Below are 57671 nucleotides of genomic sequence, written 5' to 3'. Positions count from 1 at the left end.
GAGCTGATGTTTACACGCTCTATGTTTCAGACCACCGACATGGAGGAACAGCATCATATTCTGGATCGCATTGCCAAGCTGGTGGATGAGGGCGTGCTAAAGACCACGCTCAATGAAACTATATCACCCATCAATGCTACCAATCTGCGTAAGGCACACGCTCAGCTCGAAGCAGGAGGCACCATAGGCAAGATAGTGTTGAGCGGCTGGGCTTAATTTCCACACTATTTTTACATTTTCGGGATATAAAAATGTCACGTGTCGTCAGATTCCACCAAACCGGTGGGCCAGAAGTATTACAGATAGCAGATGAGTTAGTCGCCGCTCCAGGCAAGGGTGAAGTGCAAATCAAAGTGCATGCCATTGGCCTTAATCGCGCAGAAGTCATGTTCCGCAATGGTCAGTATCTGGAAGCACCGCAACTGCCAGCGAGGCTGGGCTATGAAGTGGCAGGCATAGTCAACGCGGTGGGCGAGGACGTGACTGAGTTCAAGATAGGTGATGCGGTCAGCACAATCCCAGCGTTCTCGCAGAATCAGTATGGTGTGTATGGTGAGTTGGCGAATGTGCCTGCATTTGCCGTGGTAAAGCATCCACCATCACTTTCCTGGTCGGAAGCTTCCGCCATCTGGATGCAATATATGACTGCCTACGGCGCATTGGTTGAGTTTGCCAATACCAAAGTCGGTGAGTTTGTGCTGATTCCCGCTGCATCAAGCAGCGTGGGTGTAGCAGCTATCGAGATTGCAAATCTGCTGGGTGCCGTTCCGATTGCACTTACACGTTTCGGAGCCAAGCGTCAGTCGTTACTGGATGCCGGTGCCAAGCACGTGATTGCCATTGAGGAGCAGGATTTAGTGGCAGAAGTCAGTCGAATTACCGCAGGCAAGGGAGCAAGGGTGGTATTCGATCCAGTGGGTGGGCCTACCATCGCCAAGCTGGCAGAAGCCACCGCGCAAAGTGGCATTATTTTTCAATATGGCGCGCTAAGTAAAGATCCAACGCCATTACCGCTTTTCCCCGTGCTCGCTAAGCAATTAACCATACGCGGGTATACCCTGTTCGAAATTAGCACTCATCCTGAACGTATGGCACGCGCCAAAGACTTCATTTTGCAAGGGTTGACTGAAGGCAAACTAAAGCCACTGGTGGCCAAAACTTTTCCTCTAGGACAGATTGTCGAAGCACATCGCTATATGGAATCCAATCAGCATATTGGGAAGATTGTGGTGACTGTTTAGCCCCAAATGCCATCTACGTGGGTGACATCACAGACAGTTGGACCACAACGTTTGAGCGGTGGAGTAAAGCCTCGGCAGTTGAAGTATTCAAACATAGAATCTAGGAGGGCTTAATGGTAGTTTTGTTTAGCAAGCTTAGCCTATTCCATTAAGCGGGACTCTTGACGGCTCACATGAATTGAACTGTTGAAGATCCGCTATTGGCCGTTGTTGACCTCTAAAAAACTAAACTAAACAGACAGCCTTGTCCCCAAACTGACCACTAGACTCACTTCCTTTACTTGGTTTTAGTTTAAATATACTTTAATCGACCAGTGCCCAGATTCATCATCTTGGGCGCACCAGTCAGAAAAGCAAAGCCAAGATAGTGATTACTAACTTGGCTTTTTTTGTGACCACTTTTAATCGTATGATTGGTTTAGTTGAACAATTCACCATGAGTGTTTGTGAATCGACACTCACTTTGCAAGCCCTGCTCAGCAGACTAATTGCGCCACTGTTCAAAGTGAGTCATATTTCAAAGTGGGGGGAGCTGACATACCCCCACCCTGCTGTTGCCATTATCAATCACTTAAACCAGCTCAACCTCCACTAGATTATCGCTAAAGGTATTGGAGTGGCCCATGTCGCCATATTCGGCGGAGCTGATACAGTTAACAGTACCCTTGTTGAGTTGCCGCCAGTAGCCCAAGGTGGCGACCACGATGCCGGGGTTGACGTCTGTGGTCACACGGGCCACGGCTTCAAAAGCCCCTCTTTCATTGTATGTCTTGACCATCATGCCCTCTTGTACGTTGCGCGCTAAGGCATCTGCCGGGTTGATCATCAGGTATTGCTCGCCTTGCACACGGAGTTTGGATTCCATATTCGCGTATGACGAATTGATGAAGCCATGACTTTTCGGGGAGATGATGTTTAAAGGAAATCTGGCCGCCAGCGCTGCGTTAGCATCTGCAGTTTCACGACTAGGTAGATAAGCTGGCAGTGGGTCCAAATCCTCACCGGGTTGGAAACCTGCATACATCTGTCTAAAGGGGCCAGCGACGAAGTTTTTGGCCCCTGCTACCATGAACATGCATTTCCCCGTGGGGGTGGGGAAATTGCCGTCGCGATGCGGTGCACGGTCGTCTTTGGTGCCAACATTCAGCCTGGCAAAGCCGTGCTCACGCATATAGTTGAGGTCTATGCCCTGACAGGCAGGCGAGTTCCAGTCGACATAGTTTTCTAGGCACTCGCTGTCGCTCCATTTGAAATTGTCTTCCTCAAAGCCCAGGCGCTTGGCTAAGCGGCGGAATATCTCATTATTGGCTAAGGCCTCGCCGGGCGGCTCTATGCATTTGGTGTTGTAGGTGAGGTATAAATGTCCCCAGGATAAAATCATGTCTTCTTGCTCTGCGCCCATGGCTGCGGGCAAGATAATATCTGCATAAGACGCGGTATCGGAGATGAAGTGGTCTGCCACAATGGTGAACAGGTCTTCGCGCTTGAGCCCCTCGATCACTTTGTCAGTTTCGGGCGATTGAGTCACCGGATTGGTGTTCCACACCATGATCGATTGAATCGGTACTTCTAATGGCGTTTCACCTAGCAACGCTCTGCCCAATTGCAGAATGTTAACGACTGGAGTGCCCTCAGGAATCAGGTCTGGCCTGCAAATGACATCAAACCTGTAAGGATGCTCCCAGACCGGGAATTGCAGCGCACCACCACCCACATGGCGCCAGGCACCGATGAGGGCAGGCAAGGAAGTCACGGCACGGATGGCCTGGCTACCGCCATAGCTGCGTTCCAGCGCCACACCGATACGGATGGCCGCTGGCGGTGTGGTGGCATATTCACGGGCAAACAAGCGAATCTGCTCAGCGGGGATGCCGGTGATGTCTGCCGCCCATTCCGGCGTACAGGCCTTGGCTCTCTCAGCCAGCTCTTTAAATCCTATTGTATGTTGCTCGACATAATCATGATCAACCAAGTCTTCTTCGATGATGACGTGCATCATGGCCATCGCCAGTGCGCCATCGGTGCCAGGCTTGGGGGCAAGATGCCAATCGGCTTCTTTTGCTGTTTTAGAAGCGAACGAATCGACCACCACCACTTTTGCGCCGCGTTTTTGCGCTTCTTTAATAATATGCCAGTGATGCAGATTGGTGGAGACCGAATTACAGGCCCAGATGACAATGAAATTGGCATGAATAAAACTTTCGGGATCCACGCCAGCAGTCGGCCCGACGGTGAGTAGCCAGGCGGTACAGGAGCCTTCACCACAAAACGTCCGCTCACAGACCGTGGCGCCCATTCTGTTAAAAAATGCATCCCCGCCATTGAGACCGTGCACCAGCCCCTGATTACCCAAATAACTGACTGGCAGTATGGCGCGCGGACCGACATCGTTGATCAGTGTTTGCCAGCGATCGACAATGGTATCCAGGGCTTCATCCCAGCTGATGCGCTCAAACTGATTGCTGCCTTTCGGCCCGGCCCGCTTCATGGGATACAGTAAACGATTAGGGTGATAATGCCGCTTTTCGTAATCTTTTAATTTAACGCACAAGCCGCCACGCGTCATTGGATGATCAGGGTTGCCAGACACCGACAACAACTCACCATCTTTAACATGGAACTGCATCGAACAAGTATCGGGACAATCATGAGGACAACCACCATGAAAGGTTTCAATGCCATCTGCCACTTTATTCATCTCTCGCTCCAATCGCGCCGCACTATGCAGTCATGTTTTAAAAAAAGAATCCATGCAAGACAAGTCTGTCTACCTCCAATACTATACTGCTTATCGGTTAAAGACAATGGTGCTGGGAATGCCTACTTTTTTATTCATCGAGTGGCACAGCTCGAATACTCAAAGAGTATATTTATAAATGCCGCAAACTCGCTATCATGGTCGTTGTCCGAGTACGATTAACGCCAAGTGAATCGATGTTGCCTGTGCCCGGTTGATGAACCCCCGTTTATTTTTAGTCTCTCACTCAAGCGATGCAAACTGCCAATCTGCGTGAATTAACGCAACACTTTAGTCAGCATGGAAGGCTGGACGCCATTTATATTCGTCCGGATCGCGGTCAGCCGTGCTTGCGTCAAACGCAAGTCCAGGCGTTTGCCAACCTTGGATTACAAGGCGATCGCGCCAGTATGCGGCCGTCGGCGCAAGCGCATGGCAGCAAACGGCAAGTGACTTTACTGCAAGCAGAACATTTAGCGGTGATTGCTGCGCTAACCGGGCGCACACAGGTCGATGCGGCGCACCTCAGGCGTAACCTGATTGTCTCGGGACTAAACTTGCTGGCGGCTAAATCCCTTTTTAAAGATCAGCCCATACATGTATTGATAGGGGAAGTCGTGCTAGAAGTGACCGGTCCGTGTGAGCCCTGTTCACGGATGGAGCAAGTGTTGGGCACCGGTGGCTACAACGCTATGCGTGGTCATGGCGGGGTGACGGCGCGCATTATACGCAGTGGTCTGCTGCGCACCGGCGACGTGGTCAGGGTTGTAGCGGGGAAAAACGAGCAAACGCAGCCTATGCAATCCAGCCTGCCTCTTTAGCCACAATAATCCGACCAACATCCAGTTCAGGTAGTCAGCAAATAATTGCCAAAGTCATGGAAGAGTCAGCCTGGACTTTATGGTTGTGAAAGTATTATCTCACCGTCACTCGCAGCAAATAAATCAGACTGATAACCCATTAATCTATGAGAGATGACGTCTTTCCTGCCCCCTGTTGCAAACAAACGCATCCAAATTTAATAGGTGTGTGCCGCATGCACAGAAACTCTACCAGCTGCATGCATGTGGGCCATGTTGATTGATTTTGGTTTTAGGAATGCATCAATCGCGTTTGCCAAACATTCAGGCTCATCGTATGGCAAGCCATGTCCGGCATCAGGAATGAGCTGGTATTGCAAATCTGGGTTGAGCGCATGCAGTTCACGGGCGGTTTCAGCAGAAACCATGCCCTCACTGCCAAGCACTAGCAACGTGGGGACGTAAATATTGCGGACCAACTCATCAAACTCAGGGTGCGGTGGGATCAGCACATCGAACGCACGCGGATTGGTGCGAAATCTGGCTTGCACAATATGCTCCAGCATCTCGGATGAGCGATACCGATATTTGGCTTTGGCTTCTTTAAACAACTCTGATTTGCTAGCGCGCAATATCTGGCGGTGCTGTTTAACGGCCTCACGCTCATCGAGTTGACCCTGCCACTCCGCGCTGATGAATGTCGGGTCAGCCAGCACGATACCTTCAATGGCAAAGCCCAAGCGGCTGGCCACCATGGCGGCGGTCATGCCGCCCATCGAGTGTCCAAGCAGATAAGGGGATTGAATATCTAATGTTCTAATTAACTCGATTACATCGTTGGCATGGTCTTGATAGGTGTATCCATGCAGTGGTGCACTCGACTGACCATGACCGCGTGCATCCGGCATGATGATGTCGTAGTGATCTTCAAGTTCACGCGCCAGTTGCGACCAGCAGGCGCCGCTGCCAGTGAGGCCATGCAGCGCAATCAAGGTGGGCTTGTTGCCACCAGTGCGTAAGTAATGAATGTTGATGCCGTTTGCGCGGCACACCGTATCCGTCCAGTTAGCAGAAATAATGTTTTTACGTGTCATGATTAAAACTTTCTGAAAGAGCCAGTGACGACGCCCCAGATGGCAAACTGCATCTGGCCTTGAATGAGGATGGGCGCGTATTTACCTGAAGAGTTGGCCGGTAATAGTTTGGGCTTACCGTCTTTTTGTTTGGCCAGAATTTTGACCGTAAACTCGCCATCGATCATGGCGAGCACGATATCGCCCACCGTGGCAACTTTGTCTTTTTCGACAATGGCTTTATCCCCGGGCATCAAGCCCACTTCGATCATGGACTCGCCCTGGATGGTGACAAAAAAGGTTTTGTCGGCTTTGTTGATGAGGTATTCGTTAGGATCCATCGCCGAGCCGATATGGTCATCTGCGGGTGATGGCAAGCCTGCGGGGACTTTAGACTCAAACAGCGGCAAACTCAGGTTGCTGAGATCAGCAGATAATTGCGTAAACTCTTCAACGCTATCCAGGCTATCCTTTAACTCACTCAGCCGTTGCTTTTTGGCATAGGCCTCGAGAAAGTTGGCAATGACTGGCTTTTGACTGTCTGGCACGCGCATGACACTGGTATTTTCTTTATACGTGCCAGTGCCAGACTTGCGCCCGGAGCCGGGTTTTCTGGTGGTTTTGATGGGGTCATCGTTTTGCATGGTTTTTATTGTAACATTAAAAATAATTTTATTGTTACAATAAAAACAGCAAGCACAAACTAGGGTGTTTTTATGGCAGGGGTCTGTTCATCCAATACGCATTTTTTGGTGTGATGCACCATGGTGCCATCCATCAACTGCGTGGTTTCTTTGCCGATACGACAGTTTTTCTCAGCGTCCCACGTCCACACATTGGCGTAGATTTCTGTATAACTGTTTCGGTCCCAGCCATACATGGCTTCGTGCCCATGTTCAGTGGCGCTGCCAGACTCTTTGAGCTTTAAATAGCCATTCAGCTTTTTATCCATGACTTGTAGCATGCTGGCACCATTGGTATGCCAAATGGGTTTGATCACTTTAGCTTTTGCTTTAAACAGCCACAGTGGACACTCCTCTCCCCCACACAGACACATACGTGCGGGCTTCACCAGATAGGCCTTTGTGGAGGCATTCAAACTCACCAATTGTGCTTCAAATAGATCCAGCGCTTTGATCTCATGACAGGCAGCGAGCTGATTGCCGCCCAGTTCATTCGACAAGTAGGCAATGATAGGCCCTGGTACAGGCACAGGCGTCCTGAATGCTTCTTTGGCATTGAACTCTTCAGCCATCGCCATGGTGGCAAATAGACATGAGAAAAGTATCAAAATGGAACGCAGGAAGGTCATCGCTTTAATCATCATTGGTGTGTGCTCTCTCGTGTTTTACCCGCCGCGATAATAACAGCATACGCATTAAAGGTTTAGTGAAAAGGTGACGTTAATGCTATGATGCGCCCCCGTTTAAGGGATGAGCATACATAAAAACAGAAGGGATAATATAGATGCTAAAAAAAATGATTCCACTTGCAGGCTTGCTCGCAGCATTTAGCGCGCAGGCAACAGATATCACGGTGGCAGTTCCTGAACCCGAAAGCGTGAGCTTGGTGTTAGTGGGTTTGGGCTTGATCGGCTGGATTGTGATTCGCAGAAAGTAACCCCGGCAAACGCCCAAGCACCCCTGAAAGCCCCACAATGTGGGGCTTTTGCATTGTTAGCCTAGAAAAGATTGCTGACGCAGTGTTAAAAACTGAATACGGTATAGCCTTGATGAGATAACTGAGCAATGCTCGGCAGGCCAGAGGTGCCTGGCACACTGTTATCTGTGACGAGATTAAAACCATTCGCTTCTGCCTCATCACGCACGCCAAATACATCCGCACATCCACATGAAACGCCGATCACGACATCTGATACGGCAGAGTAAAGTGGATATAGCGGATGACCGACTTTAGTGAGATGGCCGACCCAGCGCGTACCAGTGCCTTGAAAGTAAATCGCGACGTCTATGTGCTTCTGCTTGAAATCATAAGCGGCTGCCAAGCCATTGAATGCACGGCCGAGCGCCTCTTCGCCGCTATGTGTTGGGTCTGAAAAAATGATGATGGCTGCTTTCATATTGATCTCCTTTGATCAGGGTATGTCGTTGATTGACAGCCGAATCTTAGGCGCTGAAAGCAGCAGGAAAAACTACTTAAGGAGAAATGGATTGTTTCGCTACGCGCAATATCGTTAGGGATTTAATTGAGGGTTGGTGCGTAAATTGTCGACCATATCGTCGATGAAGCTGCGGACTTTGGAAGAGCCTAATTTGTCTTCCCTATGCACCACATGCACTGGCCATGGCTCTTCTTCAAACGCTTCGAGTACCAAGCGCAATGCCTCACTCTCCACCTCGTTGTACACTTGATACGAAAGCAAGCGCGCAATGCCTAAACCTCCGACTGCTGCAGCTAAGGCAGCATCATTACTGGTGACGGTTAGGCGCGGATCTATACGCAGCATTAAAGGTTCATGATTAGATTGAAAGCGCCATTCAATATGCGGTGAAACGGCGCTGGAAGCAATAATAGAGTGTTGAGAAAGGTCCGCAGGCCATTGCGGCGTACCACATTTTTCGAGATAGGCTGGCGAGGCGCATAGCACGCGCCTGACTTGCCCGACTTTGATGGCACGCAGCCCGGAATCAGGCAAGTGGCCAATGCGGATCGCCACATCCATGCCTTCATCGACCAAATTAGTCACGCGATCAACTAAATGCGCAATCATTTTCACCTGCGGATAACGCTGCATGTAATCGACAATGCATGGCATGACGAACATGCGCCCGAACATCACCGGCGCAGTGATTGAGAGCGTACCGCGTGGCGTGGCGTTAATGTCTGCAACGGCTTCATTCGCCTCTGCAATACTGACCAGAATGGCCCGCACATTGTCGTAATATTGGCGACCCGCATCCGTAAAGCGCACATTGCGTGTCGTCCGTTGTAATAGCCTAGCGCCCAATTGCTCTTCCAAAGCCACAATCGCGCGCGTCACCGCTGCAGGAGAAAGATCTAACTTTCTTGATGCGGCGGCAAATCCACCCTCTTCGGCCACGCTGGCAAACACACGCATTAAGTGAAACTGGTCGATAATATGTCTCCAATAACGTTATTTAGTATTTCGCTATGAGTGTTTATCTACCAGTATTTCTCTAGGCGAAATAATCTATTGCGGCTCGTCACGTTTTTCTCTTGCTTATTATTCACTAACATTTAGTCATGAGTAAACAAAACTAGGAGAAAATCATGACTGCACCATTCGTTTCAGATCGGGTTTCTACGTTGGTGTCCCCTAGCGATATCGTGTTTACGCCTGCGGTCAAAGCCAGACAAGAAGAATATGGCTCAAGAGCTGGCTATGCGAAATTTGAAAACACGCGTGGTTGGGAATCTCGCGTCACGCCGATACTTGCTGAGTTTATTGCAGCGCAGACCAGCATGTACATGGCCACCGCCAATGCGCAAGGGCAACCTTATATGCAGCACCGCGGCGGCCCAGCTGGCTTTTTGCATGTGCTGGATACACAAACGCTGGCCTTTGCCGATTATGCGGGTAACAAACAATACATCACCGCAGGCAATTTGGATGAGAACCCAAAAGCACAGCTATTTTTGATGGATTACGCCAATGCGCAACGCGTCAAAATCTGGGGTGAAGCCAAGGTTGTGACGGGCGACCATGACTTAATCGCGCGCGTCTCTGCAGCAGACGATGTTGCGAAGGTTGAGCGTGTGATCGTGTTGACGGTCAAGGCCTGGGATGCAAATTGTCATAAACATATCCCCAAGCTTTTAAAAGTGGAGGAGGTCATGGCAGCGATTCAAGAGCGCGATAAAAAGATTGCCACGTTGCAGGCAAGATTGAGAGCAATTGAGAGCTCGCAGGCAGAGTGACATTGGGTATCTGACAAAAGACTGTGTGCATGGGTGAGGGCTGCAACAGCCATGCATCAGTTCAAATAGAGATGCTGCATTAGCGAATATCACCGCGTAAAGCAATCGCGACATTCAATGCTTTTAACACATTCTCTGCATCCAGGCTGCTTTCACTCACCAGTGCCTGGTGCTCCCCGGCTGGCGTATGAATCACAACGGAATACCGGGGTTTGGCCAGAAACCACAGCACACCGCCATAAATCATCGAAAACACACCAACAAGCGGCAAACTACCATTGCCGAATAAAAGCACCAGTCCAAGCAATATGCAGACACGGGCAAAGCCTAGCGGGGGTTTAAGTACTCGGCGTTCTACGGTGGTGACATGCTGTATGGCAATGGTTTTACCATTCACGATAAAGCGACGATTACTCACGCTAACGCCCTGGTGGCTGAAATAAATGGCCTCTTTCATAGCGCGTTCTCATGCAATCAATGGATTAAAATATTAACACAAAACACTCAATATTTAACCATTAATAACATACATAACATCACTACTATCATATGGCAACATAGGCACTTGCAGGCGGTAGCGTTGTGCCCGCCCAAAAGATGACGCAAGCATCACTCGCGACATCGCCTTCTAGACAAATGACGTCGTCTGCACCATAAACACACCATTTTTTCCATTCTTTTTGGCGATATACATCGCTTTATCTGCCTGCCGGATCAACTCGTTAGGTTGTGTTTCTTGCGATTGCTCACTGCTGTAATAGGCAATGCCGATACTGACAGTGATATTTAAGCAGATCTGATTAAAATGAAACGGCTCGGAAATCGCCCGCAGGACCTTTTCTGCAATCTTGCTCGCATCGGTGACTTGGGTTACGCCTTCCAGCACGATAATAAACTCGTCTCCTGCATAACGGGCAACCATATCAGACTGTCTTGTGGACTTATCAATCCGATTAGCCACTTCGCGCAACAGCATATCGCCGACAGTGTGGCCATAGGTATCATTCACTGACTTGAAGCCATCGAGATCGACAAATAAAATGGACAGCGCCGTTTGATTGGACTTGGCTCGTTGCACCGCAATAGGCAGAATTTCTTCCAGTTTACGCCGATTGGGCAAGCCAGTGAGCGCGTCGTTACGCGCTTCGTTTTTCAGCAGACTTTCCAGTTGTTTTCTATCCGTAATATCACGCAAAAACGAGGTAAACAGGGTTTGCTCATTAATCTCCAACACATTCACCTGCATTTCCACCGGAATGCGCACGCCATCTTTCCTGATCGCCTCAAGTTCAATGCGCTTACCCATCATGTCCGATGACTTCTCCAGCGCGTAGCGGCGCATGCCTGCCTGATGTGCTTGTTGCAACTCATTAGGAATAATCAGTTTATCCAGCTTGCGGCCGATAGCCTCTTCATCCCCCCAGCCAAAAATTCGCTCGGCCTGCTTGTTCCACGCTTTCACAATGCCGTCAGCATCCATGCACACATAAGCATCATTGGCATTATCCAAAATAGTGCGCAATTCCAGCTCCGCGTTTTGTAACAACTGCTCAGAGGCTGTTTTTTCTTGGTACGCAGCCAACATCGCTTTATTCGCCTGCTTGAGCTCCGCAGTGCGCTGACTCACTTTATCCTCTAGCGTTTTACGCAGCAATGTCAGCGCAAGTTCAGTTTCTTTGGCGCTTTGGATATCTTTGACAATCGATACGAAGTAATCCAGCTCGCCTGAAGCGGTCAGCTGTTTGGTCACCGTCAGTTCTACCCACACCAGGGTGCCATCTTTTTTAATATATCTTTTTTCGAGCTGATAACGGCTTAACTTGCCAGCAACCAATTGATCCAGCAGATTTAAATCCGTATTCAAATCCTCGGGGAAGGTAATATCCTGGAACGTTAACGCCAATAACTCAGCCCTAGAATAACCAACAATGCGACACAACTCTTCATTGGTCTCCGACCAGCGACCGTTTGGTTTGACCATGGCAATGCCGATTGCAGCACTGTCAAACAAAGCCTTAAACTTACTTTCAGAGGTTTCAATCGACTGCTGTGCCACCAGCATGCGCTCACGAAACTGTATCTCCCGCGTCGCAAGATGTGCAAGATCATTCAGCGCAGCCAATTCCCTGTCGGTCAGTTTTTTGGGCTTTTCATCAATGACACAGAGAGTGCCTAATGTGTATCCTTCCAGACTTTTAATTGGGATACCTGCATAAAAACGGATATTAGGGGCATTCAATACGAGTGGATTATTGGCAAACCGCGCATCGGTTAATGCATTTTCTATAATCAGCTGCTCTCCACTTTCCACTGCATGTGTGCAAAAAGAAATATCGCGAGAGGTTTCTGTGAGCTCAAGTCCTTGTTTGGATTTAAACCATTGCCGATGCTCATCTACCAGTGAAATCAGGGAAATTGGCATATCCAGAATTGTTGATGCCACTCTGGTGATGGTATCAAAGAAATCTTCAGGCGCAGAGTCGAGCAGCCCTAACGAATAGAGTTTCTCTACTCTTTGCTGTTCATCAGTGACCATATGTTCGCTCACTTTTTGTTCAATATTTAATACCTAAAATAACGTCATTTAAATCAAAAAGTGAACACTTTTTAGCTAAAAATCATCACATGAACAAAAAACAGTGATAAAACACCTCGCCTATACAACCAGTGTGGTCATAAACACCGTTACATGTTGAGTTTTCATCTGCTTACTCGCCCCCCCAATATAACCATAATGAATATTATTATAATTTATAGAACTTTGACTTATTAACAACCCATACCTTATAGTCACATGCTTGTGAAATAAGGAGCCAAACATGAGCGCACAACGTTGGGATATCAGAGATTCGTACGCGGAACATACGGATCATGTGATCACACACCCGAACCCGTCTGCTGTCAGCTTGTCGGTAAGAGCAAGTGCACTGGTGTTTAATGATCCCAAGTCGCAAAATCTGCTGTCGTTAATCGAAAGAATTGCCTCCAGCAATGCGACTGCGCTCATCATTGGTGAAACTGGTACCGGTAAAGAATTGATTGCACGTCATATCCACTCACTGAGCAATCGCAGAAACGGGCCTTTTCAGGCGATTAATTGCGGTGCGTTCTCAGAAACCTTGGTTGAAAGCGAGTTGTTTGGCTATGAAAAAGGCGCATTCACCGGTGCCAACAGCGCCAAAGTCGGCTGGTTTGAAACCGCCAATGGTGGTACTTTATTTCTGGATGAAATTGGCGATTTGCCACAGTCTACCCAGGTGAAGTTATTACGCGTGCTGCAAGAACGTGAAGTGGTACGTGTCGGTTCGCGCAAGCCAATTCCGATCGATGTCCGCCTGATTGCGGCGACCAATGTTAACCTCGAAGAAGCAGTGAAGGCCGGACGTTTCCGCGAAGATTTGTATTACCGGATTAAAGTAGTGCCGGTGGAATTATTGCCATTGCGCGAGCGTCGTGGAGATATTTTGCCGCTAGTTGAGCACTTTTTAAGCGTTTATCGCCACAAGTTAAACACCAAAGATCACAAATTAGCGCCTGAAACCATCTCACAACTCCTGCAGTATCCATGGCCGGGCAATATTCGCGAGCTGGAAAACGTGATTCACCGTGCGGTGCTGGTGAGCACCTCGGATACCCTATCGCCCAAAGACTTAAACCTGCCCAAAATCAGTTTTAATCGCCCTGAGTTTACCGCAGATGAAGGCAACGATATATCGACCCCAATTGCTGGCCACAGCAGTGATGCGCGCCAAAGCACACGCAAGCAACTGGAGCACATTCTTGAGACGTTGTTTGAGCAGGCCCCTGAAAACTTGTATGCACTGATTAATGGCACCGCCGTTAGCAAGGCGTATGCGTATAGCCAACACAATCAGGTACAAACCGCTAAACTACTGGGCATCAGCCGTAACATCCTGCGCGCCAGATTGAAGGAACTCAACCTGATCACCTGAAAAACAGCAGAACATCGCTGCATGTTGGCATGCCAAGGTTAAGTTTTAATTTTGCGCAGAGGCCGCGCAGGCGGTACTTGTTCGGCGTACATATTAATCAAGCTACGCTGGCTACCGTCATTGCCGCAGAGCTGAAAGTGAATCAGGTAGCGTTTGCCGATCTTGATAAACTGGTTAGCGGCTTGTATTTCTTCCAACGTTAACACCGGGTTTTCACCGACGTTGGTCGCAATATCAAGCTTACGCCCCAGCCAGTCTACGCCTATGCTCTGCGGCGTGATGCCGCTCTCGCTATAGGACACGGTTTTCACTTTGGTCACGGTGACTTGCTGCTGGCAATCAAGTAACACTTCATCCATGCTCACCAGCGCAATGACGGCCGACTTGGCCTCGGCTTTGCTGCCAGGCTTATGCAATGGTGTGTGAATCACTTTGGCACTATCACTGGCGGCAGCGGCCAAAGAGGAGCTGAGGCATGGCACGATGACGAGCAGACATGCCAGATGAACGCTAGAGAGGAGAGGATGGGTTGAACGCATGGCAGGCTCCCTTCATGAGGATGCTTTTAATTGAAATCACTGACTGAGCTATCACTGACGCATCGCAATGATCGATTACTTTAAATGCGCAATGTGTCAATACTCACATTCAGACTGAGCAATGGCAGTGCATGTCAGGCAGCCATTCTTAATATAGCGCACTTGGCTGCTCGGCGAACAGGATTAACCTTTGTAAACCGCGAGCCCGTAGGTCAATTCTGACTGGTCATTTAGCAAACTACCGATAGGGCTTGCTTCATCAATCTTTTATGATGGACCCATGTTCACTGTCTAAAACGAAAGGCCAGACTTATGCTTTATTATGCATTGCTGTTTCTTGTGATCTCTTTTATCGCTGGTTTATTGGGCTTCAGAGGCATTGAGTCTGGTGCCGCCACCATCTCAAAAGTCTTTTTCTTTATCTTCCTGCTGCTGGCAATTGGTATTGCTCTCGCCGCCGTGTTGGGCATCAGTCTGTTTGCATAAGCAAAGTTAGACTTACCGCCTCACGCGCCCTGATCGCTGCTCAGGGCGCGTTTTCGCTTTGCGCTCCTGCACAATCGCGGCGATAATACTTCATGGTTTCAGTCAGTCGCCCCGCCCACATACCCACACCAGACGATCCCCAAGCACTTGCTGGGTGGATTGCTGCATTGCCGCCACGCTTCACCGCACAAGAACTAGTGCACATCCAGCAAGCCAGCGAACTGGCCACCTCGCTATATTGTGAAAAATCCGCCCTCAATCACAGCCCCTTGCTGCAACATGCCTTAGGCACGGCGGCTATTCTGGCGGAGATGAATATGGACGCAGATAGCCTGATAGCGGCCATCTTGCAGGCGGCGCCTGATCACTTAAACGATTGGGCAGTGGAGTTGGCTAACCCGTTCGGCACAACGGTGGTGGGCTTGATAGAGGGCATCACGCGCATGTCTCATATCCAGGCGTTAAGCGAACAGCAGACAGACGACAAGCACCCTGATCGAGCACAACAGCTGGAAGCCCTGCGCAAAATGCTGCTGGCCATGGTGCAGGATATTCGCGTGGTGTTAATCAAACTGGCAGAACGCACGCAACTGCTGCGTCACCTCTCTGGGGCCAGCCCTGAGATACAGGCGCAGGTTGCGCGTGAAAACCAGAGTATTTTTGCGCCACTGGCCAATCGGCTGGGCGTGTGGCAACTCAAGTGGGAGCTGGAAGATTTATCGTTGCGCTATCTCGAGCCACAGCTGTATAAAGAAGTGGCCAAAATGCTCGACGAGCGGCGCGTGGACCGCGAGCAATATATTGCAGACGTGGTCGTGCAACTGCAACACGAACTTACGCTAGCGGGCGTGCAGGCAGAAGTCAGCGGGCGCCCTAAGCATATCTCCAGCATCGTCAAAAAGATGAAGAGCAAGCATTTGCAGTTTAACCAGCTGTATGACGTGCGTGCCGTGCGCATCATGGTAGATGACATCAAAGACTGCTATACCGCGCTGGGGCTGGTGCATCATTTGTGGCAGCCGATCCCGGGTGAATTTGACGACTATATCGCGCGGCCCAAAAGCAACAATTACCGTTCATTGCATACGGCGGTGAGCGGCCCACGCGGCCTGGCGCTGGAAGTGCAAATCCGCACCTTTGAAATGCACCAGCATTCTGAGCTGGGCGTGGCGGCGCACTGGCGCTATAAAGAAGGCGCCAAGTCCGATGCTAGGTTTGATGAAAAAATCGCCTGGTTACGCCAGATATTGTCATGGAAAGACGACGTGGCCGACCATGGCGATTTGCTGGAGCAATTTAATAGCGAACTGTTTCAAGACAAGGTGTATGTATTAACGCCGCAAGGTAAGGTGATTGATTTGCCGCACGGGGCCACGCCGATTGATTTTGCCTATGCCTTGCACACCGACCTCGGCCATAGGACCAAGGGTGCAAAAATCAACGGCCAAATCGTGCCACTGCACACGCGACTGGAGAACGGGCAACGCGTAGAGATTCTCACCGCTAAACAAGGCGCGCCCAGTCGTGACTGGCTGAATCCGGCACTTGGCTTTTTGCAAAGTCCGAGCGCGCGCGCCAAGGTCAGGCACTGGTTTAAATACCAGCACTTTGACGAAAACGTCGCCCAGGGCCGCGCCAAGCTGGATAAAGAATTGCATAGAGCCGGTGCCAGCAGCCTTCCGCTGGAACGCATCGCGCAAAAGTTGCAATTTAATAAACTGGAAGATTGTCTGGCGGCGATTGGCCGCGGTGATATAAGCGAGCACCAGATTGCGATTACCATACAGGGCGAAATCACCCCTGCCGAACCGGCACCCACACCGCCACTAGTCAAACGCCCCACCGCGTCGCAAATTAACCATGCGGGCGTCACCATTGAAGGCATAGGCAATGTGCAAACCACCATGGCCAGATGCTGCAAGCCGGTGTCGCCTGAGCCTATCGTCGGCTACCTGACACGCAACCACAGCGTTACTATTCATCGCCAGGCTTGCACCTTTATCAGCCGCCTGGCAGATGCGCGGCAGAACCGGTTGCTGGCGGCACAATGGGGCAATAGCCAAGCAGGCTTATCAGAAGTGGATATTGTGCTGGAAGCCAACGACAGGCAGGGCTTGCTGCGCGATATCAGCGAGCTGTTTGCGCGTGAAAAGATTAATACTACCAAGGCCAACACGCTGAGCCGCAACCATGTGGCCTTGATGCAATTTACGGTAGAGCTCACCGATATTGATCAGTTGCAGCACGTGCTGCTGCGCCTGCAACAGGTGCCTGGTGTGATTTCGGCACAACGAAAAACCTGAAAGAGGAAACCGGCCTGATGTCTTACCTGGACGACCCGCGTGTTTATTTTGCCGCCGAACGCACCTTGCTGGCCTGGCAACGCTCAGCGATTGCCCTGATGGGGCTGGGCTTTGTGATTGAGCGTTTTGGCCTGTTTATGCAACTGGTGGCACAGGACCACCCGCTGCCGCATGCGCAAAGTGCATTGTCGCTGTATATCGGCGTCGGCTTTATTCTGATTGGTGCCTGCACCGCCTTATTGTCGGCGCTGCAGTTTCTAGTCTTTAGCCAGTCGCTGAATCCACAGGAAAAACCACGCGGCCACGTGTTGTGGTTACCGCCTGCGGTCAACCTGTTTCTGGCGGTCACCGCCATCGGTTTAAGCGGCTGGCTGATAGTCACTCGCTAACAATACGCCCCATGTTCTTACTTGGATGCGTCTGCGTTGGCAGCGATATTCACCAGCACACCCTCTGTCACACCATCTGGCGGATTCTCAATCACCTGATCCTGGCTGGTCAGACCAGACTGCACTTCGAGCGTTTTGCCCAGATCACGGGCAATGGTAATCGTCTTTAAAACCACTTTGTGATCCTGGCCGACGGTGGCGACTTTCAGGCCGTGCTGGTCAAAAATCAGGGCACTGGCGGGGATACTTAAGCGGCCAGCATCATGATTGAGTACCAGATTCACATTAGCAAATCCACCCGGCAAGAATCGGCCCGCCACATTATCCACCAGCAACTGCACCAAGGTGGTCCCCGACGACGCATTGATCGCTCCCGAGGTCGATTGTATGGTGGCTTCAAACACGGCATCCGGCGAATCTGGCACCGTAAACTGCGCCTTGCCACCAGACTTGATCTGGCTAACGTAGTTTTGCGGCACATTGATATATAAACGCAACTTTCGGGTATTAGACACTTCAAACAAGGGCTGTGCCGTGGTGCCACTATTGCCTGCATTAATCAGGGCACCGGTATCGGTATTACGCGCGGTGACCGAGCCATCAAAAGGCGCCACAATACGTGCAAAACTCTTGAGCGCAAGCAGGCGGTTCACATTGGCCTCAGCCGCTTTGACAATCGCCTGTTTGCTTTGGTAATCGCCGACTTTTTCATCCACTTCCTGCCGGGCAATCGACTGCGTTTTGAGCATTTCTTGCCAGCGCTTGGCCGTGGTTTCTGCCAGCGCGACATTGGCCTCGGCACTGGCCATATCCGCCTTGGCCTGCAACAATTCCTGGTCGAGGTCAGGCGTTTCGATTTCTGCTAGCAGTTGCCCATTTTTAACACTACCGCCGATATCGACCTTCCAGGTTTTTAAATAGCCACTGACGCGCGCGTAAATGGGCGCGCGGGCATAGGCCTCAAAGCGGCCAGGCAGGTTGAGGCTGCCCTCGTCTGCACCCTGGTCAGGCTGAATGATACTAACCGTAGCCACCGCCTGCTTGTCGGTCCATGCTTTGAGTTTTTCGTGGTTGCCCGCACGGCTGGTGATGCCAATCACCACAATCCCAATCGCGGCCAGGGCCAGCAGCAAGCCGCCCAGTTTGAGCCCACGGGCAGTTCCCGTTGTCGCATTACGCATGTACATCTCCGGTAGAAACATTGACAGCAGCCGGGTAGCGCTTGTTATGGATGGCGTTAAACACCACCGGCACAAACAGCAGCGTCGCCACCGTCGCAAATAACAACCCCCCAATCACGGCGCGGCCCAGTGGGGCGTTCTGCTCACCGCCTTCACCCAAGCCCAAGGCCATCGGCGTCATGCCGATCACCATTGCCAGCGCCGTCATCAGCACCGGGCGAAAGCGCACAAACCCGGCATCAATCGCCGCTGCCGTGGCATCTTGCAACTCGGCCAGGCGCTCACGGGCAAAACTGATGACCAGCACACTGTTGGCCGTCGCCACGCCCATACACATAATCGCCCCCGTCAGGGCGGGCACCGATAAAGGCGTGTAGGTCACAAACAGCATCCAGACGATGCCGGCTAATGCCGCAGGCAAGGCAGAAATAATCACAAACGGGTCACTCCAGGATTGCAGGTTGACCACAATCAGCAGGTAAATCAGCACAATTGCACCCAACAGGCCAAAAAACAAGCCGGTGAACGCATGGTCCATGGTGTAAGCCTGCCCCAGCATCACCACCGTGGCCGCTTTAGGTACCTGGTCTTTGGTCTCGTCCAGAATTTTGCGGATATCGGCTGCCACGGCACCGAGGTCGCGGTCCTGCGTGCTGGCATGTACTTGCACGATCGGCTGGATATCATACTGGCTGACCACGGCATTGCCGACACTGCGCTTAAAGGTTGCAATCCCGCCCAGGGTCTGCAACGGGCCATCGCTCCCGCTAATCGGCAAATTGGCCAGTGCGTTCAGGCTATCCAGTTGATATTGCGGCGTTTGCAACACAATAGGATAAGTGACGCCGTTGGACGGATTCAGCCAATAGGTGGGTGACACCTGTGAACTGCCCGCCATATTAATCACCATACTGTTGGTCACGTCGCGCGTACTGATGCCAATCTCCTGCGCGCGCGTTTTATCAATGGCGATATCAAACGACGGGCGGTTGCGTGACTGCTGAATACGCGCATCGACCACGCCTGGCACGCTGCGCACTTTGGCCAGCAACTGGTTGGCGTAGGCAAAGTCATCCGCCAGTTTGCCGCCGCGAATCTGGATATCAATCGGCGCAGGCGAGCCGAAATTCAGGATCTGGCTGACAATATCGGCCGGTGGAAACGAAAAGGTGGTATCCGGAAACTGCTTGGGCAACACTTCACGCAAGGTGCGAATATAACTAGCGGTTGGTGCATGATGCGCTTTAAGCGCAATCTGGATATCGCCATCATGCGCGCCGGTGAGGCCGGTATTGTTATAGGTCATATTGATACTGCTGATTGGCATGCCGATATTGTCGACAATGGTCAGGATTTCATCTGCCGGAATGACTTTTTTAATCGCCGCCTGGATATTGGCAAAACGGTTGGCGGTGTCTTCAATCCGCGTGCCTACCGGCACGCGCGCATGCATGAGGATTTGCCCGCTATCGACACTGGGGAAGAAATTACTGCCTAGCATAGGCAGCAGTAAAAATGACAGCATCACCACTGCCATAAAGCCAAGCATAAACAGGCGGCTGTGGCCCACAGCTAGGATCAGCACCGCTTTATAACCATGGCGGATGCGCTCAAACCCGCCCTCAAACCATTGTTGAAAACGCACCAGCGGATTGCGGCTGACTGGTCTGTGCTCGTCATGAACATGCGTTTTAAGCAGGTAATTGGCCATGGTGGGCACCAGCGTACGCGACAGAATAAACGAGCTGACCATGGCAAACATCACGGCTTCGGCCATCGGCACAAACAGGTAGCGCGAAACGCCCTCAAGGAAAAACATCGGCACAAACACGATACAAATACACAGCAGCGACACAAATGCAGGCGTGACGATTTGTGCGGCACCATCGAGAATGGACTGCTCAACTGGCTTGCCCTGCTCCAGATGCCAGTTGATGTTTTCAATCGTCACCGTCGCCTCATCCACCAGCAAGCCCACCGCCAGTGCCAGGCCACCTAGAGTCATGATATTGAGCGTTTCGCCGATGGCCGATAACCCCATCACCGCACCCAGAATAGACAGCGGAATCGAGGTGGCAATAATCAGCGACGAACGCCAGCTGCCCAAAAACAGCAAAATCATCAGGCTGGTTAAAATCGCCGCCAGTACGCCTTCAAATACCACGCCATCAATCGCGGCGCGCACAAAAATAGACTGGTCATTGATCGGCGTGGCAATCAGCGTTTCTGGCAAGCCGGGCTTGATTTCCTCCAGCTTGGCTTTAATGCCGTCAACAATCGCCAGTGTCGAAATGGCGCCATTCTTGAGGATGGTCATCAACACCGAGCGGTTGCCATCCACATGCACGATGTTGGTTTGCGGCGGGTTACCGTCGCGCACCTGGCCGACATCACGCATATAGACGGTCGCGCCGTTGACCACCTTCACCGGGATATTGGCCAGGTCTTCAATCGCCGCCGCGGCATTATTGAGGTTTAAGGTGTATTCAATGCTACCGATTTTCTGCGTGCCGATGGGCACCACCATATTATGGGCCGCCAGTGCATTGGCAATATCCTGTGCCGATAACCCGCGGGCCTGCAAGGCGGCCGGATTGAGGTCGATCTGGATTTGGCGGCTTTTACCGCCGTAAGGGAAAGGCACGCCCGCGCCAGGCACGGTGACCAGGCGGATACGCACGGCGTTGAGGCCGAGGTCGGCTAGGTTTTGTTCAGTCAGACCTTTGCCAGACAGGGCAATCTGCAAAATCGGCACCGTTGAGGCGTTGTAATTCAGAATCAGCGGTGGGGTGGTGCCTGGTGGCATTTGCCGCGTCACGGTTTGCGAGATGGCCGACACCTGCGCATTGGCGGTGGCGATATTGACCCCGGCATGAAAAAAGATTTTAACGATGGCGAAGCCGTTATAAGAGTTGGCTTCAATATGCTCAATATCGTTGACGGTTGTGGTTAAGCTGCGCTGGTACAGCGTGGTGATGCGGCCGGCCATATCATCAGGCGGCAGGCCGGTATATTGCCAGGCCACGGCCACCACCGGGATACGGATTTCAGGAAAAATATCGACCGGACTGCGCATGGCAGACAGCGTGCCGAAAATTAAAATCAGCAAGGCCATCACCACAAAGGTATAAGGCCGTTTGAGCGCAATGCCGACCACGTTAAACATCTGACGTTTTCTCCACGGCCGTCATGCTGACCTCAAAGCCTGCATCGCGCCAGGCATCGATGCCGCCGGTGAGCGGACGGATATTGCGGTAGCCACGGTTAATCAGTTTTTTGGCGACCTTGGCTGCTGTCACCTCATTCGGGCAAGAGCAATACAGCACCACCGGCGCATCTTCATCAATGTCCAACACCAGTTGGTCTACGTCTTCCAGCGTGACAAACTGCGCACCCGGAATCCAGCCATCGTCGATCAGATGCTTGGCGCGCGTATCGAGAATGACTGGTGCCGCGCCGCTATTAAGCAGCGTGTTTAATTCGTCGACGCTGATACGTGCCATGCGCAGGCTTTTGATAAAGCGCTGCCGGTCCCACCATTTGGCAGCAATAAACGCCGTGATCAGCACGAGTACTAATAGCGTGCCCCATTTACCCATCTGCACCAAGGTGAGCATCAGCTCATCAATCGCCGAACTGAACAAATGCCCCAACCATAACGCAGAGCCCGCCCACAGCAAGGCACCCAAGCCATCCATGAGCACAAATAGCCAATAACGCGTGCCGGAAGACCCCGCCAGCGCACTGGAGATAGACGCAAAACCAGGAATAAATTTGCACACCAGCAAGGCTGGCGGGCCAAACTTCAGGTAGAGCGCCTCGGTTTGGCGCACACAGGTATCCGGCGACAAGGAGATCTTGCATAATTTGCCCATGACACGCTTGCCATATTTGCGCCCGGCGCGGTACCAGATGGAGTCGGCAAGCAAGGCAGCGACCATCGCCACCAGCAACATGGCGGCCCAGGAATACTGGCCATTACCAATCAGCACCCCAGCCAGTAGCAAGGTGGGGTAAGCCGGCAAGGGCAAGCCCATTTGCTCGAGGAACACACTGGCAAACACAATCAGCAAGCCATAGTGCTGTATCAATTCAAGAACGGTATTCATAGCAGACTATTTCGCGACAATCACTCAAAAAACAACCCTACATCCCCAACGCGGCCAACATGGCAAAAGCCATAAACAAGACAAAATGCGTCATGCCTTCAATCGCATTGGTTTCACCATCATGCAGATTAATCGTCGCGACAATCAAGGTCAGAAACGTCATCACCATCTGCGTCGGCGACAAACCGACAATCAGCGGCCGGTCTTCAATCAAGGCAATCGCCTCAATCACCGGTACCGTTAAGATCACGGTCGACAAAGTGGCCCCCAGCGCAATATTCACCACCGTTTGCATACGGTCATTCACGGCGGCCTTTAATGCGGTGAGCACTTCGGGGCTGGCGGCAATCAGGGCGACCACAATCGCCGCCACAATCGGTGGTACACCGCTGCCGGTTAAACCGGCATCCATATGCATGCTCATTTCTTCGGACAGGAAACCGATGGTAATGATGCCTGCCAGCATGTAAAGAATGGCAAATTTGACATCTGTGCTGACCACCCCTGCCGACCGACCGTCAGCAGACTGATGCTGGTCTCGGTAGCTGAAGTAATTACGGTGCCGCCCGGTTTGCATTTTAAGGAACAGCGCATAAAACACACTCATGGTGACAATGGTAAACATCGAATACAACCGCCAGTGCTCGGGTGGCAAAAAGGCAGGCAAGGCCATGGAAATTCCCAATGCGGTCATGATCATGACGATATAGGTATTGCCGGAGTTGACGTTGTACTCGACCTCGCCATATTTGATGCCGCCGACAATCGCACACAAGCCAAGAATGCCGTTGATATCCAGCATCACCGCCGAATAAATCGCATCCCTGGCCAGCGTGGTAGAAGAGGTATGACTAAGCATCATGACAATAATCACTACCTCAATCATGACGGCGCTGATGGTCAGGATCATGGTGCCATAAGGCTCTTTGAGTTGCTCGGCCACGTATTCAACCTGAAACGACAACTGGAAAGCCAGGTTGATAATCAGTAGCACGAACAGGATGGAGATGATCAGCGACTCAGGCTGACCGATATGCATCACTTTGTCGGCTTGCGCCAATGCCAGGTAGGCGATAATCGAAATCATCAGGGACAGCAGTCCCGCGGGCGGTTTTTCGGTAAGCATGCGCTTAGATTGTGATCAATGAATAACCATCTTAACAGAGACCGCCGCATTCTGTTGCATACGCTCACCGCTTAGCCGTGGCTGATCACCACTGAACACGTCATGCCAGCCACCAGCGGCAACTCAGCAGGTAGCTGGTCCAGATGAATGCGCACCGGGATACGCTGTGCCAGACGCACCCAGTTAAATGTTGGGTTCACATTCGCCAGCAGGCGGATATCGGTCGGGTTATCACGGTCAGTAATGCCATGCGCAATGCTTTCGACATGGCCTTTAAGCTTGGTGTGGCTGCCCAGTAACTGCACCTCGGCAGCATCTCCCACTTTAATCATGCTCAGCTTGTGCTCCTCAAAATAGCCATACACCCAGAATGAATGCTGGTCGATCACCGCCAGCTTGGCGGCGCCCACCTGCGCAAAATCACCCGGCCGCACCAACAGATTAGACACCCAGCCATCGACCGGCGAACGCACCACGGTGCGCTCCAGGTCGAGTTTGATTTTTTCTACTTGCGCCACGGCAGCATCATATTCAGCTTTGGCCGCCAGCGCCCCCAGATCGGTATCTTCGCGGTTTTCGCGTGAAATCACTTCGTCATCCAAATGCGCGCGGCGCGCAGATTGCTGCTTTTTCATCTCCCACAGTGACTTGCGCTGTTGAGTGAGTGCCGTCGCCTCGGCCAGTGCATGCTGGTAATGCATGGTGTCTATACGGAACAGCACGTCACCACGATGCACATACTGGTTATCGCGCACCGGCACCGCTGTGACCAGCCCGGCCACATCCGGGGCAATATTCACCACATCGGCACGCACGCGGCCATCGCGCGTCCACGGGTAGTCGGTATAACGCACCCATAACTTGTATGCCAATAATCCAGCGGCGACGGCAATCGCCAGCGTAATCCCTACTCTAAGGATGCCTTTTGTGGCCTTAAACCAGAGGTGTTGCGTTTGCATAAGCAGCCTTTCAATACACCATTAAACCAAACACAGAAAACAAGCCAAAAAACAGCGCGACGCGTAGCAGCGCGGGGTACCAGACCAGGTCGTAGAGGTTCCACGCAGCCAGCCATTTATCCAGCAACCAGATCGCCACCGCGGCCAATAAAAACGCCAGAAACAAGGTCGGCACATGCGCATCCAGAAACGCCAACTCACGTGGGATCCACTCATGCAGCATATGCAGCCTCCTGCTTCAAAACGGGGTGCGGGCTCGCCGACGCTTCCGCCGCGATGACCAAACGGATAAAGTGCAATTGGGTGGTTAATGGTTGGGCCTGCCAGGCTGCCAATGCCTGGTCATATTCACCGCCTTGCAACCAGCCCAAAAAATGGTCTAGCCACTGCAATGCCTGCTGCTGATTTTTTTGCCCTGGCTGTTTGTAATAGTGTGCAATCAGCACCAGCGTGTGTTGTAGCAACTTGCGTGGCTGCACGGATAAGTCGCTGGCAACGGCACGCAAGGCAATCACGGCATGGCCGATTTCCAGCGTGGCGCACAAAGCCTCCACCATGCGCACACTGTCTGCATCTTGTGGCCGGTGCACATTGCCAGAGCGTTGGATCAGGTCACGCGCTTGCATTTCAAAGGCCGTGGCAGTCATATCGGGATTAAGGCAAGCATCTACCACCAACTGGCGCAACTGGGTCAGCACGCGCGCTTTGGCCCAGGGGCTGGCGGCATAGTCCGTCAGGCTGAACATGATGCCGGACACCACCAGCGCAATCATCAGTGCAATCGAGTCATTGAAGTATTTCACCGGGTTATCGCCCAGCGCCTGGTTAAAACCGACCATTAAAAAGTAGGCGATGCCCAGCCCCGCGCCCACCAAGGCCGTGGCGGGTCTGGCACTTAACCAGGCGGTGAGCAAAATGGCCGGCGCAATCACAATACATAGCATCACATAATCGTGCGCCGCCGTGAGCCAGAACACATTGCTCACATAGACCAGCGCAATGCCCAGCAACACGCCCACCGCAAACTGACGAATCGTCGCCATCGGTGACGGACTGGCGGCAAACAGCGTGCTGGTAATCACGCCCAGGGTCATGGCCAGGATGCCTGAAGGCCAATCTATGGTCATCCAGATGGCCGCCAGGATTAATAAGGTGAGCGCGCCACGGATCGCTGCAATCGATACCGGCAGCCAATCAATGTGCATATGCAACTGGTCAGCGGTAAATGCACGGCGATCAACCTGGCGCGTATGTGGATGCGCCACCAGCAACACATAGGTTTGCAGATAGGCCGCCAACTCAGTGGCCAGGCGTTGTAACAGCTCAGCCCCGGTTTCTACCTCCAGGCGATTCGCATCAGGCAGCGTAGCCAATGCCTGCAAGTGTCGGCTGAATAAGGCAGTAAAGCCGAGCTGAAAATCAGTCACGGCCTGCTGTAAACGTGCCAGCCCCTGGGCATCGCTGGCCGGACGTCCATCAATTAAAACCGCCTCGGCCAACGGCTGCATCAAGGCCAGCAAAGCATTCGCCTCATGGCTACGGCCCTGCGCCTGCAAGCGTTGCACCAGGCGCTGGAAGACCACATACGTGGTTGACACCGCCATAAACCGTACATTGAGCTGATTGATCGTGGTGCTATGCACGCGCGCATCATCGGTTTCAAATTGCACCGATGCGCGGAAAGACTCTAGTTGATACAGGTCTTGCATAAACTTTAAAAAAGGTTGATTCAGGCCAGCAGAGGCACCCGCGCCAAGCAGCTGACTAAAGTCGCGAAACTTGCCGCGCAACACGGCCTGAATGTTTTCCCACAGGCGCTGTGGCAAAATCAGCTCACTGACCAGCATCGCGCTTAACAGGCCGACGCCAATTTCAGACAATCGGGTGGAGGCAATTTGAAAGGTATGCCAGGGCGTCAGCGTGGCTGGCAAGCCCACAATACACAAGGTATAACCCGCCAGCACAAAGCCATAAGATTGAAAGTTGCGATACACCAGCGAGCCCGCCGTACAGAGCCCGATCCACAATGCGGCGGCGATAAAAAACGGAAACCGGTCTTGCGCAAACCAAGCCACCAGCAACAGAGAGAACAATATGCCGATCACGGTGCCGATCAGACGGTAATAACTTTTGGTCATCACCATGCCAGAACGGAAGTGCATCACAATCACCACCGTCAGCAAGGCAGTGGCTGGTTGGTCCATCTCCATCTTCAAGGCTACCCACAGCGCCAGAAAAGCCGCCAACAGGTATTTGAACAAATAGCCAATCAGCGGAAAGTCCTGACGATACCAGTCAGCGCCCGCTTGCTGCATGCACGCGGCGAGCAGCCGTACACCATGATTAATGCGCGGCATGTTCAGCCTCCATTACGCCTCCGCCCAATGCCAGCATCAATGTCGCATACGCCTCCAGCCGCACCGCTTCGTGCGCCACCAGTATGCTTTTTTGTTGCAACACCAGTTCGTTGGTTTGCAAGCTCTCAACCAGGTTGCTCAGGCCTGCACGGTAGTTTTTTAGCGCCAGTCTATGTGCCAGCTCACTCTTTTCCAGCGCCTGTTTCGTATTGTCAGTTTCGGTCGCTACGCTATTCAACACCGATAGCTGGTTAGAAATGCCCTCCAACGCCTTGAGGATGGTGGCGTTGTAATCTTCCACCGCCATGTCATACACCGCAGTTTCTGCCGACAGGTTCGCCCGGCGTTTGCCGCCATCAAAAATCGGCAATGACATGGCCGGGCCAAGGTTACCGACCAGACCGGCACTCGAAAACAGGCCGGAAAATGCCAACGCCTGAAAGCCGATATAGCCCAGTAAATTGATATTCGGGTAAAACGCCGCCTTAGCACTTTGGATATGTTTCTGCGAGGCCTCGACGCGCCATCTTGCCGCCACAATATCCGGACGACGGCCGACCAGATTAGCTGGCAGTCGATCAGGCAGGCCAATACTGGCCGACAAGTGCAGGCCTGGGCGTGTGATGCCCTCTCCTGCCCCCGGCCCGTCGCCACTCAATGCCCCTATCTGGTTTTTGAGTAAAGTGAGGTGTAATTCAATCTGCACCAGTTTGTTTTGCGCCGCAGGCAACCTTGCATCCAAGCGGCTCAGGTTCAGTTGCGTATTCAGCCCAGCTGCCAGCGCCTTTTTAGCGATGCGAATCTCATGGCGTAAGTCATCGAGTTCCTCTTCTGCCAGATCACGCCATTGGTACTCGGCCGCCAGGCGGATATAACTTTTCACCATCGCCGCAGTCAACTCAATCTTCACCTGCTGCATTTCTGCCTCAGCCACATAGGTTTCATCCAGCGCTGCCAGCCAGGCCGATTTTTGCTGTTTCCATACATCCAGGTTGTAAGACATATCCACCGTTGCCTGGTTATTCCAGTTAAAACGGCCTGCCCACGGCTTGGGGATAAAACTCAACTCAGTAAAACGCTCGCGGGAAGAACTCACTTTGCCGCCGATATTGGGCAAGGTAGCCGCATGCGCCTGCTCGGCCATGGCGGTCGACAATGCTATCCGTGCGGTCGCTTTTTTCAGGTCAGGATGATCATGCAGGCTTTTCTCGACTAACTTATCCAGTTGCGCATCCTGATACGCCTGCCACCAATGCTCGGTCGGCCAGGCGATGGCAGACGCCGCTTCTATGGCCTTACCTGATACCAACTTGTCTTGCGCCAGCGGCTGTGACGTAGGTGCAATGCCTTTCGCGCTAATGCAGCCATTTAACAACACCGCCAACACCCAGACCACCCCGGGTGCACAGCGATAAGACAAGTGCGAAGACAGGCTATTCAGACTAAAGGTCAATGGCATGAACATAAAGTATGGTTGTTAATAGTACGGCATCAAACTAAATAAACAAAAAATTTTAAAGTATCGTTTTACTTAATTAAATCCACCCGGCTGGCCAAGGTGGCAAGATCGGTAATCAAAGTATTTCTTTGCGGCTTATCCAGCACGTCCATAAACTGCGTGACGCATTGCACATAGACCGGCATCACTTCGTCCAGCTTTTGCTGCCCGGCGACTGACAAACGGATCAGGAATTTACGTCTGTCATTGGTATCCATAAAGCGTGACACCAAGCCTTCGCGCTCCAGCCCATCAATAAAGCCCGTCATGGTTGCCTTGGTCACCCCGGCCTTTTCTGCCAGCGCAGAGGGCGAAGAGGTCAGGTCGTCCTGACGCATCAGCAATACCAACACCCACCAGCGGCCTTGCAACAGCCCATGTTGCGCCAGCAACGCATCCAGCGCCGACGAAATATCCGACGCTGCGCGCAAAATGCTCACAAAGTCAGAGATCGCGGAAATGTCTGTGCCGGGATAGCGCGTCACAAACTTTTCCAGGCTTTTAGAAGTAGGCAATTCTTTAAGTAGCAACATAGTACGGATCAGTATAGTATGGCATCAAATCAAATGCAAGCAAAAAATAATCGCCGCTAAAAAGCACGTTCACGTCATGCTGCTGATTTTTCTGGTTTAATTCACCTGTGCCCTCCCCCTTTAAACGACCCTATATTCATCTGTGAACCTGACAAACTCTCCTCTCCCGCAGAAAGCCGTCCCGTTTCTGTATTTATATATCAAGCGCCGTCCCTGGTTGTTCGGCTCTGTGTTTGTCATCATCATGGGCGCCGCCAGCGCAGCGGTGGGCGTGCAATATGCCATGAAGCTGCTGGTGGATGCCATGGACAGTACCATCCGATCAAGCGCCAATGTCTGGTGGCCTTTAGGCCTGTTTCTGGCATTGATGACCGTTGAGAACTTGTTGTGGCGCTTGGGGGGCTGGCAAGGGTCTCGTGCGATTGTGGCCAGCGGGGTGGATCTCCGGTTAGATCTGTTCGAGCATCTGACCGGCCATTCGATGCGTTATTTCAACCAGCACTTTTCAGGTGCACTGGGCAATCGCATCACATCTACCGCCTCTGCCACGGGTGAGATTTTTGCCACCATGTTCTGGCGCATTCTGCCGCCAATCACCGATTTTCTAGGGGCCATTATCGTATTGACCACCATCCGCTGGCAAATGGGGTTAGGCCTGATGTTGGCGGTGTTATTTGTGGCAAGTGTGCTGATCATCTTCGGCATTCGTGGCCGCAGAATACACGACTATTACGCCAGACGCTCCTCGGATGCCAGTGGCAAAATGATTGATGTGGTGAGTAATGTATGGACGGTGAAAGCCTTTTCTGCCCGCTATCGCGAAAAAAACCGCTTGTCGCGCGAGTTGAACCGCGAGGCCAAAGCCCACAGGCGCAGCTGGATGTATGTAGAACTGGCGCGCGTGATTCATGACCTATGCCTGGTCGTCACCGGCGCAGGCATGTTGATCTGGTCCATCTTACTCTGGCGCGCCAGCAGCATCAGCACCGGCGACGTGGTGATTGTCAGCACCCTCACCTTCAGAATATTGCATGGCTCACGCGACTTGGCGCTGGCGCTGGTCGGCACCGCCCAACAATTCGGCATCATCAATGAAACGCTCAAGGTGATTGCCCAGCCCCACTCAGTGAAAGACCCAGATGCGCCATCGGCGCTGGCCGCGAAAAGTGGCCATATCGTGTTTGAACAAGTGTCTTACACCTATCCTGATGGCCACAAGGTGTTTGATCAGCTGTCATTTGAGATCAAAGCGGGCGAGCGCGTCGGGCTGGTAGGCGCTTCAGGCGCTGGAAAATCGACCTTGATTGGCCTGATTCAGCGCCTGGATGATATTCAGGGCGGTCAGATCCTGATTGACGGCCAGCGTATCGACCAGGTCTCACAAGACAGTTTACGGGCAAACATCTCCGTCGTCCCGCAAGACATTGCCCTGTTCCACCGCTCGGTGTTCGAAAATATCCGCTACGGCCGCCCAGAAGCTTCAAAAGAAGAAGTTTATAGCGCGGCACGCGATGCCTATTGTGACGCCTTCATTCGCGGCTTGCCCAAAGGCTATCGCACGATTGTTGGTGAAAAAGGCATCCGCCTGTCTGGTGGACAAAGGCAACGTCTGGGCATCGCCAGGGCCTTTGTCAAAGATGCGCCGATTTTAATACTGGATGAAGCGACCTCGGCTCTGGACTCTGAATCGGAACAGGAAATCCAGTCAGCGCTGGCCTCGCTGATGCAAGGCCGCACCGTGTTGGCGATCGCACACCGGCTGTCTACCCTGGCTTCATTCGATAGAATTATCGTACTGAAGCATGGAAAGATTATTGAAGATGGTCCGCCAGACCTGTTGCGTGCCAATGGGGGACCATTTGCTGAGGCCTGGCATTTACAGGCCAATAGTTTGGATAACTAAGCAAGCATCACTCCAAGTGAAAGCATGCTGTTGCATCAATAAAAAAGCCCTGCTCAGCGGAACAGGGCTTTGGGTATGCGCTTGTTTAGGCTTTCATTGAGTTGATATCAATGACAAAGCGATATTTCACATCACTCTTGAGCATGCGCTCGTAAGCCTCATTAATGTAATTGGCATCAATCATCTCCACATCGCTCACAATATTATGTTTGCCACAGAAGTCGAGCATTTCCTGGGTTTCGGCAATACCGCCGATCAATGAACCAGCCACCTGACGGCGCTTGGTGATCAGGTTGGCGCCATGCACCTCAACTGGATCCAGCGGGCCGACCAGCACGATGGTTTTATCACGCTTGAGCAGGCCAATGTAAGGATTGAGGTCATGCGCCACTGGCACGGTATCAATAATCAGGTCGAAGCTGGCGACATGCTTGGCCATGTCATCGGCGTCTTTCGAGATCAGCACTTCATGTGCACCCAGCTTGGTGGCATCGGCCGCTTTGCTGGCCGAGGTGGTAATCATCACCACGTACGCGCCCATGGCGGCGGCCAATTTGACACCCATATGACCCAAACCACCGAGGCCGATGATGCCGACTTTTTGGCCAGGCTGCACATTCCAGTGCTTGAGCGGCGAGTACAAGGTTATGCCCGCACACAATAATGGCGCCACCGCTTTGGTATCCAGATTTTCAGGCACGCTGACGACAAAGTTTTCATCAACGGTAATGCGCTCGGCATAACCGCCAAAAGTCAGGCCGCCATGTTTGGGGTCTTTGGCGTTGTAGGTAAACACCGAACGATCGCAATATTGTTCTTCACCGGCGTGACAGTCTTCGCAGTGGCGGCAGGAGTCGACCATACAGCCGACCCCAACCAATTGCCCCAGCTTGAATTTGGTGACATGACTGCCGACACTTTTTACGCGGCCAACAATTTCGTGGCCGGGCACCATGGGATACAGGGAACCACCGCCCCACTCGTTGCGCGCCTGGTGAATATCCGAGTGGCAAATACCACAGTACTCGATGTCGATCAGGACGTCGTGCGGGCCCGTTTCGCGGCGATCAATATGCATGGGCGCGACCGGTGAAGTCGCATTTTGTACACCATAGGCGGCAGTTTTCATAGCATCTCCATCATTTGTTGTTACGTGTTAAGCAGTGGCAAAACCGTGCCACTGTATCGCTAAACAGTCTAAACAAGACTGGCCTAAAAGTGCTTGCCTGCTTTTATCAAATGCTTGCCTAATCCTCTGTGATACTGGCCTATTTGATACAGAAACCCACCCATAAATTGTCACAATGGCGAGATTATTGTTGCACAGTCACATACTGGTCAACCCGCTGGCTGGCCACAAACTCACCGGGCGAGGTGATCAACGCGCTACGCACGGCACTGACTTCTTCCATCGGACTTTTGCCAAACATGCGTTTGAACTCACGGCTAAATTGCGAGGCACTCTCGTAGCCGACTTTGGTGGCAGCCAAGGTCGCATTAATGCCGTCTTGTACCATGAGCAAGCGCGCTTTGTGTAAGCGTGTTTTCTTCAAATATTGAATCGGTGAAGTCGCTGTCACGTCTCTGAACGCAGCATGAAAAGACGGCACGCTCATGGCAGACACCGCCGCCAGCGTGTCGACATTGAGCTCATTGGCATACTCGGCATGAATCAGGCGTAACGCCTTGCTGATTTTGCCCATATTGTTGTGCGTGCTGTGGGCGGCCAGAATGGCCGACGCCTGCGAAGACTGCAAGATGCGGTAATGAATCTCGCGGATAATCGACTGACCGAGCACAGAAGCCTCGACCTTGGACTGCAAACATTCCAGCAAACGCACCACGGCATTCGACAGTTGCTTATCCAAAGGCGTAGAACTGATGCCGCTTCTGCCATTGATATTCATGGGTGCATCATGCGCGACACTTAACAACAGCTCAGACACCATAGACAGATTGATGCGTATAGAGATGGCCAGTAAGGGCTCTTCGGCTGAGCCAATGGTTTCGCTTTCAAACGGCAACGGCACCGACAAAATAAGAAACTGCTGCGGATTATATTGATAGACTTCACCGCCCAGATAGCCCACTTTGCGACCCTGGCAAACAAACACAATACTGGGCTCATAAAACACCGGGCTACGCGGGATAGCACGGTTCCAGCGCATAAGTTTGACGCCATCCAGCGCGGTCAGGGTAAAGCCCTCCGTCGGCGTCAGGGCTGAAATCAACGTAATCGTGCGGTCTTTGTCATGCGCATGCCAGCATTCGTTATTATTCATAATATGAGTGCGATTAAAATAATTAGGCATTTATATTACGCCTAATCAGCAATAAAAATCACCTTCAGGATAGTATTAGGCAATCATTTCATATTTTTTAACTTTTCACGATGACGGCAACTGCATACACTGGCCTTATTGTAATTGGATTGATTGCAATTCTTTTGGAGAAAGGGATATTCATGAAAAAGAATCCACTGATCACCGGTCTGGTCAGCGCCATGTTTGCCACAATGACCACCGCTGCCTGGGCAGATATGAATGATGTGCGCGCCAATTTAGGCAAACTGCATGTGCCTGAAGGCTTTCATGTCGAAGTGTATGCAGAAGTGCCCGGTGCGCGCCAAATGGCGTTGGGCACCAACGGTAATGTGTACGTCGGCACGCGCGGTAACAAAGTCTATGCCGTGGTTGATAAAAACAAAGACCACAAAGCTGACCAGGTGGTCACTATTCTGGATGACCTGAAGGTAGGCAATGGCGTGGCCATGGTCGATGGTCATTTATATGTGGCAGAGCAACATCGCATCACGCGTTATGCCGCCCCCGATTTCGATTTAACCCTGCCATTTAAAGCCATGCGTGAAGTCATTTACGACAAATTGCCCGATAAGGCACACCACGGTTGGCGCTATCTGGCGGCGGGCCCAGACAACAAGCTGTACGTCACCCTGGGTGCACCGTGCAACATTTGTGACCCGGTCGGCATTGAGGCCTCGATTATCCGCATGAATCCTGACGGCAGCCAAGTGGAAACCTTCGCCAAAGGCGTGCGCAACTCAGTCGGCATGGACTTTCAACCTGGCACCAACACCCTGTTTTTCACCGATAACGGCGTAGACTTATTGGGTGCCGATATCCCACATGATGAGCTAAACGCCGCGCCTAAAGCCGGTTTGCATTTTGGCTTTCCTTATTATGCCGGTGGTGATGCGCGCGACCCGAACTGGAAAAACAAAACGCCGCCTGCAGAAGTCACCAAGCCTGTCGCTGAGTTTCAGGCACACAGCGCAAACCTGGGCTTTAAGTTTTATACCGGCAAACAGTTCCCGGCTGAGTATCAAGGCAATGCCGTGATTGCCCAACACGGTTCATGGAACCGCAAAGTGCCAGTAGGTTACCAGCTGGTACGCGTGGTATTTGACGCGCAACACCAAGTCAAGGAAACCAAGCCGTTTATTGATGGCTGGCTGAGCGCAGAAGGGGAAGTCTGGGGCCGCCCAACCGACGTACTGCAATTGCCGGATGGCTCTTTACTAGTGTCTGACGACTATAACGGTGTAATTTACCGTGTCAGCTACGATGGCAAAACACTCCCTGCGGCGGCCGCAACTACTGAGGCCAACACCTTGAGCGGGTTTGTCATGCCTGAGTCTGTGTTTGTCACGCCTGCAGGGGTGACTTATGTGTCCGAAATTGGTGAGTTTGGCAAACTGGGCGATGGCAAAATCACCCGCATTGCCGCCGACGGCACACGCACCACTTTAGCCGATGGCCTCAACGACCCCAAAGGCCTGGATCTGTTTGATGGTCAGTTGTACGTGGCCGATATGGACCGCGTCGTCCGTATTGATGCCAATAGCGGCTCACAAACGGTGTTTGCAGCGGCCAGCGCTTTCCCGCAAAAACCAGTGTTTTTAAATGATATTGAAATCGATGGCCTGGGCAATGTGTATGTGTCTGACAGCGGCGACGAGCAAGGCAATGGCGCCGGTATTTTCAAACTCTCGCCAGCAGGCAAAGTCACGCAAGTGCTTAAAGCCAAAGCCGGCATCAAACGTCCGAATGGTTTGCTGATGGATGGCCCGGACCGTTTGCTGGTGGCTGACTTTGGCACGGGTAAATTGTTCAGCGTGCACATCGGCGCTAAAAAAACCAGCGTCACCTTGCTCAATCAAGGCTTTGGCGGTGCTGATGGCCTGGTCAGAGATGCCAACGGCCTGCTGTATGTCAGTGACTGGGCTGGCGGTAACGTCTGGCAACTGACTGAGCCTAAAGCCACGCCACAACGCATCATTCAAGGCTATCAATCGGCGGCGGATATCAGCTTGTCAGCCGATGGCAAATCGTTGCTGATCCCTGATATGAAAGCGGGCACACTACACTCGGTGCCTGTGCATTAAGCCCTCAACAAGCCCGGAAATGTTCCGGGCTTTTTTATTCCCCCCAAGCGTTTAGCGGTATGTCACAATGCCAAACACGGGCCTGCTAACCGGCAGCCTGAATTCGAAAAATACTTATTTTTTTGTTTGGAGACTTTCATGAATAAACTGGTGATTGCCTTGTTGTTGTCTTGCGTCTGTATTTCTGCCAACGCGGGCCCGCAGCAAGAAAAAATGAAAACCTGTAATGCGGATGCTAAAACCAAAGCCCTGGCTGGTGACGAGCGCAAAGCGTTCATGAAAACCTGTTTGTCCGCTGACGGTGCCAGCGCTGGCTTGACTGCCCAACAAAACAAAATGAAAACCTGTAACGCTGACGCTAAAACCAAAGCCCTCGCAGGTGATGAGCGCAAAGCGTTTATGAAAACCTGTTTGTCAGCCAAATAACCACAGCCAACATGCTGCACCCAGATCGCCGGTGGCACTGCCACTGGCGATTTTTTTATGATTGTTCAAATCTGCACTAAAGTTTCTTTATATTCTGCCGTTAATTGAGTTAGCCCTTGTTTTACCTACCGCATATAGCACGTAGGCAAGGCCCCACTGATCTGCGATTACCGGAACCCAATGGCATGAATACCGACATGAACACACTGGCCAGCAAGCTGATGATAATCATTGCGGCGCTAGTACATCAAACGGCCTCTGCCACCTCGGTGAGTGTAGCCAACACCGCTTATACCAGCACCTTTAATCATATAGGCATCACGGCTATTTTGATGGTGGGCGGATTACTGTTGTATCAATTCTGGCGCTTTTATCAACGCGTCCAACGCAGAGAAGCAGATATTCGCCAGCAACTCTGGCGCCAGGCCAATTACGATTACCTCACACAACTGCCTAACCGCTATCTGTTGCAAAAGTGCCTGGAAGAAGCCATCGCAGACTGTCAGCAATCACAACAACCCTTGGGATTATTGCTGATAGACCTCGACGGTTTTAAAGATGTGAATGATATTGCAGGCCATGCGGTGGGCGATCGTTTACTGCAAAATGCCGCGTTGCGCATCCAGTCTTGTGCGCGCAGCGGCACCACCACGGCCAAACTGGGCGGCGATGAGTTTGTGGTAGTGATTCCCAAATTGCAAAACATGCAGATGCTACATGAGATTGGCGCCAAAATTGTAGACACCATCCGCTCGCCGTTCTACATTGAAAACAATCAATATTTTGTCACGGCCAGCATCGGCATTGCTATTTTTCCTGACCACAGCAAGTCTGGCGAAGAACTGATGATGTTTGCCGACCAGGCATTGTATGCCGCCAAACGCGCGGGCAAAAACCAATACCAGTTTTTTACGCAAACCATGCAGAGCGCGATCCGCGACCGCATTTCACTCACACATGACTTGCGCTCGGCAGTCGCCAATGGCGAGCTGCACCTGGTCTACCAACCCATTTACCGGCTGCAAGACCTGTGCCTGATTAAAGCTGAAGCGTTAATCCGCTGGCAACATCCGACACGCGGCACGATTCCACCCGATGTGTTTATTCCACTGGCAGAAGAGTCTGGTGTCATTATCGACATAGGCAAATGGATTTTTGATGAGGTATTACACGATTTGTCGGCGATTGACCTGCTGCGCCTGCAGGGCACACAAATCAGCCTCAATATTTCGCCAGTGCAATTTGCGCATCCGCAACACCTGATGGCCTTTATCAAACGCTTGCAACACTCCAACATCCCTTGCGAGCGCTTTTGCTTTGAGATTACTGAAGGCCTGTTGCTGGAACCCTCCAGAGTCACCCAAGACACGTTAAAAACCGTCAGACAAGCTGGCATCAAGCTGTCGATAGATGATTTTGGCACCGGCTACTCGGCGCTCGGCTACCTCAAAAAATATCAAATCGACTACGTCAAAATAGACAAGTCGTTTATAAAAAACCTGGAGGTCGATAATTATGACTTTATTCTGTGTCGGTCCATCATTCAGATGGCGCATGAGCTCAATATCAAGCTGATTGCCGAAGGCGTGGAAAATGCCCGCCAGGAGAACATCCTCAAGGTGATTAATTGTGATTTTATTCAGGGCTTTTTACACGGCAAACCCGCCATGTTTAGCGTCTTGCTAGAGCAGATCTATCAACAGTCAGCCCATCAACGGGTGCATCGCCTGATGCCCAGCGAAACCAAACATTGATACTCACCAGCCATTTAAGCAAAAAAAGGGCGCGCCTTAGCGCACCCTGATGGCTCCAACCGCACTTAGATCAAGTAATGATCCAGCAACAAAAAGGCAAAAATCAGGCTCAGATAAAGAATGGAATACTTAAAGGTGGTTTTAGCCAGCGCGTCTGAGTAGTGGCGATAGAGGCTGACCACATAGTACATAAAAATACTATTCAATACAGCAGCCGATGCCAGGTACAGCCAGCCACTCATGCCCAGGCCATACGGCATCATAGACACAACCACCAGGATAATGGTGTACAACACGATGTGCAGCAAAGTGAATTGCTCACCATGCGTCACCGGCAACATCGGCATGCCGACTTTGGCATATTCTTCGCGGCGATATAAGGCCAGCGCCCAGAAATGCGGCGGCGTCCAGGCGAAGATAATCAGGAACATGACCAGTGCCTCTGGCGACACGGTATTGTTCACGGCAGCCCAGCCCAAAATGGGTGGCATAGCACCAGACGCGCCACCAATCACAATATTCATTGGGGTGGCAGGTTTTAGAAACACAGTATAGATCACCGCATAGCCGACAAAGGTGCCCAGTGTGAGCCACATGGTGAGCGGGTTGACCCAGTAATACAAAATACTGAGACCGATACCGCCGAGCACACTGGCAAACAGTAATGTTTCCATCTGAGATAATTGGCCAGTCGGCAATGGCCGCGCACGGGTGCGCGCCATCATGGCGTCAATCTTATGCTCGATGAGGCAGTTAAAGGCCGCGGCTGCGCCTGAGGCAAAAGCAATGCCCACCGTAGCTGCCAGCAGCACCGACAGTGGCACCATGCCCGGCGTCGCCATGAACATGCCTATAATCGCAGTAAAAACGATCAAGGCTGTCACGCGCGGTTTACATAGCGCATAAAAACTTCGCGCGCTCATGCTGGCTGTCGCCAATTGTGTCATCCAGGTTGCTTGCATACGATACTCCCCCTACTTTTTAATATGACGTTTTAATACGATGCTTTTGATACTCTGGCGTGAATGGCGACCAGCCACACGCCCAATAATGCGGCCCCGGCGTTATGCAACACCGCCAGCACCAATGGCAATTGCAACAGCAAGTTACTAATCCCAATCGCTACCTGGCAAAGCACAATGACTAGCAACCCCCAAGCCAAACGCTTAGAGGCCGGTCGTTGTAGCAAAAATCTCACGCTCACCAACATCCAGCCCAGCACCACCAGGGCGCCCAGCCGATGTATCCATTGGATAGCTGTCAGCGCATTCAAATGCAACTGCCCGCCATCGCGACTTTCGCCCAACGCACGCGTCAGATGAAATGCTTCGCCGATGTCCATGTCTGGCCACCACAGGCCATGGCAAGTTGGAAAATCGGTACACGCCAAAGCGGCATAGTTACTACTGGTCCAGCCACCCAGTAACACCTGCGCCATCCACACCACGAGCGCCAGCTGCAACCAGCGCTGCTGACAGGCTGGCAAGGCGATCTGCTGCTCGCTGCCATGGCGAAACGCTATCCAGCTCAACAATGCCAGCGTGGTCATGCCGCCCAGCAAATGCAGGGTCACCACCACCGGTTTGAGCAATAAAGTCACCGTCCACATACCGAGCAGCGCCTGCATCACAATCAACACCACCAAGCCCGCCGATAACTGCCAGGGCGTTTTAATTGTTTGCCGATGACGATATGCCAGCACAGCCAATGCTAATACTAGCAACCCGAGGCTCCCTGCCAGATAGCGATGTGCCATTTCTTTCCAGGCTTTGGCATGTTCTACCGGTTTGTCAGGATAAGCCTGCTGCGCAGACTGGATCGCCGACTCACTCTGTGGCACGGTCAATGCGCCATAACAGCCTGGCCAATCCGGGCAGCCCAAACCGGCATCTGACAGCCGCACGTAAGAGCCCAGCACCACCACACAAAAAGCCACGATTGCGGCCAATATACTTAATACTTTAAACATGCCCTACCCTGCCCACGAAGCCTTTAACAATTTAACTAAGTCTTTGCGTATCCACTTTGCTTCCAGCTCGGGGCCATACTGCATCATCACATTGCCAAGTGGATCAATAAAGTAAACCCGGTGTGCGTCTAAGGTGTTTTGCCCACCGCCACTCAGCATGCTGCCCAATGCTGATACCTGCTCAGACTCACCATTAATAATCAGCAAATCTGGGTAGCGGGCACGAATGGCTGTCGTATCGGCCTGCTGGGTAATCAACACGCGCTGCACGCGTATCATGTCTTTATATAACGAAACATAAATCTGCCGCATGTCATACAAACGCTGCATACAGGCAGGATCACACTCGCGCGCAATCAGGGCAATATTCCATTTATCCTGCCAAAATGCCGGTAATGCCTGCTGCTGGTCGCTGACCCAATGCGTCGTGTGCGCCATAGACACCGGCGGCTGAATCAACTCACCATAACTCTTGCCAGTAGGTCGCCAGTCAAATTTAATCATGGCCACTACCACCAATAATGGCACGGTAAAAAATACCGCCAGCAGTAAAAAAATCATGCGACCTTTACGCTGCTGCGCCTGGTCGAGCGCTGCCAAAGCATTTGTTTCTTCATGGGTCATATTCACGCCCGTTTCTCCACCATTTGAGTCAAACCGATCACTACACTTGCCACGGCAAAGCCAAACCACTGGTAAGCATAACTGAGATGCTTCTCTACTTGCCCGGCAGGCACATCCCAATGCCGCAGGTAACCATCTGCCGCGGCAGGGTCTAGCTTGAGAATCACATCGGGAAACACATACGGCACATGCTGGCGTAAATAAGTAAAGTCAATCACAGGCTGCACCGGCTGCCAGGTCTGGCCTGGTTTATCCAGCCTGTAGCCTACTTTTGTTTGCTGCCAAAACAAGCCCTGAATCACTTGCTCGGCTTGCGAGGTTGCAATCTCAGGAGTTTGTTGATGATCGGCAAAGCCTGCCAGCCAACCGCGGTTGACCCAAATGACGTGCTGCTGATCGCTGAGTAAAAAAGGAGTGATGACATGAAACCCGGCCTGCCCCTGCTCAACCTGGTTATCAAGAAAAAAAGCATATTGCGGCAAATAATGCCCCTTGAATTCTACCGTTTGTAAATGTAACGCTGCCACAGTATCAGGGGCATCCAGTGCTGGCGGCGGTGGCTGAATCACCGCGCCGTGATGCATCAAAGCACGCGTAATTTCTTGCTTCTGCGCTGCCTTGTGCCATTGCCACAAGCCGAGCCGCACACAGCCCCAAATGGCGACTACCATGACACATACCACCAGCCAGCGTACACGAACGACATAATTTCCCAAGGGTATTTGCATTTTCCAGCTTACAGCCCATAATGTAATCCACTTAACGCGAGATCACATCATGTTCATTAAAATTGTCACCATTTTGATACTGATCGTCATTGTTGGCAGCCTGTTTTCTGCCCTGCTTTTTCTGCTCAAAGACAAAAGTGGTTCCGATCGTACAGTTAAAGCGCTAACCATGCGGATCGGCTTATCGATTGCCCTGTTTCTTGGCTTGGTCATTGCCGCCCATTTTGGTTATGTTGGCCACACCCTGTAACAAAGCCATTTCTGCTAAAAAGGGCGCTCAGTGCGCCCTTTTTGGTTCATCAGAGCATGTAGACAAAAATATACAGGCCCAACCACACCACATCCACAAAGTGCCAATACCAGGCCACACCTTCAAAGCCAAAATGATGCTCTGGTGTAAAGTGCCCTTTGATACTCCGTAACAAAATCACAATCAGCATCAGCGTCCCAATCGTCACGTGAAAGCCATGAAAACCGGTGAGCATAAAGAAGGTGGCACCATATGCGCCCGATTTAAGGGTCAAGCCCATTTCGGTATAAGCATGGTGATATTCAGCCGCTTGGCAACAGAGAAAAGTGACCCCAAGCGCGACGGTTAAAAACAGGCCAATAATCAACTGCTTGCGGTTGTTTTTAATCAAGCCCCAGTGTGCCCAGGTGATGGTTGCACCCGAACTCAGCAGCAGCAAAGTGTTAATCAGTGGTAAACCGCTCCATGACATCGGGTGAAACGCAGGGTTGGGCTTATAAGCCTCACCAAGCACCGTACCACCAGGACCTTGTGACGGCCACGCACTCAAAAAGTCTTTATACGGCGTAATATCAGGTGCGTAGGAGGCCAAATCAGGCACCGACAGCACACGCATATAAAACAGCGCGCCAAAGAAAGCGGCAAAAAATGCCACCTCTGAACAGATAAACACGATCATGCCGATGCGGAAGGATTTATCTTCCCATTTTTTATATTGCCCGGTCAGACTTTCCGTCACCACGGCACTCAGCCATTTGAACATCATGGTCAGAATCACCGCCAGGCCAAAATACATCATGTATTTGCCTGGCGTTGCCAGATAAGACAGCGCCGGATTCTTGATCGAACCATCCAGTCGCGTATCCGAACCGGTCACATTAAAAACAAAACCACTGGCCATAGACAGCAATCCGACAGAAATCAATGCCGGATAGATGCTGCCATGCGGGACAAAATAGTGATTTTCTGAATGACTAGCCATGCATTAACTCCCTATCCTTTAAACGTATTACGCTTCATTATTGTATTTACTGACTTGCCGGAAAAAACGAATACGACAAGGTCATTTCTTGTACATCTTTAGGCAACTCTGCACTGACAAAAAACCGCAGTGGTAATGCCCTTACTTCGCCAGGCTTGAGTGTTTGCCTGACAAAGCAAAAACACTCAATCTTTTTTAAATGTGCCGATGCTTTACCCGGTGTCACGCTTGGAATCGCCTGCCCGGCCACCTCAACATTGGTGGTATTTTTTGCTTCAAACATCACCGTGGTCACTTGGCCTGGATGCACCTTCACACTGCTTTGCTTGGGGTAAAAATTCCAACCCAAACCCGGCATGACTGAAGACACAAACTGCACTGTGACCTCACGCTGCAAATCCACAACGGCTTGACTTGCACTCTCTGGCGTACTTTTTGTTTTGCCATTCAAGCCCGTCACCGAGCAAATCACGTCATATAAAGGCACCAGCGCAAAAGCAAATAACAATGCACCGGCAATAATCCAGACTAATTTCAATGCCAATTTTTTATTGGCGGCGGCCTGTGTTTGTTCTAATGCCATAACCGTTACAAGCGCCGCTTACTTCCAAATCGTAAACATCGAAACCACGTACCAGACAATCGCCACTGCTGCTAACAGCCAGGCAATTTTCTTACTATTAGACTGCTTGGGATCACTCAAAATACATCAACCTTTTTACACAGCCAATCAATCACCGACTGATTGGCTTTTGCTTCAAATTTACTTAGCCTGTATCTATTCAGCCTAAATACTTACTTAACTACAGGCTGCTCAGTAAAGCTGTGGTATGGCGGCGGTGAAGACAATGTCCACTCCAGCCCTTGCGCACCCTCCCACACTTTGTCGGTGGCTTTTTTGCCCCCTTTAACACAGCTGATAATGATGTAGACAAACAGCAGCTGTGACAAACCCAGCACAAACGCGCCAACGGTAGAAATCATGTTGAACTCGGCGAACTGCAAGGCGTAGTCTGGAATACGACGCGGCATCCCAGCCAGACCAACAAAGAACTGCGGAATAAAGGTCACGTTAAATGAGATGGCAGTCAGCCAGAAGTGTGTTTTACCCAACTTCTCGTTATACATATGACCAGTCATTTTTGGCAGCCAGTAATATACGCCCGCCATGATGCCCATGATGCCACCCGCAAACAGGGTGTAGTGGAAGTGCGCCACCACAAAGTAGCTGTTGTGGTATTGCGCATCCGCCGCCACGTCAGCCAGCACCAGGCCAGTCAAGCCACCAATACCGAACAAAATAATCCAGCCAACCGTAAACAACATTGGTGTTTCAAAGCTCATGGAGCCTTTCCACATGGTGCGAATCCAGCAGTAGAACAGCACGGCCAATGGCAGAGAAATCGCCATGGTGCTATACATAAAGTACAGCAATGCAGGCACCGGCATCCCGGCCGTAAAGAAATGGTGCGCCCAAACAACGACTGCCAAAGCACCAATCGCCCACAACGAATAAACTTGCGCTTTGTAGCCATACATCGGCTTGCGGCTGAACGTCTGCAGAATCTGAGGAATGAACCCCCACACTGGCAGCAACAGAATATAGACCTCAGGGTGACCAAAGAACCAGAACAAGTGCTGGAACATAATCGGGTCACCACCACCGGCGGCGTCAAAAAAGTGCGTCCCAAAGTGACGGTCCGTCAGCAGCATGGTCACCGCACCGGCCAACACAGGAATCGTTGCAATCAGCAAGAATGCAGTGATCAACCAGCCCCAAGCAAACATCGGCATTTTCATCAAAGTCATGCCTGGTGCGCGCATGTTGTAAATGGTGACGATAATATTGATAGAACCCAATACTGACGAAATACCCAACAAGTGCACGGCAAAAATCGCGAAGTCGACACCGATACCGCCTTGCACAGACAGTGGCGGATAGAATGTCCAACCAGTCGCTAGTGCACCATCACCTACCCCAAACAGGGCCAGTGTGAACGGCAGAGTGAGCAGAATCGCAGATGGCGGCAAAATCCAGAAGCCCCAGTTATTCAAGCGCGGCAAAGCCATGTCTGGTGCGCCAATTTGCAATGGCAACATCCAGTTAGCAAAACCAGTCGCAGCAGGCATCAAGGCTGCAAAAATCATGATCAGTGCATGCACACCAATCAACTGGTTAAAAAACTCTGGATTCATGAGTTGCAAGCCAGGCTTGAACAACTCGGCACGAATGCCCAAAATCATAGACCCACCGACCAAGAACATCACCAGTGAAAATGTCAGATACATCGTACCGATATCTTTATGGTTGGTCGTTGTTAACCAACGCATAATCCCGGTCGGATGGTCGTCGTGATGCTCATCATGATGTGCTACGGTTGTAGTACTCATAGTGCTCTCCTAAAATCGCTCAAATATTATTCGCGTGCAGCTTTAACTTGCGCTGGCTGCACGATTGCATCGACTGCTGCTGTATTGCCTAGCGCGTTGCGCTCATAGGTAATCACTGCCGCAATTTCCGTATCATTTAATGTGGCCTTCCAGGCAGGCATTACGCCTTTACCATTCAACACACGGTCCAGATGACTGTCTTTTTGATATTTACCATCGGCGCCAAAAATCGCGCCAGTGGCAATTTTGCTGCCGGTGAGTGCGGGGAAAGCCGGTGGCAACCCTGCGCCAGTCACTTGGTGGCATACGGCACAGTTTTTCTCGTAAACCACTTTACCCTGCGCCAGCAGTTCATCCTTGGTCATTTCTTTCACATCGTTTGCCGCTTGTTGCTCGCCCTGTTTTTTGGTCGCCCATTGCGCAAACTCTTCTTTAGACACGGCATTCACCACCACTGGCATGTAGCCATGGCCTTTACCGCATAGCTCTTTACACTGCCCACGGTAAACGCCTGCTTTCTCCACCTGCACCCAGGTTTCACGAATAAAGCCTGGTACCGCCACACGTGATGAGCCAAACTGCGGCACCCACCAGTTGTGTAACACGTCAGAAGCCGTCATCAAAATGCGTACTTTTTCGCCCACAGGCAGCACCAGCGGGTTATCCACCTCCAGCAGGTAATGCTCGCCTTTGTCGGCCGCATTGTGCATTTGGTCATTGGTAGTCGCCAAGTTGCTCACAAATTTGATGCCTTTGGCATCGCCGTCCAGATACTCATACTGCCAGCGCCACTGCGAGCCGGTAATTTTGATTACCATGGTCGACTGGTCGCGAGTATCTTCCATCATCACCACACTGTGGTAAGCCGGAATGCCCATGATGACAAAGTCAATCAATAGCAAAATCGCAAATGGGATTAACGTCCAGAAAATTTCAACCGCAGTAGAAGGCGCCTTATCGGCGACAGGCTTGTAGCCCTTGCTTTGACGGTGGGTCACAATCGAGTAAATCATAATTGCCAGTACTGCCACAAAAATCACGGCAGTAATCAGCATAAATTTGTTGTGTACGTGTAAGGTATCCAAAGCCATCGGCGTCACCGGCTCTGGAAAATTCCAGGTGAAGTCAGCACGTGCACTCAAAGACAAGAACAATGCAACCGCACCAACCCCAAGTTTCTTCATCCCTTGCATCTAATCGCTCCAAAATCCAGTTATTTAGTTTTCAGAAGTACCCGCTTGAGATGAGAGGCCACTTGTTCGCGTTGCGCGTTATCCATGGTATCTCGACCAAACTCAACCTCTTGATGATGGGACCCAATCCACAGTGACGTTTTACCGTTCTCACCTTCCCTGAGCGTTATCCGGGTCCAATACGATTGAAAGCGAACGTGTTTTATTTCTCCCAGCACACTCTGCTCGATTTCAACCTGATCCTGAACGAAAGTAATTTTTTCGTAATCACTGCTGTGACGCAATACCACCACAAACGCCAGAACCACCAACACTAATTCCAAGCCAGCAAACGGCAACACCATCCAGGCACCTACATGCAAAAAAGCTAAAGCAATCAGCCCAGAAAACACCACTAGGCTCAGCAACAACTTACACACACTTTCTGTAGAAGCGGATGCATTCGGCCTTGTGACGCATTGTGTTTCGCAAATAGATAACATGCTTGCCAACCCAAATTTAGTCTGTAGCAACTAAATTACGTTTAGTTACAAATTTGTTACACGTTGTAAATTAGCACAAGAGCAACCTAGTGACAAGACAAAAAATGGCGATTGCGACTGTCATCAATGTAAATTTATGGTGAAGTGAGGTTAAAGCGACGACGTGAAGAAAGTACCTAGAATACGGCGCCAAACCAGGCCAGCTGGCACTCTTGATGTTGCTGCATAAACAAGCAAACGGCACAAATACGTAGCAAAAAAATGTTGTTACGAATAAAAAGCGTATAACGCTGGCAACCGATTATGCGAGGCTGATTTTGCGTAGGGCCATCCATAAAGCATGCCTGAATCAAAAAATATGACGACTGCATGCAAAAGTTTTTTGTGGTAGATTCTTAATCGTATCCCGATGTCATCGCGCAATTTTGACTTCACCAGATTGACTGCTGACCAAGCGTCACAAGCCATTGGGACTGTTTTTATGTGAATTGATTAGCAATGCAAGTAGTCGTGGCAAGCCATCATCAAAAGCTTTTGAGCTTAAAAAAAATCGGTCATGCAATCTGCAAGCACTGATTGATGGCAGCCATCATTTTAAAGGGGCTAAACACATGAATATTAACCATATACCCGCCACCAAAGTCAGTGCGGACGATGGCATTTCTATCCGCCATGCAAACACCGACATCATTCTCGACTGGTTACATGCAGGCGTCACTGACATCCATCTCGGCGGCCGCGCCAGCCTCTTTTACGGCATCATTTTTGCCGCAATCGGCGTCATCATCCATACCGTGTTTGCTGACAACTACTGGCTACTAGCCGGGGTATCCACCGGCTTCTTTCTGCTCGGCCCCTTCCTTGCCGTCGGGCTATATGACTTGAGCAGACGCATAGAATCTGGCGAGCAACCTTCGCTACGCCCCACCCTGACTGCCTGGTTGCCTAACTTGCTAAATATCGCCCTATTTACCGGGCTACTGATTTTCGTTTTTCTCAGCTGGGTGCGGCTTTCAATGAGCATATTCGCCCATTATTTTCACGATGCACTGCCAACTTTCGCGGACGTAGTCATCAACGTATTCACGTTCAAGCAACCCACCTTCCTGTTCGTTTACTTTTCTGCCGGTGCCGTGTTTGCAGCGTTCATTTTCAGCATCAGCGTCATCGCCATGCCCCTCATGCTAGACCGCAATACCAGCGCCTGGACCGCAGCCATCACCAGCCTGCGCACCTGCGCCCGCAACCCGGTGACCATGACACTATGGGCTTTTTGTATTGTGGTCCTGGTAGGGTTTGGCCTTGCGACCAACTTTCTGGGATTGATTTTGACCATGCCAGTAGTTGGGCATGCTAGCTGGCATGTATATCGCGACCTTATCGCTATTAAGAATTAGCTCAGCCTAGTAACAGACAACTCAAACGCAATCGCGGAATCATATGAAGAAAGGCCTAGATTTTCATCTAGGCCTTTTAATTTTTTATACTTTTTAGCTCTCTTATTTACTTGGTGCGGGAGCCGGAACAGAATTATTGCAGATAAACCACATTATAACTAGATAACACCAATTCAATAAACTTTGTTACTCACAAAATAAAAAGTATAAGCTAATTATAGGTTTATTCCCTCTGCCCTGCTTTTCTCAAGAATCTCCAGCAGAACCCTACATTGCTTTTCAGTTGGGATCTTATGAGGCAACTGCACAGCAATATTAATTACCCCCACTTCTTTAGGTGTCAATATATCTAAATCAGTCATTTTATTTTTAAGCTCCAGCCAAGTTTTACCTGGAATTGTAATTACCTGGCGCTGAGCCTCAATGCCATTATCAATTTTCTGAATTTGAATTGCATTTTTTGTCTCTGATTTTTCTTCGGCATCCGTGGAGAGGCTGGACCAAAATAGATCGGGTAAGCGTTTCGCAATTTCATCACACTTCTCTTCCAATCGAGTCCAACAACTTTCTCTTTTTGCCCATTCAGAAATATTTGAAATTCCTTGAGGTGGATTCATAAGATCTTCGTAGACGATTGCTGATACTACCTTGATGGCTTCTTCAAGCGACGTATCAATTGCTTGTGCGGCCCAGATACTCTGGTAGTTAAGCACCTCTCCCCGCATCTTAGTTACATATCCAATTACTGCCAAGGTATAAGCGACTATATTGGCCCGGTAACCACCGTTGTACCAAGGCTGTTCCGAAACAAGTTTTTCTGTAGCTCGGAAAAGAATACCTCGTGAGATAGCTCTTTTGTAATATTGTTCATTAAAACCATCAGAAGATTTTTCCCACTCCTTACCGATTCGAGCAGCAAATTTCGCAAAGTTTTTTTGACTTCCCAGATTGACCCATCTCGGATGATCATCAAATATATTCTCAAACTTAGCCAAATCAGTTTTTGTAAACATCTGAGGTTTTGGATACTCGGCTTTGAATCGCCTTTGCTCTGCTGGAGTTAATTTTGACTGAGCATCAATATATTGCCCCCGCGCTCGCTCATAAAACCATTTAGTTTCACGTTGCGCCCCTTGTTGTGCAGGCACCCAAATACGCCGCGAGAAATCTGCCATTCGAACATGAAAGGGATGGTTTGAGAAAAAGTCTGCAGCATTAACCCGATTCTGAGTATTTGCATACTCAGAAATTCGTGGAACAATCATTTCGCTCTGCTCGTTGTCGATGACCGAAAGCTTCATTTGAACAAAAATATTTGAAAGATTGGCTTTATCACGACGCTGTGTATGAAAAAGTGAGGCCGTAGTCTGCCCTCCATTTACTATTTGAAGGTCAGTCAATCTGACAATTTGAAGATGACCATTTTTAATCCGCGTTTCCACTTCCTGAGCAGTAGCAGTTATGCCATTGTTATATGCAAAAAACATGTTTGGCTCTGTTAGTATGGTTGTTCGAATCCCCTTGTTAACCTGTGCACGAGCCTGAAGGAATGTGCGGACATTCTGCTCTAATAGTCGGCTACTATAGCCCTCATATAGCTTAGCCAAAATAGTAGCCGGCATTACAATTAAGAATGATTGATAAGAGTCTGAGCCAAGATTCGCAGGAAGACAATTTACCCCGTCACCAAACAGCTCAACAAAATCAATATTTAATGCCTCTTTGAAACCACGGGAACTGCGCTGGCGCTGAAACCTAGAGATATCCCAGATGTGATATGTAGCCTTAATCTCGCACACATCGTTATCAGGATAGGCCTCGAATCTGTCACTTAGCAAACGTTCGGATACGAGGTAAAAATTCACCTGCCGGATATGAGATTTTCCATCCCTAATTTGACTGACAAGGCCATATTCAGGCGTTGTAACATCTGGCTCAAGACTACCGGTAACGCTTCCTTCAAAAAAATTAATTAAGCGTTTGAAGGTTGTATCAATATCCGAGCGCGTAAGAGTTTCAAGTTCCCGACGACAATCAAAATCGGCAATAAAGATATCAACTACACCCTCATCATTGAACCAGTACCCATCAACACGCATCCCTCTTGCTGCGCGATAATGGCAGTGCTCAAATCCATCTACAAAACCCGTTTCAATCAACTCATTCGAAACGGTATCCATAAAAGTTTCGAGTTGATATGTGCTCCCAGCCTCTGCCCCAGCAAGCATTTCTTGACGGAAATCGTGAAAAAACTCTTCTGCAGTCTGTTCCATTACTCCCCCTCCCAGAGCTTATCGCATTCAAAAATTGAAATGCTTTCTAAATTAATATCATATGAAATCTTGTTTATACTTGTTGGTGTTTTTGAGCGAATCAGTCGTGGAAAATCACCATCTACACGGTAACTTTTGACTACCGAAACAACGAACATAGGGTCATCATACTCTGGATGTGGAGTATAAAAATGTTCCGCCAGCTTACTATCAAAAGCTTCAATCGCCTCAGCAGAATCAAGCACTTCTTGAATACATAAGATGATTTGATTTAGCGACTGTGCAGATGATGCATCGGGTAAATTGCTAAGTTTATAGGTTCGAAGAAATAGATGTTCATTCAGCGATTCAAGTTGATCTTCCGATGAAATTCGGACTGAATTGCGCTCGGCCCCAGATAAGGATTTGATCTCTACAGCAGTATTTCCAAAAATGAAATCTTGATGAGAGCGCTCTGGTCCCATCCAAGCCTTCAATGCTTCATCTGCCCCCAAGTGCTGAATCAACTCTCGCAGGAAACACAGCTCCGCAAAAAGTCCACGTATCTCTTCAGCAGACATGAGTTGTTTTCGGCCAGCCATGAAGGCTTTCCATCTCCGCAGATGTGCGAACGCTACTGCCATCGAACTTGCTGAATCATTCGCAACTTCGAGTGCGTTAGCTAAAGAACGGCATAAGCCCTCGAAAATGTCTCGATCAGCCCTCTTTTCCAAGGACAAAATTAACCGCAGAATTGAGCTATTCTGACGAAGTTCTACACCAAGGCCATTCACACGAACATTGTTTTTTTGAAACTCTGCGAAAAGATCGCCTTTAAGCTCCATAATAAAAAGACATGCCCCAGACGGATCACGTCCCCAATAACAAGGCACAGCCATCTTTCCAGCAATCTGCTTCACATTGAAGTCAGATCCAGGAACTAAAATCTCATCCCATGGTGAAACTTTAGACATCCAGATCCTCCTCGGGGGGCTCATCGTCATCCTGCATTTGCCTGAGCCAGATTCTATTCACAACCACATCAATGGTTGGAATATCCATTTCAAAAGGAAAGCTCATCCCAAAAGCCACTATTGGGCCAGAAATACTTGCACTTTTAGGATCCAAACTATGAAGCATCAACAGTGGTTTATTACGGACCTCACGATAATGAATATCCGACACAACTTCAGAATTGGCTTTCGTGCTAGCTGACTTCTTCTGATCATCGTTAAGACCTAATTTTTCATCACCTCTCGAAGCTACCCTACCTTTATTTAGCTTCCATATAGTACCCATAGGCTGCCCCTCACTTACACCACGTTGCTGGCCTCGTAAAGTAAAAGGTACATCGCCTCCAGCACCCCCATCCGGGGATATCAAGAGCACATCAGCTTTAGGATGCCGATCAGAAATAAGCTGCAGATAAGCTAATAAGTCACTTTTTAAATCAGCTTGAGCCGAATGGAAGTCGTATCTCAGTAAAAACTCTTCCAAGACAGAAATATCCACATTTCTATAGATAAATCCTTTACCGGTATCAGCAACTTCCACTCCACCGAAATTAGATTTCCATAATTCTGCAATAAGATCCAAATTCCGTTTATTCAACTCAGGGTCAGTAGAGACTTCCGAAGTTTCACGAAGACGGCCCGCAAAACTTTGCTGAAATGTGACCTGTTCACCAGAACGCATCTTATTCGCTGCTGTAATCAAAAGTGTGTCTGGATGAGACCTGACGTAAAGCCCGAAATCCTCTGGACTGAGCTTGTCACGCCTCATACGCTTCACCTGTTGAACAAGCTCTTCTGATGCCTCAGCGATATGGGAGTACCAATCAATCGAATCTCTGGAAAGGTGCACTCTACAAAGATCTTCAAAATTTGGTCTGTAGCCGAACCATCGCCCCATTTGCATTAGAGTGTCGTACATTTTAGTATTGCGATACATGTAACTTATCGTAAGACCCTCGATGGTTAAGCCCCTTGAGAGGCTTAACCCTCCAACAGCTATAGCAGTGAGTCCGACACCGGCCTTATCATATTTTGAAAAATCTAAAACTTCATCGCTCTTACTGTTAATAACGTAAGTATGCAAATGCTCAAAAACATCATTCAGCGCATCTTTCACCTCTCCCCAAGTAAAACCTGCATCGAAATATTCAGCATCGAAAACTGACTTCAAATCATGCATAAAGGGATTCGTTGAAGAAACCGACTCAGGCATCTTATAGTTCGAACGTACAGCTTCTCGAATTTTTCTTTCACGAAGGCTCAGAAAATCTCGAACTGCTTTCTGAATAGGCACAAATCTGGAAACGTTCACCATCATAGAACAGTGCTTTTTAGACTGCCCTCTCAAGTTACGAATTGCCCTTGCGAGAATAAATTCATTCAAAGCATAGTAAAGGCTAGGAGGAAGCTCACTTATCGTGTCGCCACGTTTATGTGAAAATGGAATGAGATCTTCGCAATCATCTATAGGTCTCACGACCGCTGAACTCGTCTCATCGTTTAGAAATACCTTTTCGGCTCCGAAATATGTTGTGGGAGCATCTAAACAATAAATAAAGTCTTTCGGAAAAAGTTCTTCCCGAACGTCATCATCATAAGCATCAGGATTGATGAAAATGTTTGCAAATGGCGTAGCTGTGTAACCGACATAACACGACTTAGCGAATAGCCCCATTATTCGTCGAATCATTGCATTGGTTTTAGTAGGGTCTAAATCATCCTGATTCGTATTGATCGAGGCATTATCAGCCTCATCATCAATCACCAACATAGGTACATCTGAAATACGGCCACTACCTTCAGCATTCAGCTCCTTCAGCCACTTATGCAAAGATGTGAGTGTAGTTACATTTTTTTTTATGATGAGAATGATAGGCTTACTGAAATCATTTATTTTCCAGCCACTTTTTTCTGCCGTATTTTTATTAAAATCTGCATTAATATTTGTCAGAGTTGCAGGATGAGGATATCCTGGTGCTGTTCCAACACCGATGTTCCGTCTATCACTCGGATCACTTGACCTCCCGATAAATGCTTCATCAATACGCGCTTGCGTCTGTTTCCGAAGGTTATTGTGTATACCTGCAATCACAATAATAAATTTATAACCAGCATCCGCAGCTTTAGCTATTAAACCAGTATAGTTTGCCGTTTTACCTGATTGAACATGCCCTATGACCAATCCGCGTCGATACCAAGACGTTCCTTCACTGTGTGGGTCTTGAAGATGCCCCAATATTTTATCGGTCACATCACTCAGAGATTGAACCATCTGCGGAGCCCATCCATCTTCCCGCAAATACTCTGCATATGCATCCGAATAAATCCATTTGATATCACTTCGCTTTTGAACCCATTGATCGTCATGATTGGCTTTTGTATCAACAAGCGAAACTCCCGCTCCCATTCTTGTGACTACAGAAATCATCGCCTCTCCGACAACGCTCTGCAAATCCCCTGCATAATTAAAAATTTCAGCCATTTGGCGAGCTTTTTCCTGTACCTGAGCTGCAGTAGGAGTCTCACTCATATTGGCAAGTGCAGAGATTAATGAGTTAGTAAAATTTCTTTCTTGCGAGCTGGCTTGTTGCATTATTCAAATACCTCACTTATATATTTTTCAGCAGCTTCTAAATGGCCATCAAATAACCTTGTTGATCGGACGATCTTCATAAACTCAACTGAATTATATGGACCAGACCCATAAAGTGCATGTTGCAGCTTCTTAAGTCGCTCTAAAATTTCCGGCTCATCCAAGCCTGTTTGCGCCACCTCACGAGGATGTGTGGAGTAGTCAGAGTAGATCATTTCTACAGGGAGAGAGGCTGAAATGGAGTCCAAAAGAACCTGAAGACTGGATAAATTTTCTGCATTCAGATTACCACTTAATGATTGAATCAGCGGATGCTCCATGTTGACTGCAAATCTAATACCGCTATGACTAGCGAATCTCTCCCAAATTGGCGCCTGTGCCTCTAGGAATAGCTTCTGCCCTCGTCCACGGTGAACATTAATGCTACGAGCAGTTATTTTTGCAATAATCTGCCTAAGTCGCTCTCTAACGGCATGTGGAGGTCTGGCACGAGACTTTTTGATATCAATAGTCCACGCTTCATCGAGGCTGTTTGAAAAATCAATTTGAACACGAGCAAGCTTAGTAGCTTCGCCTTTTGGTACCAATCGAAACCAGTCTCCCCATGCCATAAGTCGTCCATTTCGATATACGTATGCACCTTGATTCGAAATAAAGTCGCTTCGATCCTGATAAAAATCATATTCTGCTGCGGTGAGGCGGCTATGATGCGGCAGGATATAAGGCTGAATATTAACTGCCTGATCACCTACCCACACAGTCTCATCAGGCAATATTTGTGTAGCAGGATTTTTACGGCAGAAAGGATCAAACGGAGTGATCGAATGCCCATTGATTTTGATCGTGATACGTTTGTGTCCTTTGACCTCACCAGAAAGAAATCGATGAAAAACAAGTGAAAGATGACGCTCAACAGCAGCTAACTTTGCACTTACTATTTCATGTCGTCTACTTTCAAATTCATCCTCGAAAAGACGATCCAAGTCTCTCCATACAACGATTGTCCCATCTTCTGATATCAACTCACAATAGGGAAGCTTGGCAATTTCCTCGGCATCGAGAATTGATACAAACCAATCATCATAATCCTCAATCTGAGTCAGATTCCATTCAACAGCGCTTCGTACACCTTCTTTGGAGCTCATGATAGTGAGGCGTCGACATTGCGAGAATGATGCGGTTTTCAGACCTAAACCGAATCTACCTAAATCTTTGGCTCCCCTCTTCTTTCTAGGGTCGGTTGAACCATGCCGCATTGCAGCTATTACTTCTTGCTCAACCATACCCTTTCCATTGTCGGCGATTACAAGTACCGGCTTTTCCCTGCTGAGATCGCAGAGTATCTGTATCTCAGTCGCATCAGCTGAAATACTATTGTCAATAAGGTCAGCAACAGCTGCTTCAATTGAATAACCAAGATCTCTGAGTGATGCAGTTAAACATGCCGCGCTGGGCGGTAGATGGTGAGGTTTTGCCATTAGTTATTACTCCGAATGCTCTCCGAAAGTCGTTCTAATATTTCTTCTTTTTTTGATCGAAGTTCACATTCCCATACAATGTAAACTTTCCAACCTGCACGAACAAGAGCTGCACTATTTCTTGCATCTCTTTCTAAGTTCTGTTTAAACTTTTCTGCCCAAAATTCAGGCCTGCTCGATGGCATTGTTGCATTTCGACAATTAGGATGTCGATGCCAAAAACATCCATGAACGAAAATAACAGTTCTGTACATGGGAAGTACAATGTCTGGACTACTAGGTAAATCTTTACGATGCAATCTAAAACGAAAACCAGCTTTATGCAGCAATGATCTTAGAAGTAGCTCTGGGTGAGTATTCTTCCCCTTGATCTTGGACATATTCCAGCTTCGCTGCTCTGAAGTCACCGTGTCTACCATGGATTATCACCTCATATTGCTGCAAGGACCTCAGCAACTATTTCTCCAATTTGCTTCGCTAGCTGGGGAGGTACAGCATTTCCAACCTGGTGGTACTGCATTGTTCTAGGCCCGGCAAAAAAATAATTATCGGGAAAAGTCTGCAGTCTCGCCGCTTCGCGAACTGTTAAGCTACGGCATTGTGTTGGATCATAATGTATAAAATAATGACCATCTTTTGAAATATGAGATGTGATAGTTCTTGAGACTTGGTCCGCAACCTGAACGCGAAAACGATCCGAGAACATCTTCCCCGAGCAACCCAGTTCCACATTTTGATGGTTAGGAAGAAGATCTATAGGAAAGTCAGACAGTTTGGGACTGCGAGCCATCTTTTCAGCAAATGTGGCTGCATATAAGTAGCGCCTAAGATCAGAAGCCATGTGACCTCTAGCTTCGTGAGATGTAAGAATACTCAATCGATCATCATAAAGACTTTCGAGTACCGGATGCGTGGGCTTAAGCTGTCTATAAGTTACAGATGACGTGAAGCTTGGAAAGCGTTTTTGCAGAAGACTCTCAAGTCCCAGCTCTGCGGAAACTTTGGCATCACATAAGGAGCCGTTGAGTTGGTGAGATAGATCCATCTGAGAGATCAACCTCAACTCGTTCAGCCATGACTCGTAGCTGTCTTTCACTTTCGAAATACCACTGCGTATACGAGGAAGAGATTCGATAGTGTCACGAACACTAGGGGCTTTAAGTTTCTTTAATAAACCAGGTCTTACCCTCAAGTCACCTCGTATTCCAACTATAAACATCCTATGGCGAGCTTGAGGAATACCATACTCTTCTGCTCTTACAACAAAAAGCCTCGGGTCTACATCGCCGTCAGCTAGACCCTCTTCACTCAATGAGTAAAGCTTGTAAGTAAGATCATTTGGAGCATTCTCGATTGCCTGCCCAGGATTAGTCAAATCATTGACAATTCTATTGATGGCTGACCTTCCTTCAATGGTAGCTGAAAGAAGTCCTTTGACATTCTCCATTACAAAAATCGGTGGGCGGTGGTCTGCAATTATGCGCAGATACTCAAGATATAAAGTATGGCGCTCATCATTCTCAAATCCCGGTTTGCTCATCATTCTTGATCGGCCAACAAGAGAATAGGCTTGACATGGAGGCCCCCCGATCAGAGCCCATTTATCAGCTTCACCTAAGCGATCACAAATTATTTTTTTTACATATGCATGAGATTCGGCACCGAGAGTTATTCTTAAAGCACTATTTTTTGCTTCCTCCCAAGCAACCGGATGCTTTGAAATCAATTCTTCAAATTCGATTTTCTTAGAAAGAAAGTCATAATAATCATCAGGGATTTCATCATCCGCAAAATATCTAAGAAAGTGACGTAGACGCAATGTTTGATGTGAAAACTCATCTCGCTCTATCGATACAATACTTTTAAATCTTATTTTACCTTCTTCACCGCATACTCCCGCAAATCCTTCCCCAAGACCTCCTGGGCCTGCAAAAAGATCCACAAGGGGATATATCGTGACATTATTATCAATATGATAATTTCGAACTTTTACAGGCTTCATTTTAATTTTTATGCACCATTTGACGCCAGTTATATGCGCTTAAATTACCTAATTATTGAGATGAATGCCTTAAGACCAAGTGTCTCTCTGGCATGAACTTAAGATAAGTAAACACTCAAGTTTATATAGAATTATTGCTATCAAAAGATTATCCATTAGATAGAAACCGGTTGCAATCCATGTTGATATCATTCCCCCTGCCAAGGAGTAGGTTAGATCACCAACAGTAAGTTGAATGGTGTAACCTATCCCCTAATGATGGAAAGAGATAAACATCCAACCAGCGCCTCACGCGCTGCTGGTGACGCTCAGACTTGTTTTTATTGTGCAGGACATGCCAATCATTGGCAACAGCCTTGAAAGTGTTTACAGACTTAAGCTTGGCTTGTGCTTTTTTATCCTGCCGAGCGGCACTTGGATCTATGCCATCATTGGACTTCACCCGCTCTGCTAGACAAATCATAATGTCTAAAACAGAACGGAGTAAGTTACATGAAGGGTATCAGATACACGGACGAGTTTAAGTTCGAAGCTGTAAAGCAAATCACAGAACGCGGTCATGATGTCGCGGATGTTGCTCAACGCCTTGGCGTATCAACAAAGAGCCTTTACAAATGGCGGCATGAAATTGAGCTTCAAAAGCGC

51 protein-coding genes (1 of these 51 running past the window's edge) are annotated in these 57671 nt (G+C 49.8%); 16 read left to right on the top strand and 35 right to left on the bottom strand.

The features are described from left to right. Positions 1-216, top strand: partial view of a zinc-binding alcohol dehydrogenase family protein gene (locus E6Q52_RS01355; RefSeq protein ID WP_292817601.1) — the final stretch only. The gene continues 807 nt to the left of window position 1, outside the view; only the last 216 of its 1023 coding nucleotides appear in the window; its start codon lies off the left edge, out of view; its stop codon occupies positions 214-216. A gap of 35 nt (positions 217-251) precedes the next feature. Beyond that, on the top strand, positions 252-1241 hold the full coding sequence (locus tag E6Q52_RS01350; protein WP_292817599.1) for a zinc-dependent alcohol dehydrogenase family protein: 990 nt from the start codon (positions 252-254) through the stop codon (positions 1239-1241). A 571-nt stretch (positions 1242-1812) separates the two neighbouring features. On the opposite strand, the gene E6Q52_RS01345 is transcribed toward E6Q52_RS01350, so the two are convergent. After that, on the bottom strand, positions 1813-3939 hold the full coding sequence (locus E6Q52_RS01345) for a molybdopterin oxidoreductase family protein (RefSeq protein ID WP_292817597.1): 2127 nt from the start codon (positions 3937-3939) through the stop codon (positions 1813-1815). A 293-nt stretch (positions 3940-4232) separates the two neighbouring features. Between E6Q52_RS01345 and E6Q52_RS01340 the strand changes: the two genes are divergently transcribed. Continuing rightward, positions 4233-4799, top strand: coding sequence for an MOSC domain-containing protein (locus tag E6Q52_RS01340; protein WP_292817595.1), 567 nt, complete (start codon positions 4233-4235; stop codon positions 4797-4799). A 197-nt stretch (positions 4800-4996) separates the two neighbouring features. Here E6Q52_RS01340 and E6Q52_RS01335 read toward each other — a convergent pair whose 3' ends face one another. Genes E6Q52_RS01335 through E6Q52_RS01325 form a run of 3 tightly spaced genes read right to left on the bottom strand, consistent with a single transcriptional unit; the run spans position 4997 to position 7178 of the window. After that, positions 4997-5872, bottom strand: coding sequence for an alpha/beta hydrolase (locus E6Q52_RS01335; protein WP_292817593.1), 876 nt, complete (start codon positions 5870-5872; stop codon positions 4997-4999). Positions 5873-5874: 2 nt separating this feature from the next. Further along, positions 5875-6495 carry a LexA family transcriptional regulator gene (locus E6Q52_RS01330; protein WP_292817591.1) on the bottom strand — a complete coding sequence of 207 codons (621 nt, stop codon included), beginning with the start codon at positions 6493-6495 and terminating at the stop codon, positions 5875-5877. Positions 6496-6554: 59 nt separating this feature from the next. Further along, positions 6555-7178, bottom strand: coding sequence for a hypothetical protein (locus E6Q52_RS01325; RefSeq protein ID WP_292817589.1), 624 nt, complete (start codon positions 7176-7178; stop codon positions 6555-6557). Between the two features lie 140 nt (positions 7179-7318). Here E6Q52_RS01325 and E6Q52_RS01320 point away from each other — a divergent pair, with 140 nt between their 5' ends. After that, positions 7319-7471, top strand: a complete 153-nt coding sequence (locus tag E6Q52_RS01320) for a PEP-CTERM sorting domain-containing protein (protein WP_292817587.1) — start codon at positions 7319-7321, stop codon at positions 7469-7471. A gap of 85 nt (positions 7472-7556) precedes the next feature. Here the strand turns inward: E6Q52_RS01320 and E6Q52_RS01315 are convergent, their stop codons facing one another. Further along, entirely contained in the window at positions 7557-7931 is a 375-nt protein-coding gene (locus tag E6Q52_RS01315) for a DsrE family protein (RefSeq protein WP_292817585.1), read from the bottom strand. A 114-nt stretch (positions 7932-8045) separates the two neighbouring features. Further along, entirely contained in the window at positions 8046-8930 is an 885-nt protein-coding gene (locus E6Q52_RS01310) for a LysR family transcriptional regulator (RefSeq protein ID WP_292817583.1), read from the bottom strand. A 173-nt stretch (positions 8931-9103) separates the two neighbouring features. Between E6Q52_RS01310 and E6Q52_RS01305 the strand changes: the two genes are divergently transcribed. Beyond that, positions 9104-9751: a pyridoxamine 5'-phosphate oxidase family protein gene (locus E6Q52_RS01305; protein WP_292817581.1), complete on the top strand. Its 648-nt coding sequence runs from the start codon at positions 9104-9106 to the stop codon at positions 9749-9751. 79 nt (positions 9752-9830) lie between these two features. Here the strand turns inward: E6Q52_RS01305 and E6Q52_RS01300 are convergent, their stop codons facing one another. Both E6Q52_RS01300 and E6Q52_RS01295 read right to left on the bottom strand, forming a co-directional pair. Further along, positions 9831-10208, bottom strand: a complete 378-nt coding sequence (locus E6Q52_RS01300) for a DUF6232 family protein (RefSeq protein ID WP_292817579.1) — start codon at positions 10206-10208, stop codon at positions 9831-9833. Positions 10209-10379: 171 nt separating this feature from the next. Then, positions 10380-12287: a PAS domain S-box protein gene (locus tag E6Q52_RS01295; protein ID WP_292817577.1), complete on the bottom strand. Its 1908-nt coding sequence runs from the start codon at positions 12285-12287 to the stop codon at positions 10380-10382. A 283-nt stretch (positions 12288-12570) separates the two neighbouring features. On the opposite strand from E6Q52_RS01295, the gene E6Q52_RS01290 reads away from it, so the two are divergent. Next, the gene (locus E6Q52_RS01290) at positions 12571-13704 is read left to right on the top strand and encodes a sigma 54-interacting transcriptional regulator (RefSeq protein ID WP_292817575.1); all 1134 of its coding nucleotides are present in this window, start codon (positions 12571-12573) and stop codon (positions 13702-13704) included. 38 nt (positions 13705-13742) lie between these two features. On the opposite strand, the gene E6Q52_RS01285 is transcribed toward E6Q52_RS01290, so the two are convergent. Further along, a complete protein-coding gene (locus E6Q52_RS01285; protein ID WP_292817574.1) occupies positions 13743-14243 on the bottom strand; it encodes a hypothetical protein in 501 nt (166 codons plus the stop codon). A 312-nt stretch (positions 14244-14555) separates the two neighbouring features. Here E6Q52_RS01285 and E6Q52_RS01280 point away from each other — a divergent pair, with 312 nt between their 5' ends. The 3 genes from E6Q52_RS01280 (at position 14556) to E6Q52_RS01270 (ending at position 17421) form a co-directional block, all read left to right on the top strand. Next, complete coding sequence (locus E6Q52_RS01280) at positions 14556-14729, top strand: DUF1328 domain-containing protein (protein ID WP_019883275.1); 174 nt, start codon at positions 14556-14558, stop codon at positions 14727-14729. A 92-nt stretch (positions 14730-14821) separates the two neighbouring features. Then, positions 14822-17032 (top strand): bifunctional (p)ppGpp synthetase/guanosine-3',5'-bis(diphosphate) 3'-pyrophosphohydrolase, encoded by a 2211-nt coding sequence (locus E6Q52_RS01275; protein ID WP_292817573.1) that lies wholly within the window; start codon positions 14822-14824, stop codon positions 17030-17032. A gap of 17 nt (positions 17033-17049) precedes the next feature. Beyond that, complete coding sequence (locus tag E6Q52_RS01270) at positions 17050-17421, top strand: DUF202 domain-containing protein (RefSeq protein WP_292817571.1); 372 nt, start codon at positions 17050-17052, stop codon at positions 17419-17421. A 17-nt stretch (positions 17422-17438) separates the two neighbouring features. Here the strand turns inward: E6Q52_RS01270 and E6Q52_RS01265 are convergent, their stop codons facing one another. The 9 genes from E6Q52_RS01265 to E6Q52_RS01225 form a co-directional block, all read right to left on the bottom strand. After that, complete coding sequence (locus tag E6Q52_RS01265) at positions 17439-18602, bottom strand: efflux RND transporter periplasmic adaptor subunit (protein WP_292817569.1); 1164 nt, start codon at positions 18600-18602, stop codon at positions 17439-17441. Beyond that, positions 18595-21768 (bottom strand): efflux RND transporter permease subunit, encoded by a 3174-nt coding sequence (locus tag E6Q52_RS01260; protein ID WP_292817567.1) that lies wholly within the window; start codon positions 21766-21768, stop codon positions 18595-18597. Before E6Q52_RS01260 ends, E6Q52_RS01265 begins: the two co-directional genes overlap by 8 nt. Further along, positions 21761-22711, bottom strand: a complete 951-nt coding sequence (locus tag E6Q52_RS01255; protein WP_292817565.1) for a DedA family protein/thiosulfate sulfurtransferase GlpE — start codon at positions 22709-22711, stop codon at positions 21761-21763. Before E6Q52_RS01255 ends, E6Q52_RS01260 begins: the two co-directional genes overlap by 8 nt. A gap of 37 nt (positions 22712-22748) precedes the next feature. Beyond that, positions 22749-23837: a calcium:proton antiporter gene (locus E6Q52_RS01250; protein ID WP_292817563.1), complete on the bottom strand. Its 1089-nt coding sequence runs from the start codon at positions 23835-23837 to the stop codon at positions 22749-22751. A 71-nt stretch (positions 23838-23908) separates the two neighbouring features. Next, positions 23909-24796 carry an efflux RND transporter periplasmic adaptor subunit gene (locus E6Q52_RS01245; RefSeq protein ID WP_292817561.1) on the bottom strand — a complete coding sequence of 296 codons (888 nt, stop codon included), beginning with the start codon at positions 24794-24796 and terminating at the stop codon, positions 23909-23911. A gap of 10 nt (positions 24797-24806) precedes the next feature. Further along, positions 24807-25019, bottom strand: a complete 213-nt coding sequence (locus E6Q52_RS01240; RefSeq protein WP_292817559.1) for a DUF1656 domain-containing protein — start codon at positions 25017-25019, stop codon at positions 24807-24809. Continuing rightward, positions 25009-27153 carry an FUSC family protein gene (locus E6Q52_RS01235; RefSeq protein WP_292817557.1) on the bottom strand — a complete coding sequence of 715 codons (2145 nt, stop codon included), beginning with the start codon at positions 27151-27153 and terminating at the stop codon, positions 25009-25011. The genes E6Q52_RS01240 and E6Q52_RS01235 overlap by 11 nt, the downstream gene beginning before the upstream one ends. Next, positions 27140-28618, bottom strand: coding sequence for an efflux transporter outer membrane subunit (locus E6Q52_RS01230; protein ID WP_292817555.1), 1479 nt, complete (start codon positions 28616-28618; stop codon positions 27140-27142). Before E6Q52_RS01230 ends, E6Q52_RS01235 begins: the two co-directional genes overlap by 14 nt. A 62-nt stretch (positions 28619-28680) precedes the next feature. Then, positions 28681-29184, bottom strand: a complete 504-nt coding sequence (locus E6Q52_RS01225; RefSeq protein WP_292817553.1) for a MarR family transcriptional regulator — start codon at positions 29182-29184, stop codon at positions 28681-28683. Positions 29185-29326: 142 nt separating this feature from the next. Between E6Q52_RS01225 and E6Q52_RS01220 the strand changes: the two genes are divergently transcribed. Continuing rightward, positions 29327-31087, top strand: coding sequence for an ABC transporter ATP-binding protein (locus E6Q52_RS01220; protein WP_292817552.1), 1761 nt, complete (start codon positions 29327-29329; stop codon positions 31085-31087). A gap of 85 nt (positions 31088-31172) precedes the next feature. Here the strand turns inward: E6Q52_RS01220 and E6Q52_RS01215 are convergent, their stop codons facing one another. Continuing rightward, positions 31173-32216: an NAD(P)-dependent alcohol dehydrogenase gene (locus E6Q52_RS01215; RefSeq protein ID WP_292817550.1), complete on the bottom strand. Its 1044-nt coding sequence runs from the start codon at positions 32214-32216 to the stop codon at positions 31173-31175. Positions 32217-32400: 184 nt separating this feature from the next. Next, entirely contained in the window at positions 32401-33369 is a 969-nt protein-coding gene (locus E6Q52_RS01210) for an AraC family transcriptional regulator (RefSeq protein ID WP_292817548.1), read from the bottom strand. 182 nt (positions 33370-33551) lie between these two features. Between E6Q52_RS01210 and E6Q52_RS01205 the strand changes: the two genes are divergently transcribed. The 3 genes from E6Q52_RS01205 to E6Q52_RS01195 all read left to right on the top strand — a co-directional run bounded on the left by E6Q52_RS01205 (position 33552) and on the right by E6Q52_RS01195 (position 37672). Beyond that, positions 33552-35492, top strand: coding sequence for an SMP-30/gluconolactonase/LRE family protein (locus E6Q52_RS01205; RefSeq protein WP_292817546.1), 1941 nt, complete (start codon positions 33552-33554; stop codon positions 35490-35492). 138 nt (positions 35493-35630) lie between these two features. Further along, the gene (locus tag E6Q52_RS01200; RefSeq protein ID WP_292817544.1) at positions 35631-35918 is read left to right on the top strand and encodes a PsiF family protein; all 288 of its coding nucleotides are present in this window, start codon (positions 35631-35633) and stop codon (positions 35916-35918) included. A gap of 185 nt (positions 35919-36103) precedes the next feature. After that, a complete protein-coding gene (locus tag E6Q52_RS01195) occupies positions 36104-37672 on the top strand; it encodes a bifunctional diguanylate cyclase/phosphodiesterase (RefSeq protein WP_292817542.1) in 1569 nt (522 codons plus the stop codon). 65 nt (positions 37673-37737) lie between these two features. Here E6Q52_RS01195 and cyoE read toward each other — a convergent pair whose 3' ends face one another. Genes cyoE through E6Q52_RS01175 form a run of 4 tightly spaced genes read right to left on the bottom strand, consistent with a single transcriptional unit; the run spans position 37738 to position 40993 of the window. After that, positions 37738-38634: a heme o synthase gene (gene cyoE / locus E6Q52_RS01190; RefSeq protein ID WP_292817540.1), complete on the bottom strand. Its 897-nt coding sequence runs from the start codon at positions 38632-38634 to the stop codon at positions 37738-37740. Positions 38635-38666: 32 nt separating this feature from the next. Beyond that, the gene (locus E6Q52_RS01185; protein ID WP_292817538.1) at positions 38667-39641 is read right to left on the bottom strand and encodes a heme A synthase; all 975 of its coding nucleotides are present in this window, start codon (positions 39639-39641) and stop codon (positions 38667-38669) included. A 3-nt stretch (positions 39642-39644) separates the two neighbouring features. Further along, positions 39645-40265, bottom strand: a complete 621-nt coding sequence (locus E6Q52_RS01180) for a hypothetical protein (protein WP_292817614.1) — start codon at positions 40263-40265, stop codon at positions 39645-39647. Positions 40266-40267: 2 nt separating this feature from the next. Next, positions 40268-40993, bottom strand: a complete 726-nt coding sequence (locus E6Q52_RS01175) for an SURF1 family protein (RefSeq protein WP_292817536.1) — start codon at positions 40991-40993, stop codon at positions 40268-40270. Between the two features lie 49 nt (positions 40994-41042). Between E6Q52_RS01175 and E6Q52_RS01170 the strand changes: the two genes are divergently transcribed. Continuing rightward, positions 41043-41243 (top strand): twin transmembrane helix small protein, encoded by a 201-nt coding sequence (locus tag E6Q52_RS01170; RefSeq protein ID WP_292817534.1) that lies wholly within the window; start codon positions 41043-41045, stop codon positions 41241-41243. A gap of 49 nt (positions 41244-41292) precedes the next feature. On the opposite strand, the gene E6Q52_RS01165 is transcribed toward E6Q52_RS01170, so the two are convergent. From E6Q52_RS01165 to E6Q52_RS01145, 5 genes are all read right to left on the bottom strand, one after another. Then, positions 41293-42225, bottom strand: coding sequence for a cytochrome c oxidase subunit 3 (locus tag E6Q52_RS01165; RefSeq protein WP_292817532.1), 933 nt, complete (start codon positions 42223-42225; stop codon positions 41293-41295). Positions 42226-42271: 46 nt separating this feature from the next. Beyond that, positions 42272-42808, bottom strand: coding sequence for a cytochrome c oxidase assembly protein (locus E6Q52_RS01160; RefSeq protein ID WP_292817530.1), 537 nt, complete (start codon positions 42806-42808; stop codon positions 42272-42274). 212 nt (positions 42809-43020) lie between these two features. Then, positions 43021-44616 (bottom strand): cytochrome c oxidase subunit I, encoded by a 1596-nt coding sequence (gene ctaD / locus E6Q52_RS01155; protein WP_194741491.1) that lies wholly within the window; start codon positions 44614-44616, stop codon positions 43021-43023. A 26-nt stretch (positions 44617-44642) separates the two neighbouring features. Then, positions 44643-45809, bottom strand: a complete 1167-nt coding sequence (coxB, locus tag E6Q52_RS01150; RefSeq protein WP_292817527.1) for a cytochrome c oxidase subunit II — start codon at positions 45807-45809, stop codon at positions 44643-44645. 20 nt (positions 45810-45829) lie between these two features. Then, positions 45830-46291, bottom strand: a complete 462-nt coding sequence (locus E6Q52_RS01145) for a DUF2244 domain-containing protein (protein WP_292817526.1) — start codon at positions 46289-46291, stop codon at positions 45830-45832. A gap of 611 nt (positions 46292-46902) precedes the next feature. Here E6Q52_RS01145 and E6Q52_RS01140 point away from each other — a divergent pair. After that, positions 46903-47688: a DUF2189 domain-containing protein gene (locus tag E6Q52_RS01140; RefSeq protein ID WP_292817524.1), complete on the top strand. Its 786-nt coding sequence runs from the start codon at positions 46903-46905 to the stop codon at positions 47686-47688. A gap of 215 nt (positions 47689-47903) precedes the next feature. Here E6Q52_RS01140 and E6Q52_RS01135 read toward each other — a convergent pair whose 3' ends face one another. Genes E6Q52_RS01135 through E6Q52_RS01110 form a run of 6 tightly spaced genes read right to left on the bottom strand, consistent with a single transcriptional unit; the run spans position 47904 to position 57026 of the window. After that, complete coding sequence (locus E6Q52_RS01135) at positions 47904-49961, bottom strand: AIPR family protein (RefSeq protein ID WP_292817522.1); 2058 nt, start codon at positions 49959-49961, stop codon at positions 47904-47906. Further along, on the bottom strand, positions 49961-50914 hold the full coding sequence (locus tag E6Q52_RS01130) for a PD-(D/E)XK motif protein (protein WP_292817520.1): 954 nt from the start codon (positions 50912-50914) through the stop codon (positions 49961-49963). Before E6Q52_RS01130 ends, E6Q52_RS01135 begins: the two co-directional genes overlap by 1 nt. Further along, the gene (locus E6Q52_RS01125) at positions 50907-53546 is read right to left on the bottom strand and encodes a Z1 domain-containing protein (protein ID WP_292817518.1); all 2640 of its coding nucleotides are present in this window, start codon (positions 53544-53546) and stop codon (positions 50907-50909) included. Before E6Q52_RS01125 ends, E6Q52_RS01130 begins: the two co-directional genes overlap by 8 nt. Beyond that, entirely contained in the window at positions 53546-55024 is a 1479-nt protein-coding gene (locus E6Q52_RS01120; protein ID WP_292817516.1) for an ATP-binding protein, read from the bottom strand. The genes E6Q52_RS01125 and E6Q52_RS01120 overlap by 1 nt, the downstream gene beginning before the upstream one ends. Continuing rightward, positions 55024-55443, bottom strand: coding sequence for a very short patch repair endonuclease (locus E6Q52_RS01115; protein WP_292817514.1), 420 nt, complete (start codon positions 55441-55443; stop codon positions 55024-55026). The genes E6Q52_RS01120 and E6Q52_RS01115 overlap by 1 nt, the downstream gene beginning before the upstream one ends. Positions 55444-55454: 11 nt before the next feature. Continuing rightward, on the bottom strand, positions 55455-57026 hold the full coding sequence (locus E6Q52_RS01110; protein WP_292817512.1) for a DNA cytosine methyltransferase: 1572 nt from the start codon (positions 57024-57026) through the stop codon (positions 55455-55457). Between the two features lie 492 nt (positions 57027-57518). Here E6Q52_RS01110 and E6Q52_RS01105 point away from each other — a divergent pair. Next, positions 57519-57671: transposase (locus E6Q52_RS01105; RefSeq protein ID WP_292817612.1), on the top strand; the 153-nt coding region annotated here is incomplete at its 3' end.

Source organism: Methylophilus sp., from assembly GCF_008015755.1.
Taxonomy (GTDB): domain Bacteria; phylum Pseudomonadota; class Gammaproteobacteria; order Burkholderiales; family Methylophilaceae; genus Methylophilus.
The sequence above is the reverse complement of the archived record's forward strand: the minus strand, read 5'-3'. Positions and strand labels throughout refer to the sequence as shown.

Coding starts and splice junctions, on each gene's coding strand:
- E6Q52_RS01250 (WP_292817563.1), bottom strand. CDS start 23,837: ATGCTTACCGAAAAACCGCCCGCGGGACTGCTGTCCCTGATGATTTCG.
- E6Q52_RS01215 (WP_292817550.1), bottom strand. CDS start 32,216: ATGAAAACTGCCGCCTATGGTGTACAAAATGCGACTTCACCGGTCGCG.
- E6Q52_RS01245 (WP_292817561.1), bottom strand. CDS start 24,796: ATGCAAACGCAACACCTCTGGTTTAAGGCCACAAAAGGCATCCTTAGA.
- E6Q52_RS01165 (WP_292817532.1), bottom strand. CDS start 42,225: ATGGCTAGTCATTCAGAAAATCACTATTTTGTCCCGCATGGCAGCATC.
- E6Q52_RS01350 (WP_292817599.1), top strand. CDS start 252: ATGTCACGTGTCGTCAGATTCCACCAAACCGGTGGGCCAGAAGTATTA.
- E6Q52_RS01335 (WP_292817593.1), bottom strand. CDS start 5,872: ATGACACGTAAAAACATTATTTCTGCTAACTGGACGGATACGGTGTGC.
- E6Q52_RS01300 (WP_292817579.1), bottom strand. CDS start 10,208: ATGAAAGAGGCCATTTATTTCAGCCACCAGGGCGTTAGCGTGAGTAAT.
- E6Q52_RS01290 (WP_292817575.1), top strand. CDS start 12,571: ATGAGCGCACAACGTTGGGATATCAGAGATTCGTACGCGGAACATACG.
- E6Q52_RS01200 (WP_292817544.1), top strand. CDS start 35,631: ATGAATAAACTGGTGATTGCCTTGTTGTTGTCTTGCGTCTGTATTTCT.
- E6Q52_RS01305 (WP_292817581.1), top strand. CDS start 9,104: ATGACTGCACCATTCGTTTCAGATCGGGTTTCTACGTTGGTGTCCCCT.
- E6Q52_RS01310 (WP_292817583.1), bottom strand. CDS start 8,930: ATGCGTGTGTTTGCCAGCGTGGCCGAAGAGGGTGGATTTGCCGCCGCA.
- E6Q52_RS01205 (WP_292817546.1), top strand. CDS start 33,552: ATGAAAAAGAATCCACTGATCACCGGTCTGGTCAGCGCCATGTTTGCC.
- E6Q52_RS01115 (WP_292817514.1), bottom strand. CDS start 55,443: ATGGTAGACACGGTGACTTCAGAGCAGCGAAGCTGGAATATGTCCAAG.
- E6Q52_RS01235 (WP_292817557.1), bottom strand. CDS start 27,153: ATGCCGCGCATTAATCATGGTGTACGGCTGCTCGCCGCGTGCATGCAG.
- coxB (WP_292817527.1), bottom strand. CDS start 45,809: ATGCAAGGGATGAAGAAACTTGGGGTTGGTGCGGTTGCATTGTTCTTG.
- E6Q52_RS01210 (WP_292817548.1), bottom strand. CDS start 33,369: ATGAATAATAACGAATGCTGGCATGCGCATGACAAAGACCGCACGATT.
- E6Q52_RS01295 (WP_292817577.1), bottom strand. CDS start 12,287: ATGGTCACTGATGAACAGCAAAGAGTAGAGAAACTCTATTCGTTAGGG.
- E6Q52_RS01285 (WP_292817574.1), bottom strand. CDS start 14,243: ATGCGTTCAACCCATCCTCTCCTCTCTAGCGTTCATCTGGCATGTCTG.
- ctaD (WP_194741491.1), bottom strand. CDS start 44,616: ATGAGTACTACAACCGTAGCACATCATGATGAGCATCACGACGACCAT.
- E6Q52_RS01120 (WP_292817516.1), bottom strand. CDS start 55,024: ATGGCAAAACCTCACCATCTACCGCCCAGCGCGGCATGTTTAACTGCA.
- E6Q52_RS01145 (WP_292817526.1), bottom strand. CDS start 46,291: ATGTTATCTATTTGCGAAACACAATGCGTCACAAGGCCGAATGCATCC.
- E6Q52_RS01225 (WP_292817553.1), bottom strand. CDS start 29,184: ATGTTGCTACTTAAAGAATTGCCTACTTCTAAAAGCCTGGAAAAGTTT.
- E6Q52_RS01130 (WP_292817520.1), bottom strand. CDS start 50,914: ATGTCTAAAGTTTCACCATGGGATGAGATTTTAGTTCCTGGATCTGAC.
- E6Q52_RS01240 (WP_292817559.1), bottom strand. CDS start 25,019: ATGCTGCATGAGTGGATCCCACGTGAGTTGGCGTTTCTGGATGCGCAT.
- E6Q52_RS01260 (WP_292817567.1), bottom strand. CDS start 21,768: ATGTTTAACGTGGTCGGCATTGCGCTCAAACGGCCTTATACCTTTGTG.
- E6Q52_RS01175 (WP_292817536.1), bottom strand. CDS start 40,993: ATGCAAATACCCTTGGGAAATTATGTCGTTCGTGTACGCTGGCTGGTG.
- E6Q52_RS01110 (WP_292817512.1), bottom strand. CDS start 57,026: ATGAAGCCTGTAAAAGTTCGAAATTATCATATTGATAATAATGTCACG.
- E6Q52_RS01185 (WP_292817538.1), bottom strand. CDS start 39,641: ATGTTTAAAGTATTAAGTATATTGGCCGCAATCGTGGCTTTTTGTGTG.
- E6Q52_RS01265 (WP_292817569.1), bottom strand. CDS start 18,602: ATGCGTAATGCGACAACGGGAACTGCCCGTGGGCTCAAACTGGGCGGC.
- cyoE (WP_292817540.1), bottom strand. CDS start 38,634: ATGCAAGCAACCTGGATGACACAATTGGCGACAGCCAGCATGAGCGCG.
- E6Q52_RS01270 (WP_292817571.1), top strand. CDS start 17,050: ATGTCTTACCTGGACGACCCGCGTGTTTATTTTGCCGCCGAACGCACC.
- E6Q52_RS01195 (WP_292817542.1), top strand. CDS start 36,104: ATGAATACCGACATGAACACACTGGCCAGCAAGCTGATGATAATCATT.
- E6Q52_RS01140 (WP_292817524.1), top strand. CDS start 46,903: ATGAATATTAACCATATACCCGCCACCAAAGTCAGTGCGGACGATGGC.
- E6Q52_RS01340 (WP_292817595.1), top strand. CDS start 4,233: ATGCAAACTGCCAATCTGCGTGAATTAACGCAACACTTTAGTCAGCAT.
- E6Q52_RS01325 (WP_292817589.1), bottom strand. CDS start 7,178: ATGATGATTAAAGCGATGACCTTCCTGCGTTCCATTTTGATACTTTTC.
- E6Q52_RS01160 (WP_292817530.1), bottom strand. CDS start 42,808: ATGGCATTAGAACAAACACAGGCCGCCGCCAATAAAAAATTGGCATTG.
- E6Q52_RS01275 (WP_292817573.1), top strand. CDS start 14,822: ATGGTTTCAGTCAGTCGCCCCGCCCACATACCCACACCAGACGATCCC.
- E6Q52_RS01320 (WP_292817587.1), top strand. CDS start 7,319: ATGCTAAAAAAAATGATTCCACTTGCAGGCTTGCTCGCAGCATTTAGC.
- E6Q52_RS01255 (WP_292817565.1), bottom strand. CDS start 22,711: ATGAATACCGTTCTTGAATTGATACAGCACTATGGCTTGCTGATTGTG.
- E6Q52_RS01330 (WP_292817591.1), bottom strand. CDS start 6,495: ATGCAAAACGATGACCCCATCAAAACCACCAGAAAACCCGGCTCCGGG.
- E6Q52_RS01315 (WP_292817585.1), bottom strand. CDS start 7,931: ATGAAAGCAGCCATCATCATTTTTTCAGACCCAACACATAGCGGCGAA.
- E6Q52_RS01170 (WP_292817534.1), top strand. CDS start 41,043: ATGTTCATTAAAATTGTCACCATTTTGATACTGATCGTCATTGTTGGC.
- E6Q52_RS01345 (WP_292817597.1), bottom strand. CDS start 3,939: ATGAATAAAGTGGCAGATGGCATTGAAACCTTTCATGGTGGTTGTCCT.
- E6Q52_RS01180 (WP_292817614.1), bottom strand. CDS start 40,265: ATGACCCATGAAGAAACAAATGCTTTGGCAGCGCTCGACCAGGCGCAG.
- E6Q52_RS01125 (WP_292817518.1), bottom strand. CDS start 53,546: ATGCAACAAGCCAGCTCGCAAGAAAGAAATTTTACTAACTCATTAATC.
- E6Q52_RS01230 (WP_292817555.1), bottom strand. CDS start 28,618: ATGTTCATGCCATTGACCTTTAGTCTGAATAGCCTGTCTTCGCACTTG.
- E6Q52_RS01135 (WP_292817522.1), bottom strand. CDS start 49,961: ATGGAACAGACTGCAGAAGAGTTTTTTCACGATTTCCGTCAAGAAATG.
- E6Q52_RS01280 (WP_019883275.1), top strand. CDS start 14,556: ATGCTTTATTATGCATTGCTGTTTCTTGTGATCTCTTTTATCGCTGGT.